Consider the following 57,671-nt stretch of genomic DNA (forward strand, 5'->3'; position numbering starts at 1 on the left):
CCAAGAATTCAGCTTGATCCACAATAAGTATTGAGAAATACTAAGCCCAACAACAGGAGCCCGGTTTCATCGAACCTTAGCCACGCTAATCTAATTTTTAATTCTATGTTGAAAACAAGGTCCGAACAATATCAGACCCCCAAAACCAAACAGAGACGCTTAAATAGAATTTATCGAAAGTTATTTTTCCAGAATATCTTCTAACGTTTTTAGAAGCTCCTCTTCCCTAAGGTTAGTAGCGATAGTCACACCCTCTGGGTTTAATAAAAAATTCTGGGGAATTCCTCTAACATGATACAATTCAGCGACCTTGCTTTGCCACCCTTCAAGATCGGGAACCTGTACCTAGATCCACTTAATCCCCCTAAACAATCACAAATTGGATATACCTTTTATCTGTAGCACATCAATCTCTATGATCAAACCATCCCTCAATTTATCTTTCTTTTGAAGAAATCTTGAATCAACAGAAATAACTTTCTCTTCAATCAATAATACCATCTGATTTGAAGAAAAACCGAATTCTCCCCTTATTATCCTTGAGATTTTTAGATTGAAATCAAATGGGTAATTGATTTTAAATATTAATTTGTCGTGCTGATTGCTAGTTAATGTTGCAAATGATTCCCCCTGATACACTATATCGTATTCAACACTTCCAAAATCAAATTCAAGCGAATTTATCTTTGCAATTTCCTTTGAAAAGGCGTATCGCCAAGCTGTATCAATATCGTTTTCTAAAAATTGATCAAATAGATCGTTCGTTATTAGCTCTGGTTTACTACGCGATATTATTGTCGCATTGTAGCTTTTATCACATTTATTACAGTTGTAGATCAGCCAAACATCAATACTCTTTTTCTGCGCATTTATACGAAACCGGTCACTACAATAAAAACTCGTATTATGGCATCGATTACATTGTTTCTTTAAATAGGGTGTGTTTTTGACTTTTACCTTCAGTAGATATTCTTGAATCATTACTCTTAAAATCGCTTAATACAATTTTGTGGACTGCAGATTATCCATGCGGTAGTATCTTCATCGTATGAATATCAGAATGCTGAGAATCATCGTAATGAAATTGATTACTCTTGCGAGTAATGCCAACGATGCATGAATAATAATTTAATAGGAAACCAATCGGGGTTGAGTAACCCCAAGAAAGAATCAGCAGCCTGTGGTTTATGAGGCTGTTATTAAGCTACTATAAATTTAAGAATCGATCCCAAAATATAAGTGATATATGTCCTAATACGGATATACTTATTGTTCGACAAAACGACAAACGCCGAAAAGTCCGGTAGTAATAAGAACTCAAGATATCATACAAGAGAAGAAGCTTTTTCGTATTTTTAAGTAAGCATTCCTAACGATGTTAGTATCCGATAAAGAGGCTATACAAACCTTTTGGATAAATAATTTTATTAAAAACAGGATTAGATGCAAAGCTATTCCCTATACGATATAATACCACATACTAAACAATCCGTTGGTTATTTCGTCGGCATATTTGAAAATACCCCCGACCCTAATATTGATTGGCCGCTTCGACACGATTTCTATTCATTGGTCTGGTTCACCAAGGGAGACGGAATAAATGTGATCGATTTTAACGAATATGAGATTTCTGCAAACAGAATTTTTACTATCAACCCTACACAAATCCATAACTGGAAATACTCCACTGATACTTGTGGATATTTTCTTCTTATTGATGCCCCAAACGCAAAGCAGTTAAACATTGACTTTACGAATCCTTTCATTGATCTGAAAGCCGAAGATATTCGTTTTATGGATGAATTTTTTAAACGCATGCTTTCCGGAAACAACCAATTATCTGCCATCGCATACTTGCTTTCGCTTCTCCAGACTTCCAAAAATGATGTTCGGAAATCCGATACAACTATTTCCGAATTAAAGAAACTCATATCGGAGAATATTGATAAAAACCTAAGCATTAATCAATATGCAGAAGAACTCAACAGCAGCGACCAGCTTTTGAATCAACTTTGTAAGCACGAAACGGGCATGTCGGCAAAACAACTACAACTGCAACTGAAAATCACCGAAGCAAAACGCTTGTTACTCTATTCTTTTTTCAATACAAGTGAAATCGCTTTTAGATTAGGATTTGAAGACAGCTCTTATTTTTCTAGAATTTTTAAAAAGAAAACTAATTTTACGCCCTCCCATTTCGGGAAAAGTACCTAAAAACTAAAGGTAAGTCCTAACCATCTTGATGCTATACAAACTAATTTTACTTAAAAAAATGAAATTAGTTGTAATAACCTTGCTTTTGGCATGGAGCATAGATGCCATCGGACAAACAAATTCGAATGAGATGCAATCACAAAGATTTATGTTGGGTTGGGAAAAACTCAAAGAAGTTGAAGGAGAGGCAGGAGAAAAAGTAATCAATAGTTTAAAGGATATTTCGCCGGATTTAGGGAAATTCATCATTGAGTATGCATTTGGCGATATTTATGCAAGAGAAACCTTGGACATGAAGTCAAAGGAAATCGCGGTAGGGGCAGCTTTGATCGCGATGGGCAATGCCGAACCTCAGTTAAATGTTCATATCAACGGAGCGTTGAATACCGGAAGCACAATCAACGAAATAAAAGAGGTAATCTTACAAATGTCTGTCTACTCTGGATTTCCGAACAGCATTAACGGAATAAATGCGCTTAAGGATGTACTCTCCGAAAGGCAAAAGAAGGGAATTTATGACGATGTCGGAAAATCGGAGACCCAGAACACCACTTCCGACCGACTACTGTTAGGCGAAAAGGAGCTATCTGCATTAGACAGCACGCAAGTTGAAAAGCTGAAGAATGCATATGATGATTTTTCACCCGAATTGGTTAGAGACACACCCTCCTTCCCAATGTTGTTGATATTTTTTCTCGAGACAATTTAAGTAAAAATCATCGTCAGATAGCCACTATTGCAGCTTTAACAGCATTGGGAACCGCTAAACAACAATTAAAGTTTCATTTAAATGCAGGATTAAATACTGGCTTAACAGAAGATGAAATAAAAGAAACGATGTTGCTGATGAGTATTTATGCTGGTTTTCCCTCAGCAATCAATGGCACTAATGCATTGAAAGAAGTACTATCAGAAAGAGAATAATAAGTGGCTAGAAAATCTTACTACCAACTTCGACCTGCACTTCTTCTTTACCCCATACAAACCCTAATCAAAACCCTTCCCGAAGGGTTTTGATTGGGGTTTGTATGGGGTATGTAATGGGTTTGAAAGGGGTTTAAGTAATCGAAGGCTCGCAGAAAAAAAGATGATTCTATAAACCCAAATCACCTAAAACAAGAGGAGCTGTCTAGTTACGACAGCTCCCTTAGATTCCCTTTTTAAGGACAGTATAATTTCTAGATAAGTCTTATTAATTCTTCCTGTCTTTCACCCTCAATTTTTAAAAACTTTATTTCGATTTTGTTCCTATTGCTTTGGCAAACGCAATAATTCGATCGTGCAGATAAGACGTCCTTGCACCATTAACCTTGCTGAAAATCTGAATATATTGACCAACGTCTATCGAGGAAACGCCATCGTTAGTTTCCAGTTTCAATTTTTTCTTTGGTGTCAGCCGGATAATATGGCCTTCTTCGTCTTCGTCTAACTGAATGTCTTCAATCCAAAAGTCGTTTTTCAAATTCAAGTACACGGTGTGTTCCTCATCGGTATCCTCGTCATAAACCGACAAAATAGCGTCGCCATTTGTATTTTTTATCTCGAATGACATACCACTAGTCAAGTAATATTTCGACAATGCATTGATCTGCTCCATCAGTTCCTGTTGGGCATTAGCTACTGAAGCCCATGAAGTAAAAATTAGGATAAGAAGCGGACTAAAAAGATAGTTAATATTTGTTTTTGCATTCATAGTTTTGAGTTCTAATTGTTCAGTACTACAAAATTACCATGAATGAAAGAGCTGAGAAATAGCTAGTTCTAGTTATTTTAGAAAGAAAAGCCCTGAAAATTGGAGGTATCAGAGCAATATTACAATGGAAATCAGCCTCAATAACTGTAAATTAGATTAACATGCAGAAAAGCAAATTCGATTAGCGCTTATTCAGTGTTTCTATCATCCTATATAATTCGATAACTCCTCTTTCCTCGCTATTTTCGATACGCGCAATTCGTCCTCGCATATCATAATCTATACGAGTATTGCCGATTTGGACAACCCTCCCCCTAAGATCATAATCGACACGCTGGTCACCAATACTTGCTACTCTTCCACGAAGGTCGTAATCGATACGCTGATCACCAATCCTTTCCACACGTCCGCGGAGATCATAATCAACATCTTGATTACCTATTCTATCTACGCGGCCACGAAGATCATAATCAATATCCTGATTACCTATTCTCTCCACACGTCCGCGAATGTCATAATCTATATTCTGATCTCCAAGCTTTACGATCCTATTTTTAAGGTCGTATTCGATTCTTTTATCGCCTAGTTGAGTAAGTCTTCCGTGAAGATCGTAGTCTAGCCTATAATTTCCAATCATGCTCACCCTATCGCTTAAATCGTACATGATCCTATGATCTCCAATCTGCGATAAGCGCCCGCGCAAATCGTAGTCTAAGTGGTTATTCCCAATTCGACTAATACGTCCAGATAGATCATATTCTACATGCCTATTCCCATCTTTGCTGGCTTCACCCCAATATGATGGAACTGTATTTTTTAGGTTTCCTCTCTCGTCTAGCAGAATTTTGACATTCCCTTGCTGAACAGCGATGACATTATTATTGATAACATCGATAAGTTCTAAGGAGATATTTTGCGCATGTAAGCAGCTCGATAAAATGAAGAGTAGGAATGTAAAAACGAGAGATTTCATATAACAACTTGAGGTTAACAACTATCAATTTGACAGTAGAAAATGCCCAACGTTTAATGCTGAATTTCGGATATTGGAATTTTATATGGACTGAATATTTAAACGATTTAAAGGTTATAAATGTTGAAGACATTCAAGAAACTATTCGAAAGGCGATTAACTTCGAAAATCGATCTTTTAATGAAAAACGTATCCTTGTAGATGCGTTGAAAAATACGAAAGTTATTGTTTAAGGCTAAAGGATTGTAAATACTGCAAACCATCCTAGACTTTCCAATACGCCAGGCAAGGCAGCCTTATCCTTCAATTCAATAATCCGGGAAGCAATTCGCTCTTGCTTGGCTAGAATAGAAGATACCATACCTACCTGTTCTGCCGATATCCAATATGGGCGATGCGCAGGCCGGTTTCTGCTATCCACCACGCCCAATACAAATGCAAAAACTCGCTTTTTATCTCCCGCCTCTAATCCCAATACTTCAGCCATCATAATCAATGAAGCATGCTGCATGGATACAATACTCGAACCAGCCACCGCATGCGTGCCGGAACCTCCCGATATGATCTGATAAGAACCCGTTCGTTCCAATCAAGGAATCAATGCTTTTGCTAAGGCAGCATGACCTGTAGCGAGACCAACAAATTGATCGTTCCAATCTTTTTCTGAAACCGTCCAAAGCGGGCCACCCGTCCACCAACCACCTATACAGGCTATTACGTGATCTATTGCCCCATACTGCTCAGTAATTTCCTTCGCAATAGTTTCCGCAGAATCAAAACTCGTATAATCACCAATAACAAAAGATAATCTATCGGTATCCCCTACTGCTCCTAAAATGGACAATAAGTTGTCGCGGCTTTTCTCCGAACGAGAAGGAATAATAATTTCACCATTTGTTTTCAGGTAAGAGCGGAGAATGCCTTCACCAACAGACCCTGTTCCGCCAAAAATCAGAACTTTCTGTCCACTTAAATCTTGGATTAGATCCAAGCCATCGCCAATAATTCCCATAGCTATTAAATAGTTAAAGTGAATTATTCATAAACGAATCTCGAAGAGTTATTCGTGAATCTAGTCTCAAACCAAGCGAAAAAAAGGCACTAAAGCAAACCATAAAATATACATCAAGGCAATAGCCATCATCCCATCGATACGATCAGGCTTGTTTCTCTTTCGAATAAAGTTAAGGAACATCAGTAGGAGGAATCCTCCATGAACAGCCGCTAGATAGATGAAATTACCATACGCGTCTTTAATGAGGTCGATTTGGTTCAACAGAGCGACTGAAATCAACGACATCAAAACAAATAGCCCTGCCAGATAAGTCCCTCCTGTTTTACCTAAGCGCACGACCAATGTGCCTTTGTTCGCTGCCTTATCAGCCTCGTAATCCGGAACTCCCGCCATAATTATCGCAGGGATAATGGAGAAAAATAAAGGAATCCCTAATAGCCATGGATAGGAATGATTGAAATCCCCACCCTGAAAGATAAAACCACAAAGAATGACAGCGAAGCTGTGGGTAAATCCCACGATTATTTCTCCTAATCCATGATAAGAAAACTTCAACGGTGGAGCGGTGTACGAAATGGCGATCCCAAACAATAAAACAATGCTTAACAGTATCGTTGGAAAGCTGCTAACGGAGATAAACCCTAAAAGTATAGTGGATAAACAGAGCGCAACAAAAAGTCCTTTCATCGCTCCGATCAATTCGTTATCCGATATCACGCCGTTGACCAAAACTCTAGAACCGCCCGAAAAAGGACCGAAAGATCGATTTAGTTTGTCGGTCTCCTTGTCGTAATAATCGTTACTAAAGACGGTGATCACTTCAATCAAAAACAAGACGAGATAGCCCAATAAAAAAACAGTCCAGTTGAAGGAATCATATAACTTTGCATAGGCAAACGCACCGATGCCGTAAGCAAAAAAGGTCATTGGATAAAATTGCAAACGGATGGCCTGTATCCATGGCATCAGCTTTTGTAGAAAGCGTTCTCTGGCAGTCAGTACGCCATTACGGAGCGCATAGCCTTGTTGATATACCTTTTCCAACCAAAGGTCCTTCTGTTGTTGAGTAGAGTGCTTTATGGGGCTCAGAAGCATCTTGCGAACAGGGCTAACGCCGCAGAACTTAAGCGTAGCATTTTCCATCGAACGGCGCGAGGGTGCTCCATTAATAATTCGATCAATTAGCACCGGCGTATCCATCGTAATGATCAATTGTGCCGTTCTGGGCTTTAACAGTTTCTCGAAAGCGTCCGGTTGGATTTCATAAAATGCGAAGCCTGGCACAAATACCCGATCAACAAAACCTTTCATCAGTGCAGGCATATTGCCCCACCAAGTCGGATAGACGAAAACAAGATGGTCGGCCCACTTGATCAATTCCTTCGCCTTCACTATATCAGGCTCCGTAAATTGATGTTGAGGCGATGGAACTAATACATTCAACTCAAAATCTAGATCTGATAATCTCAGAAACTGAACTTCGGCGCCTGCCGCCTGCGCCCCGCGAGTGTAAGCATCGGCCAAGGCCGAACAATAGCTGTCCGATCGTGGATGTCCCAAGATGACGAGTACCTTCATATAAAACTCTTTCTTATAAAACAGGCTGCTAGAGAAAGTGTTTAAAATCAATGAAAAACCTCGTCCAGTAGATTATCCCACTTGCTTATTCTGTAAGTAATGGAGAATGGCTTCTTGTGATGAAATGCCTGCGCCGGATTCGATTTTACCGTTCTGTCCATCACATAAAATCCAGGTCGCACTAAGATCATCATTGTTCTGAATTTCTAAATAGTGCAATATTTCCTCCTTATGATCCTTATTGGAGATAGGGAAACAAACTTCCACGCGATGAAAAATATTGCGATGCATCCAATCGGAAGACCCGAGATAAAGGAGATTGTCTCCTGAATGAAAGAAGTTGAAGATTCGAGAATGTTCTAGATAGCGTCCAACGATTCTCTTGACACGTATATTTTCGCTCAAACCTTCCTTTCCAGCTACTAATCGGCAGATTCCGAGAACGATCAACTCAACTTTCACTCCGCTTTGCGATGCCTCATAGAGCTTATTTATTAGGGATTCTTCTTCCAAATTATTGAGCTTGATTCGGATCAATGCCTTTCTGCCATGTTGGGCTTCGCTGATTTCGAAATCTATAAGCTTTATGAAATAGTCATATAAATTAAAATGAGCAACCAACAGTTGCTTAAAATCAATTTTGTCTTCCGCGTTTTTCCTTCTATTCAGAGATAGAAAAGAGAACAGACTATGTAGCTCCTGCAATATCTCTTGATCGACAGTTAGTAAGGAATGGTCAGTGTATTGTTTGGCGGTATTCTCGTTTAAATTACCTGTTGACAGTAATCCATAATACCGATTACTTCGAATAACCAACGCTATTTTAGCATGCACTTTAATCTTCGGAATGCCGTAGGAAATCTGCACGCCTTCTTTCGCCAAGCGCTTTGCCCATTGGATATTATTATCCTCGTCAAACCTTGCTTTCAACTCAACAAAAACAAATACCTTTTTCCCATTTCTCGCTGCGTTCAGCAAAGCGTGGCCAATTTTAGAATCCTTCGCCAAGCGATAAACTGTTGTATAGATATGTGTTACATCAGAATCTAAAGCAGCTTCATTAAAAAAGCGGACAACGGTGTCGTAGGAATGATAAGGTGTATGAAGCAGGATATCTTTCTTTTCCATTAGCTCACAAACACTAGCCTCATTTAAATCTTTTATGAGAATTTGAGCATGCGGAGAATATCTCAACTTCTCTTCAGTAATCGGAAAAGCAAAGAAATCCTTCAGATTATGATACTGCCCCCCCTGCCATTGCATTCGACTTCTTTAGTTGCAGAAAGTCCAATGCATTGTTTAATTCTTCCTTGGGTAGATCAGCGGTGTAGAGAAGCCTTGTTGCTAATCCGAAGTCACGCTTCTGCAATTCTTTCATTAGCTCCTCACTTAAATCGGTCCCCGCCTCCTCTTTAATATTAAGTTCCGCATTTCGCGTCACCTTAAAACTTGATATATACTTGATGGCATTGAAGTCACCAAGCCCACCGATAAAGTGCTTAATAATATCGTCGATAAAAAATACGTACCGCCGACCATCATGCGTTATCACCTTGAACCGAGAAATGTGATTGCTTGGAATATTGATGATAAAACGACGATCGTCGGAGGACAGGATAAAAAAGTAAATATGGTTGTTCTCCGGAAAGAATGAGATAGACCCCTTCAAATCCATAATATGCAGATAGGACGCAATCTCTACATAGAAATAGGTTCTAAGCTCTTGGATTGCAAAATCAGGAAGCTCTTTTCCGTAATTTAAGATGATGCCCTCCTCGCCTAGCGAAGGGATAATGTTCTGCACTAAAATACTTCCGAAGCGCTTTTGTTGCTTACGGATAATGCGTTTCACGCTCTTAAAATGATTGGAAGTATTAGGGTTATCGACTAGCTGCCTATTTTTTTTATCCAGCTTTCGCTGCCCAAGCAAAAGCGGCATCCGAACCCGATAAAACTCATCTAGATTAGAAGAATAGATTGCCAAGAACTTCAATCGCTCTAATAAAGGCGTGCTCTCCTTAGCTGCTTCTTCGAGTACACGCTCATTAAAGTATAACCAACTTATGTCTCGATCAATAAACAGAGATTGTTTTCCTTCCTGTGTTTCCATATCTAATAATTTGCCTTACAACAAAGCAGGAGCAAGTTAATCGATATTTTTAGGAAAAATGTATTGATTGCTATCTAAATGGGAAAATCTGCTATCTATCTTGGATTTGCTTTCCGCGCCATTTCAAATAGCTCAGGACCAATATGGCAATATCCGCCGGGGTTCTTATCCAAGTATTTCTGATGATATTTCTCGGCGGTATAGAAATTCTTTAAGGGTTCTGCCTCGACAACAACCGGTGCGTTAAATCCTTGGGCAAGCGTTTCTAGCTTCGAAAGGATTAGCTGCTTCTCGCTCTCATCAACAAAATATATCCCTGAACGATATTGCGTCCCAATATCATTCCCCTGTTTATTCAAAGTTGTAGGGTCAATTGTTTTTAAGAAAAGATCAATCAATAAATCTAGTTCAATAACTCTCGGATCATAAATAACTCTAACAGTCTCCGCAAAACCGGTCTTTCCAGTCGTTACTTGTTTATAAGAAGGTTTATCAATATTGCCGTTCGCATAGCCAACTTCCGTTTTAGTAACTCCGCGAACCTGCTGAAAGAAATGCTCGGTTCCCCAAAAACATCCACCCGCAAAGTAGATTTCTTTCAAATCTTTACTTATAGGTTCTAATTTATCTGTATTCTGCGCGTCCGCATATCCGGGTGTTTGCTTATTAGACATCAACAGAAATCCGCCCACGAATGACAACAGCAGTACAATAACAATAGTCGTTTTCATATTTCTTTGTTTAATTGAAGTTACTCTTTCATAGCAAAATCGCTAGAATCCAGAACTTTAGTTTCTATTCAAATTTAGGAAATTCCTATTAGTAAAAATTATTTTTTAAAGAATAGGTTGATATAGTTTCTCTGCTGCCACAGGGTTGTCAATAGCGGGCATAAATTTGCTTCCATCAAAAAAATTATCAGAATGAGTACAGAAACAATCGAACAATTCTATGTTATTGGTATCAGCACGAGAACTTGCAATAAAAACGGACAAGCAGCAGAAGATATCGAAGCACTATGGGTGAAGTTTTGGAATGAAAACATTCAGGAACGGATCCCTAACAAAAGCAGTGAAGACATCTATGTAGTCTACAACGATTATGAATCTGATTTCAACCATCCCTATACGACAATTATCGGCCGACCTGTAACCTCTTTAGAGCAAATCCCAGATGGTTTTGTAGGAGTTACCATCGAAGAGGCAAAATATGAAAAGTTTGTATCCAAAGGAAAAATGCCAGAGGCAGTCGGTAAAACATGGTTTGAAATATGGGCAAACACAGATTTAAACCGCGCATACAAGGCCGACTTCACTGTTCATGGAAAGAAATATTATGATGGCGACCAAGCGGAAGTGGAAACTTTTATTTCAGTAATGGATTGATAGCAGCTTAAGAATACCACTCCCTACCTTATGTGTTCAAGGTTAATCTTGATATCTTGAGGTAGGGCTTTATTTTATGCAACTTTCAAATGGACGACTATTACTAGTCTCTAAAAATCCTTAACTCACGAAAAGACCAATAATAACCTTTGAACTCATATAGGTTAATATCGCAATAATCAATACGCCGATAATAGTCAATACGGTTGGCTGTTTATAGTCACCAACGATATCCGGCCTGTAGGCAGCAATCAGCATAACCGCTAGAGATAATGGCAGGATAATTCCATTTACGGCGCCCGCGATAATTAAAAGATCAACAGGCTTCCCAACCAGCATAAATACCAAGGTCGAAAACAGAATGAAAGCAATGATTATCCAGTTTTCGTATTGTGCAATCTTTGTATGGAAAGACTTTAGGAAAGAGACTGAAGTATATGCTGAGCCAATTATGGAGGTGACTGCCGCAGCAAACATAACAAGTCCAAAAAGCTTATAACCGAAATTGCCAGCCGCCAGCTGAAATACCGAAGCCGTAGGATTGCTCTGGTCAATTACCAAACCCTGACTAATGACACCTAATGAGGCTAAAAACAGAAATATACGGATAAGGGAAGCTACAGAAATTCCCATCACCGCACTCCTATTCACACTGCGAAGGTTTTCTTTCCCCTTGATGCCGGCATCAATCAAACGATGCCCTCCAGCGAAGGTAATATATCCGCCAACCGTTCCGCCAACAAGGGTAATGATTGCCATGAAATCTATTGTCGTTGGAACCACAGTTCTTAGTGCTGCCTCTTTTACTGGAGGAGCGGATATAACAGCAATACCAATGATGACAATTATCATGATAAAGCCCATGATCTGCGCAAATAGATCCATCGCTTTGCCCGCCTGCCGGTTAGCAAAAACCCCGATTGCTAAAACTGCAGAAATAATAGCTCCGGTCGTAACATCCAGCCCTACTAAGGCCTCCAGTCCTAAACCTGCACCCGCAACATTGCCGATATTAAATGCAAGGCCTCCTAACACAATGAGCAGAGCCAGGAATGCCCCAAGCCCCGGAAGGAGTTTGTTGGCAATATCCTGTGCCCTCATCTCCGACATGCTGATAACCCGCCAAATATTCATTTGCACTCCGATGTCAATCAGGATAGAAATCAGAATGACAAAGCCAAAGCTTGCACCTAATGATTGTGTGAAGACGGTCGTTTGCGTCAGGAATCCTGGTCCAACGGCAGATGTAGCCATCAATAATGCTGCACCGGGTAAGGCTGATTTATTTATATTTTTCATCGAATGCTGATGTCAAAATCCGTTAATTGTTGATAAATTTGCTTTGCAAATTCAGCAGCACCTTCATGATCTCCGTGGATACAAATGCTGTCGGCCTCGATGGGAATAGCATCGCCACTGCGTGTTATTACTTCTCCCGTCTGCAAGATGCGAATTATCTGATCGACAACCTCTTCTGGGGTTTTTAAAATCGCGTTAGGTTCCGTACGTGGAGTTAAGCTAGCGTCAGCTTGGTAAGTTCGATCGGCGAAAACCTCATGGAATACCGATAAACCCTTTTCCTTTCCTGCCCGCGTCAATTCACTACCGGAGAGCCCGTATAAGATAAGGGAAGAGTCAAACGCATAAATAGCATCTGCTATGGCTTCTGCATATACCCTATCTTTAGCGGCGAGATTATAAAGCGCTCCATGCGGCTTTACATGGTGTAGTTCAGCACCTCTCGCCCGAGCTATTGCCGATAGCGCGCCGATCTGATACAAAACCGCAGCATAGACTTCTTTCGGACTCATAAATAGATGCCGACGTCCGAAACCCGCTAGATCTGGATATCCAGGATGTGCACCGATATTTACGCCATGCGGAATAGCTAAATCTATCGTGTTCATCATAATGATTGGATCTCCTGCATGAAATCCACAGGCAATATTCACAGAAGAAACATATGGCATAATTGCCGCGTCGTTTCCCATAGTCCAAGAGCCGAAGCTCTCGCCCATATCACAATTCAAGTCTATCAATTTCTTAGCTTTCATATTTTAGTTTTACGCCTTGTCTTAGTTTATTTATTTCCTGCTCTTGCTCCAACAAAAGGTGCTGAGCCTGTTGCATGCTAATTTCTTCAAATCGAATTTGCTCGCCCGGCTTCAGTTGAGCCAGCAAGGGTAAATCGACACTAGCGACGTGTCCAATGATCGGATATCCCCCTGTCGTCCCATGATCGGCCATTAAGATAATCGGCTGCCCGTCGGCAGGAAGTTGAATTGTTCCATAAGCAACTCCGGAAGACAAAAGCTCTTCCTTATCTCTTAAGGCTAGCGCTTTAGATTTTAATCGATAGCCCATTCTATCAGATGCGTTGCTTATCTCAAAGGTCTGACTAAACAGATCCGATAAACTCTCCCCTTCCAAACGATCTGTATGAGGACCTGCCATTATTCGGATCCTGCGGCTTGCGAGATTCGGATACAACGAACAATCCATCGACCAGTTGAAAACAGACTGACCCGATTGCAATGATTTCAAAAAGGAAATCTGATTTCCTTTGACGAGTGCCTGTCCATTTACCCCCCCCATCTTCCCATTCATGTAAGTCGCACGACTTCCTAAAACAAGCGGAACATCCAACCCGCCATAGAAACAAATATAAGCTCTACAACCATTGTCTTCCGCTTTGCCAAATGAAAGAACCCCATCTTTAGGAACATAAATCGGTTTCCACATAGCTATTTCCTCACCATTCAGCTTAGGAAAAAGATTAGTGCCTGTAATGGCGATGAGCTGTTCCCGATCAAATCGCAGGCTAGGCCCCGTCCAAGTGCATTCAATTGCCGCGTCCGCTTCATCATTCCCTAAAATTATATTTCCCAATCGCAATGCCAATCGATCCATCGCACCGCTCACCGGAACGCCATAGCGTTGGAAACCCCAACGACCCAAATCCTGAACCGTGCTCAATAAGCCAGGCTTTATGACGCTAATTCCCATCTTTTTCCATGTTATAATTCTCAAACTTCTCTTGCGTAATCGCATGAAACTTCACGCGATCGCCAGCACTCAAGAAGGATGGCTGCTCTCGTTCTATATCAAATAAAACGATTGGGGTTTGCCCGATAAGTTGCCAGCCTCCCGGTGTTTCCATCGGATAAACGCCCGTCTGCTCCCCAGCAATACCCACAGAACCTGCCGGAATTTTTATTCGTGGTGTCTCCCGACGCGGTGTAGATAATATCTTATCCATCCCTCCCAAGTAAGGAAAGCCTGGAGCGAAGCCAATCATATAAACCAAATATTCGACATCGGTATGACGCTCAATGATTTCTTCAATTCTAAGGCCCGTATGCTTGCTAACAACAGCTAGGTCAGGACCATTATACCAAACCGGAATAACCTTCGGCTCCAAGTATTCTATTTCTAAAGTAAAGTTTTCTTTTAAAATCTCATTTGTTAAGTCAACCAATCGATCATAAGAAATAGTAAGCGGATTATAATGCAATGTCAATGTTGTATACCCAGGCACCGCCTCTAACATGCCGGGGATCTTGCGCTCTGCCAGTCCTGCTGTCAGTTGTCTAATTCGCGAATTGATTTCCAGAGTAATGGTTCCCCCGAAATCAACGACCAGCGCGGTATCACCTAGGTGATAATAATTCATATTTTCTGCCATGCTATGACTATTACAAATGGATTAAAAATTAACGCCAAATATTGACGTGCTGCACGGTCGTATCCTCACTGAAATGATTTGCTAATGCAGCTACCTTAGACCGGATCAGCAGCTTTCTACCTTCCATATTCTTTGTGAAGATTAATTGACAGGAACCGACCTCTTCTCTCCAAAAGTTGGCAAAGTCATTGGCCAATGCTGCGCGCTTACCCAGCATTTCTGGAACGGCATGGTAGTCATATTGCCTCAGCACCTTGAGGGCAAGACTCTTCCGGACGATAATATAGCGTGGCGAATTAATAGGTTCAACGACCTCTTGAATCATCTGAACAAACAAGGACTTTTCGTAAGTCGTTCCTCCATCCAAATGACAGAAGACAGCACCTTGACGATCTGCATAAGTTAACACACGGAGATCCTTCAAACTCGTTGTGAAGATTCTGCTTTTGCATAAGGTTTTGATCAGTGCATTACCGATCTCGTAAATATCCTTGGTTACATCTCTGTATTTGGCATAGTATCGGAAAGTTTTAATAGCCCTCGCAGAAAAAAATACCGTTCCTACACCAAACATACCCAACATCAGCGTTCCTCCCGGTGCCCCTAGCCATTTCATCAGTTTCATCGAGATCTGCGTGCTCCATTCCAAATAGAACACGACGGCGGAGCCAAGTGAAGCAGTCATATTTCCGATCGTCCTTTTCATTTCTGCAGCCTTCATTCCTTGGTAAGCGTCAGGCTCAACAAACGGCAGTTTTATTTCCTCCAGCAACTGAGTTCCTTCGGCTATAGCGGCCTGCCATTTATTTGGAAGTCTGCTACGTTGCCCAGCTAATACAAAACTGCGCCCATTAAACTGCGTAATGTTCTCCTCGTTTACCTCGGTCGGAAAACTGATACGGGAAAGACCATTCTCGATGCCACCACGCTCATCTTCAACCAACCCGACGAAGTTGCGGAAGCGACGTCGCAATAAGGCAATCTCTTGCCCGCCATCAACAACAGTCGAATCGACACAGGCGATATGCCATATGTTACTCGTCTTATCCGGAACATTTAGGTTCGTGCGGATAGCCCTGCCGCGCATTTGATTGGATGAGACAAATGATCCCACAACAGAAGCCAAAATAAGGCTATTGATTGCTGGCGCATCCCATCCCTCCCCGAGCAATGCCTTCGTACCTATCAAAATCTCAATCTCACCAGCCTCAAAAAGACGCGTAACGATGGCGACCATCCAATCACGACTTTGATCGGTAACCTGTATAATGTAGTAAGATGTATCGAAGACTAGCGGCTTTATGTTTAACGCTTCGCTATGTCCAAACGGGCTGTATGCCTTCTCTAAGGAATCAACCGCTGTTTGCGGAACAATAACAATAGTTCCGGACAAGACGCCGATTTTCTTTTGGTTTCCATTATTCCTTCTTAATTGTTCAAAGATTGGCAGTACACCAATCTTACGCAATGGAATCGTATTTTCAGGCGTATTGGCTAAATATTCCTTTCGCACGAAATCTGTGAGGATGACCTGTCGCAGGCTTCCTCCCATAATTCCGAATTCGAAATTACTAATCTGTTCAATCGCTGTTAATTTACTGACACTCGCATGTAGATGCTGGAGTATCTTAGCGCCTTGTTCAAACTTAATACTTCGCCGCTCAACTATCCCTAAGCGTCTCAAGCGATTCAACATTAACGTTCGTTCTTCTTCAAACTCGTCTTTAAAATGACCTTTATCCTCGAAAAGATAGTTGCGAAGCAATTCCTCCATCCAGGAAAAGTCCAAATCAGGAAGTTGTAGGCTGTCATCGCGATGAGGGATCCCTAATAATTCAAAATGCAATGGGCTGATTTCAATCGATCTTGATCTCAGAAAAATTAAACAGGCCGAGTAAAATGCTAAGTTCTCATGTATTTTAAACTCATTTCCTAGCGGATCGACGATAGATGGATGCGTAGAAATTGCTCGGATAAGACTTTCATCATTCTTAATTTCCTCAAAAATCTCAACAGCTTTAGTTCTGTAGCTGCGAATAAGCTGAAGTTCCTCGGCCGACGGTTGGCAACAATACACGTAATCTTGGTGCGGACATAAGTCCCCCTGTTGAATAAGTTCAGGTACAGTAATCTCGGCGTCTATAGGACCGTTTAGATCCAAATATCTGCTCCACTCCGTACCGGATACATCATATGGTGGGGTTGCAGTTAATCCTACCATTTTAGGATTTATAGCTTTCTTTAACCGATCTAGCGTTTGCCACCATTCATTTTTTAGATGGTGGGCTTCATCCAGAATAAAGGTCTGTACACCCTGCCCTTGTAGACCTGATATAATCTTGGGTAGGTTCAGAAAGTTAGAGCGTGTCTTTTCAACTATATCCGTTTCATCGACATAATCCAATGTGAAGTTTCCTTCTTTGCGATCGTTGCAGGCAGCATGCAGGCCCTGATAGGTCACGACAGTAATACGTTTCGGATGGCGGATATCTTTAGATATGTAGTCAGGCAGCTCTTGCTGTTGCACGAATAATTCCGTAAAGCGCTGTATCCATTGGTTTCGGATGGCGAGCGTGGGTGCTAATATTAACGTTGGTTGGCCTAATCGAAGAATTACCTCCAACCCAAGAACGGTCTTGCCGGAACCTGGAGGAGCGATTACGTGCAAATGGGAATCGTCCATATGAGATGACAACTCATCGAGCACGCGTTGTTGATAGCTACGCCATGGATATCTGAATTTTATATTGGCGGAAAACACGCTCATTAATAATAATTTTTCTAGGGTTTAAGATACAGAAACGACAGACTTGAAACAAACGAATAGGTTGTACAAATATTAAATCAATAACTCATTAAGGGCAACGACGCCTTCACATTCTATATTTCTTTTAAATTTTAAAATTATTATTCTGTATATTTATGTTTGTCGCGCATCAGGCGCTACAAAAACGATATAACCGAAATCTAAACTTAAATGACAGTCTCAGATCGAGATTTATTCCATTTAATACAGACTGATAATCAACGAGCACTAAAGGAGCTCATGGATCGGTATTGGCGTCCTATGTTCTTAATGGCAGAATCTGTACTGAACGATAGTGCTACTTCCGAGGAGATTGTGCAGGAAGTGTTTATCAATATTTGGAATAAACGAACATCGATACATATTACCCATTCCATTAAAGTTTATCTTTTCGCCTGCACACGCTACCAGATCTATAGGCAAATCCAACAAAAAAGAGCACCTCATGTGGATATCGATCAATTTAGTCAACTCGTTCCAGACCCCTACGACCCTCAACAAGCGCTGGAATATCGAGATTTACTAGATCGGCTAGAAACACTGATTAACGAACTGCCTCCCCGCTGTAGAGAAGTTTATAAGCTAAAGCGCGAAGACAACCTTTCCCAAAAAGAGATCGCCGAAGCGCTTCAGATTTCTAGAAAGTCGGTAGAAAACCAATTGACTATCGCCCTGAAGAAATTGCGAGCCGGATTGAGTAGGTATATATGGTTATCAACCTTTTTATTGTCAACTGTTGGGGGATTGATCTAAAAAAGCGCTCTATATATGTAAACCTAATATTATGGAGCATTCAATTTTAAAATCCATTATTAATATTCTTTCACGAAAAGCCAAAAAAGAGGATTTATCAGATATTGATAGCGAACTCCTCGAGACTTTTCAGAAAGATGAATGGCAATTAAAATACGGTGCTCAAGAGGATGTCAAAAACAGAATTCAGCAAGCCGTCCATGCCAAAACAATAGAAAAGATCAGCCGTCCGAGTCTTAAAACTACCCTATTGAAGATTGCAGCGGTCATAATCGCAACCTTTTTTGTCGGCTACCTCTTAATGAAACAGGATAATGAAAAAGCGTTCATCTTAAGCGAAAACCACCCTTCCACAGTTGAAACTCCCGGTTTAACAACTTCTGATGGCACATACAAAGATCTCCAGACGATGAAGATTGGAGAGTCTTTCTCCAACAATAAATTTACCCTCGTAAAATCTAAAGCTGGCGTGCTCCGCATAGAATCTAACGACAACTCGAATGAAATCATTCAGATTAACATTAAAACAGCGGCGAACGAAAATTACATTATCGAACTAGACGATAAAAGCAGAGTAATACTTGATGTAAATAGTGAACTATCCTTTCCGAGCCGATTCATAGAAAACAGTCGAATTGTTGCGGCAGAAGGACGAGCATACTTTGAAGTTCAGACAAATCCGTCAAAACCTTTCATTGTAAAATCGAGCAAAATAGAAGCCATTGTAACAGGCACTTCGTTCGTTTTCTGCAACAAAAGGGATGAAAAGACAGCGTCTATATCTCTTGTGGAAGGGAGCTTAGAAATCAAAGGCAATAACAACTCCAAGAAGCTTAAACCAGGACAAAAGGGACATTTCAGCCAAGATGGAATCCAAATATTATCGTTTGATGAATACGAAACATTGGCCTTCACACGAAACGAATTTATCTTTAATGATCAACCCATCAACGAGATCATGAGCGTTCTTTCTGATTGGTACAACATGGAATATAGCTTAAAGAACATCAATCCAGAGGCCTTTCACTTCACACTCAAGATCGACCGAAACAAAAGTATTAAAGAAGTATTAGAGATAATCGAGATGACGGGCGATCTGCAGGCCTCGATTATAGGGAACAAAATAATAATCGGTTCCAAGAAATAATATCCTATTGTGTAAATCATAAACCTAACATAAAAAACATGACAAACTCCATCCTTATCAGTAGCAGCATCTTCGCATTGCTCTTCGTAGGACTACAAAAGCCTCCTCAGATTGAACAAGCATCCCCAACCACCGAACATTACCGATCGGAGAAAAAAGGGCCTTGGATTGATCTTTTGGCTAATAACTCGCTAGACGCCTGGCACCAATACAACGGATCAACCATCAAAGGTTGGAAAGTGGAGAGCGGCATGCTTTCTACAACCGGAAAAAACGGCGATATCGTAACAAACCAAGAATTTGAAAACTTCGAATTAGAAATGGAGTGGAAAATTGAAAAATCTGGCAATAGCGGCATATTCATCTATGTGGTTGAGCACCCGGATAATAAATATATGTACCAGACCGGTCCCGAGTTTCAAATCATCGATAACGAAAACTATCCGCAAAAACTGACCGAGCAACAGAAGACAGGTTCGATGTCGGATGTCATCGCCCCGAATCTTTCGCCTTTAAAACCCGCAGGACAGTGGAACAAAACACGTATCGTATCGAAAAACGGAAATGTTCAGCATTGGCTAAATAAGAAACTGATCCTTACCTACCAGATTGGATCTCCAGCGCTGAAAGAACAGATTGCCAAGAGCAAGTTCGCCGCACTGCCTTATGCCAAGGTAGCAAAAGGTAAGATAGGGATTCAAGATCACGGCGATCCTGTATATTTTAAGAACATCAAAATACGCGAAATAAACTAAACCTAGAATAACATGGAAAACAACTCAAGAAGAGACTTTATCAAGAATGCCAGTCTGTTAACTGGATTTACTATTGTTTCAAATACGGTCCTCGGCAAGAAATTTGGACATATTGCGCCCAGCGATAAACTGAATATTGCAGGGATTGGCGTCGGCGGTATCGGGAGAAGAAACCTCAACAATATGAAAACAGAAAACATCGTTGCACTATGTGACGTAGATTGGAAATATGCATCAAAAACCTTCAACGACTATCCTAAAGCGCAGCGTTTTAAAGATTGGCGCAAGATGTTTGATGAAATCGGAAACAGCATTGATGCGGTATGCGTAGCGACGCCGGATCATACGCACGCCGGTGTAACGGCCCATGCGATTACCCTCGGTAAGCATACTTATACACAAAAACCATTAACTCATAATGTGTATGAATCCAGATTGTTGACCAAATTGGCAAAACAATACGGCGTAGCCACACAGATGGGAAATCAAGGTAACTCGTTCGATTGGTGCCGTGAAATTGCAGAATGGATACAATCGGATGCTATTGGCGAGGTATATGAAGTGCACTGTTGGACCAACCGTCCGATATGGCCTCAAGGGTTGATGAAACCAAAAGAGGGCATGCCGATTCCTAAAGATTTAGATTGGAATCTATTCTTAGGTCCTGCCGAGCATAGGGAATATAATTCGGTGTACACACCTTGGAACTGGAGAGGTTGGTACGACTTCGGAACAGGTGCTCTTGGGGATATGGCCTGCCACATCATGGACCCAATTTACTGGGCATTGAACTTGAAGTACCCTACCAAGGTAAACGGAAGCTCTACCCTAAGTAATCTTTATTCTCCGCCTCATGCAGAGATCGTGAAATATACATTCCCGGCACGTCCAAAAGCAGGCAAAGTGAAAATGCCGGAAGTCGACGTCTATTGGTATGATGGTGGATTGCTGCCAGACAGACCAAAAGAGCTTGCGCCAGGTATGATGATGGGCGATCCTGATGGCGGTATCATCTTCGTTGGTAAAAAAGGAAAAATCATGACTGGTTGTTACGGAATGAATGCTACGCTCCTTCCTGTGGAAAACATGAAGGATTTTAAAAAACCGACGCCATGGATTCCTCGCGTGAAAGGCGGAAATGGAGATATCTGGAAAACGGATGCACATGAGCAAGACTGGATCAGAGCTGCAAAAGAATCAAAAGAAAACCGCACGGAAACCAGTTCCAATTTCCAATTCTCTGGTCCGTTCAATGAAATGGTGGTAATGGGCGTGCTAGCAGTACGACTACAAGCGCTCCACAGGGAGTTGCTTTGGGATGGTGAAAACATGAGGTTTACCAATATAAACCCTAATGATGAAATTAAAGTAGTTTCGGTTGATGAGTTCAACGTGATTGATGGCCACCCAAGATTTAACCGTCAATCTATAACGCTTAATGCCGCACAAGCTGCTCAGGAATGGATCAATAAGCCTTACAAAAACGGATTCTCCCTACCACCGATGCCAAAATAGGGCTCAACGTTTTTAGTAACAACAAATAGATTTATCAATAAGAGAAGGCTGCCCATTCGGACAGCCTTCTCTATTTTGTTTGCGTTTCAGGAAATACGTTAACAGCCTGTTTCTTGCCAAGCGTATCTGTATTCAATTACCCTCAGGAATGAAAGGTATTCGAAACTGCTTTGACACAGAACCCTTTCAAAGCCCTTTCAAACCCAATATAAACTTAATTCAGAACCCTTTCGAAAGGGGAATGATAGGGGTTTAAAATGGGTTATATAGGGCTGATATTGCTTCTAGGTCTGACTAGCTTTATTTACTCCGCTCTTTAAAACCTTTTCCCTCAAATATTCGAGATGGGTTTCCGCGATCGACTTGTATCTGTTGTTCCCAATTCGATCGCTTGGCACTTGCCTGAGCCGATGATTTTAGCGCATCTACTTTTTCTTGTATTCTTTTTACCGCTAATTGCTTATTCTGCAGTTGTGAACGCGTATCCATGACCTGTACAGAAATTCCTGTTGGCTTATGCATTGCCCGCACAGCAGAGCTCACTTTATTGACGTGCTGCCCTCCTGCTCCGCTGCTCCGCATCGTCTGAAAGACGATATCGCTTTCCGAAATTCCATCCAAACGCTCCAAATCATCAACTTGCTGTACTGCAATAAACCAATTTTTACGTGGATGCTTCGGACGAAAGGGACTTTCACATTTCCACTGTATCGTACCAATCCATTGCGATGCAAAACGAACGCATTGCTTCCCCTTCACTTCCAGTAAAATAGAGGAAGCTAAACCTTCCGAACGTTCTTCTTGTAGGACTTTGAGTTCTATTTCTAAGGCATTTGCTTCAAGCAGCATCAGTGCAAAAACATTCGCTACTGCCATGCAGCATTCTTTAGGGCCTCGCCCCGAGCTTATCTGTAATTGTATCTTCATCCTTCCTCCCTACTTAGCCATTCGTACAATCTTGGGAGTAAAACTCCCCAAAACCGACACCAACTCCTCCTGAAGACGCATCACTTTCTGAATGTCCTTATAAGCCATAGGAGCTTCATCAACCGACCCTCCTAATAACTCCACACCCTTATTCTCCAAATCTGCAAACATCTCACTGCGGCTGATCGTATCCTTGCATTCGCCACGCGATTTGACACGTCCGGCCCCGTGGGAGGCAGAATTTAAGCTCAACGGATTTCCCTTCCCTTCTACAATATAACCCTGAGCCGTCATCGACCCTGGGATAATTCCTAGAACACCTTCGGACGCCGGCGTTGCACCCTTGCGATGCACGATACATTCCTTTCCATCCACAAACTCCTTCCAAGCAAAATTGTGATGATTTTCGATTGTCAGCACCGCTCGTTTTCCCAATACCTTTGCCAATCTACGATGAATATCATCATGACAGGCCTTAGCGTAGTCGCCCGCTAGGTTCATTGCAGTCCAATACTCTTGTCCGTCGTGGGTATCCAGATCTAACCAGGCTAAGTGTTGTACTTGCTTAGGAAGTGGACACTGCTTTTGCGCCAGATAGGTATAATGCTTCGCAATGTTAGCGCCCAAGCCACGAGAACCTGAATGCGAAAGAACCGCCAAATATGATCCTTTGCTGAGCTTCCAATCTGATCGATCTTCATACAAATCGACTATTCCGAATTCCACAAAATGGTTTCCTCCGCCAGAAGATCCCAGCTGTTTATAAGCTTTGTCCTTTAGAGATTTCAACAGTGGTATTTCCTGAAATGCTGCATGCGAAAAGATCTCGTGATCTGCTCGCGACTTATGCGTTTCATAGAGTCCAAAAGCTGTATTCTCTTTCAGGATATTACGCAATTGGAATCCCCTGCCTTTCAAATAAGTGGCGGGAAAATCGAAGATGGATAGACTCATTCTGCAGCCAATATCAACGCCTACCCCATAAGGTATAACCGCGTTATCCGTCGCTAAGACTCCGCCGATCGGCAGACCATAACCTGCATGCGCATCCGGCATCAGCGCCCCCTGCACCGCGATAGGAAGTTTTAAAGAGTCATAGAGTTGACGCTTTGCCAATTCGTCAATCTCATTCTCTCCGAAAATCTCAAAGGGAACACGATGTGTTCGCAATTGATGCATTCTGACTTCTACCGGTTTGATCAAGCCTTCAGCAACCTTTCCCCAAGTTCCATGTCCCATGTATTTTTCAGGAAACAACAATACTTGTTTGGCTTCCTGTAATATTGTTTCTTTTTTATCGCGCTTGCGATATCGCGATATCTGCCCTAGCGCAATATTTATCGCGTTATTCTGCGGAAAACCCAATTTAATTAGGTCTTTCCCAGAAAGTTTATTTCCCATTGTAATAAAAATTGAATTGAATATTCCGGTTGATCCTGTAGATTGAAAGATCAAACAAAGACCATCCGATTTAAAATGACGGGCTTTTTAAATAAAACTTTCTTAGTTCCGTTACGTCGCTCAATACCTAATTAAATCTCAACTTTCATTAAGGAACAACCAAGTGCTAGGCAGAATAAGATTAATAAGATCTTTTTAAGAAAAAAGCACGAAGCAAGCCACAGCAAATCCATTTGCTGCAAACGCTCGAGAAGTTGGGGTACTTACAAACATATCTTCGTCTTTTTTAAAGGGTTAAAAATATTTATCGGGGCCAAAAGTAAAATATCCTTTTAGTTTATGCAAATTATTTTTTCGTCTTGTAGCTAGTCATAGAAAAACTGATCGACAAAATACCATAGTATTTCCTTCTCTGAACCTAAGCGATTTAGGATGCGATCCCAGGTTCTAGAAGAAAACTCGACACGATTACCAAAGCTGTCGGAATAAGACCATTTGTCGAAAATATCCTTCCTCAAAGTGGCTTGATTGCCGTCTTCTGTGTATTCTAAATCACCGTGTATATTTCGTTTGATGCTGGATGTACTGCCCTTGCTTTTGTCCCTCACAAATTCATGTCCGAAGATATCAGTTCCGCTCTCCCGCTCATTACCACGGTTATCTTTCGTGATGATCGTTCCGAAAATATCGATGGAATAGAAAGACTCATATCCTTCTATTCCTATTCTGCCAGATCAACTCTTGAAAAAACTTTTGCTGCGCATCTTTACTATTCAGAATACCAGGCATAAATCTACCGAGATATTTGTTCTCAAATTTCTCATGATTTTTTCTAGAATCGGAAAAAACTAAATCGCCAAATACGTTTTTCTCCAGGCTTGCGCTGTAGGAATCTTTGTTGGATTTAAAAAGTAGAGTCCCAAAAATATCGGTTTCATAACGCCCATGTTGAGCAAAGGATAAACTTACGGCAAAGACAAAAGTTAGGATAAGGAGTAGCTTTTTCATAACGAACAATTTAACAGTTTGAATTGGTAATAAGAAAAAAGTTTAAAGCTTAACGAAAATTTAATGTTGATGTTTTTTAGGTGGATTAGTGTGGGAATGGGGTGATGATTGATGGTTTGGATTGGAAATGAAAAAAGGCAAGAGAAGACTTGCCTTTTTTTAACTATTCTTTAATACTTTCAAACTATTCGGAATCACTAATGATTACGAATAGCACTGATTAACTCAGACTTAGACATTTTGGACCTTCCAGTTATCCCAATTTCTTTTGCCTGGCTCATAAGTTCTGTTTTCGAACGATCTTCCAATTTCTCAGATTTATGATCTAGCGTTCCTGCCTTTTGCGCATTAGCAATCCTTGCTGCTTTCTCTGTACTCATTCCCTCTTTTTTCAAAGCTTTATAAGTATCTTCTTTCTTAATACGCGGATTTTTCTTGTCTGGCATAGCAATTAAAGTGTTGATTCTGTATGTAGAACACTCAACGAGCAGAATCGTTGAAATAAACCAACACCCTACTGCTTAATCAAATAAGCCATATTCTTCACAATATTACGATGTTTTGCAACAAATGGATTCTCCTTATTCCAAACATAGCCAGCCAACACCGCACATATCTTTTGCTTTACATCTGGATTTTCCGGACGATGGTAAAACAGCTCTTGCAGGTTTCCGGTATACCATTCCTTCACATAGGTCGTAAACACATCGATACCGAATTTCATATATGCAGAATATTCCTGATCCCAATCAATAACCTCACCTTCCAATTGGCGCTTCGCCAATTTTGCAGCCAAAATTCCCGACTCCGTCGCGAAGCAGACACCCGAAGAGAATACAGGGTCTAAAAACTCCGTGCTGTTGCCTGTCAATGCATAACCAGCACCATGGAATTGCGATACTGCCACAGAATAATTCGTTAGGCGAATCGGGTCAAATTCATAGGGTAAGCCGCTGAAGCGAGCCACATAGTAATCCGATAACTTAATTGCTTCCTGTATTGCCTCATGGTTATCCATGCTGGCAGAGAGCTTATTGATATACTCTGTTGGCCCCACAATGCCTACGCTTGTTTTACCATTAGAGAAAGGGATCACCCACAGCCACACTTCAGTTTCTATAATATCGAAGGAAATCTGTGTCCCTTCTACGCCATCTGGACGACGAACATCATCGATATGCGTAAAGATAGCAGAGTGATAATCTAATTTCGATGGCATTTCGAGCTTCAGTAGACGTGGCAACACTCGTCCGTATCCACTACAGTCGATCACGAATTTTGCAGAGATAGTTGATAGTTTACCGGCCTTATCGCGAACGGTCGTTAACGAATCAGTGCCATCGAATGATACATCCAAAACCTCCGTTTCAAAGGCAATGTCCACCCCCTTTCGTTGTAATTCATCCGTCATTGCCTTATCAAAATCCGCTCTAGGAATTTGCCAGGTCCAGTCCCAACCTTCACCAAACTTATCACTAAAGTCAAATACGCAGTGTTCTTCCCCGCGAATAAAGCGAGCACCTGGCTTCTTCTCGAATCCATAGGAATTCAATGCTTCTAGAAGTCCCGCCTCTTCAAAATGATCCATAACTCTGGGAATCAAGCTTTCGCCTACGACAACGCGCGGAAACTTTTGCTTTTCAACAACTTTGATGTTCACGCCGTGTTGCTGCAAATACCCTGCGGCTACTGCACCACTAGGTCCCGCACCAATGATCAGGACGTCAACAATTTCGTTTTCCATAGCTGTAAATAATATTTAAATTCTATTTTTGCGGTACAAAAATTTGTTCCAAAATTACATACATTTAGAACAATTAAAAGAGAAGAAACTAATTATTTTAAATGAAAACCATAAACGATTATCTAACGATTAAAGAGTTTAACGAAGTTCTATTTGAAAACAAAAAAATAGAGATAAGCAAAGAGCTAATCGACAGAGTAAACAATTGTTATGATTTTTTACAAAGCTTCTCGAAAAACAAAGTCATTTATGGTGTCAATACCGGCTTCGGCCCGATGGCACAATATCGAATCCAAGAACAAGATCAATTACAGCTTCAATATAACCTGATTCGAAGCCACTCCTCCGGAACCGGGCAACCGCTTTCGGCAGAACATGTAAAAGCCAGCATTTTAGCGCGCTTGAACAGCCTTTCGTTAGGAAAATCAGGAATTCACATCTCCGTTATCGAACTGATGCGCGAGCTGATCAACCGAGATATTACTCCATTGATCTTTGCACATGGAGGTGTTGGCGCAAGTGGTGATTTAGTGCAATTAGCGCATTTGGCCTTAGTGCTGATTGGAGAAGGTGAAGTGTTTTATAGAGGCGAGCGCCGAGAAACTAAAGCTGTCTTCCAAGAACTGGGCTTAACCCCTATTGAGATTAAATTGCGCGAAGGCCTTGCTTTGATCAACGGCACTTCGGTAATGACGGGAATAGGCATTGTAAATACGTACAAAGCACAGAAATTGATCGACTGGTCGATCAAGGCTTCCTGCTTTATCAATGAGTTGGTTCAGGCATATGACGACCACTTCTCGGTAGAATTAAATCAAGCCAAACTCCACGAAGGGCAACGGGATGTGGCTCAAGCGATGAGAAATCATTTGGCAGATAGCCAACTGATCAGACGCAGGCATGAGCACCTTTACAACGGAAATAATAGCGAAGATATTTTCAAAGAAAAGGTACAGGAATACTATTCTCTACGATGCGTTCCTCAAATTCTAGGACCAATATTCGATACTGTCCGCAGTGTGGAAGCAATCTTAGAAAAGGAGATCAATTCGGCGAATGATAATCCTATTGTCGATGTCGCAACACAGCATGTTTACCATGGTGGAAATTTCCACGGCGATTATATTTCCCTAGAAATGGACCGCTTAAAGCTTGTCGTGACTAAGCTATCCATGCTAGCGGAACGACAACTTAACTATTTGTTAAACTCGAAGATCAACGAGTTGCTGCCTCCTTTCGTAAATTTGGGGAAACTTGGATTTAATTTCGGTATGCAGGGCGTCCAGTTTACCGCAACATCAACAACTGCGGAAAACCAAGCTTTGTCGACTTCCATGTACGTACATAGCATCCCGAACAATAATGACAACCAAGATATCGTCAGCATGGGAACAAATGCCGCAGTTATCTGCAGTAAGGTAATCGAAAATTCTTTTGAGGTACTTGCAATTGAATGGATTACGATTGCACAGGCGGTAGAAGCTCTTGACATTGAGGATCGATTAAGCTCAGCATCGAGGTCCGTCTATCGCGAATTGAGAGAGCTAGTGCCGGTCTTCAAGGAGGATATCGTGATGTACCCTATTGTTAATAATGTAAAAGAATATCTAATTAAATAATTATGAATCTAAAACACGTACTTGCTATTGCTGCACTATTCGCCTCCCAATTCGGGTTTGCTCAAGAGCTCGCTCAAGTTACTTCCAATAAAAAAGCTGGTTTTATCAACAAATCCGGAGATGAAGTTATTGCTTTGCAATTTGAAAAGGTTGGTGATTTTAATGATGCTGTAGCGCCGGTTTTACAGAACAAAAAATGGGGATTCATCGATGAGCAAGGCAACTGGGTCATTGAACCTACATTCGATCGCGTAAAAGCATTTGACCATGGAGTTGCTGTAGTTGCGCAAGGGAGCACTTGGTTCTATATCAACAAAAAAGGTGAACGATTAAACCTGGTATCAACCGATAAAATCTATGATTTTGAAGATGGCCTTGCTTTCTTTAAACAGAATAACAAGATAGGCATCATTTCTCCTGATGGCAAGGAAGTTTTAGCCCCAAAATACGACTTGATTCGCAAATTTGACGGCGATTATGCCCGCGTAAAGAATTTTGAGCGCTGGGGTATTATCGATAAATCGGGAAAAGAGGTTATACCAGCCGACTATAATGAAATTGGAAATTACATGAATGGATCGGCTTATGCTAAAAAAGGAACACAGTTTGGCGTAGTCGTTCAAGGCGAGTTTAAAGGCTTGGAAGCTGTAGACAAAATCTGGGATTTTTCAACAGATGGTCTAGCCTACGCACGCAAGAACAAGAAAATAGGTTTTATTGATACAAAAGGTAATTGGGTCGTAGAACCTCAATACGATAAGGCTCGTTCTTTTGTAAACGGCCTAGCACCGGTTTACAACGGCTCTAAATGGGGATATATCGACACGAAGGGCAATCTAGTTGTTGAATATCAGTTTGAAGATGCTGAGGTATTCAGCAACGACGGACTAGCTCCGGTAAAAGTTGGAAAAAACTGGGGATTTATCGATAAATCCGGTAAATTAGTTATACCCGCGCAATATAGTATCACCGCATTCGGTTTGGATATGTTTGATGCGGACAGCAAAGGCTTCATCAATGGTGTGGCTCGAGTTAAGTTCAACAAAACTTGGGGCTTTATCGATACAGAGGGTAATGTAGTTGGAAAGTGGTATGATAATGCCGAACTATTTAGCAAATAATGGCAGAAACAAAAAAGTATGCAATAGTGACTGGTGGGTCTCGTGGAATCGGGCGAGCAATTTGTAAAAAAATTGCCGAGGATACAGACTACCATATCTTAATAAATTATCATTCAAACGAGTCTGCAGCATTGGAAACCCTAGCAGAGGTTAGAGCCGCTGGTTCGGATGGTGAAATCATTAAATTCGATGTCGGCAATGCGGAAGAAGTGAAGTCGGCATTGGCGGCATGGGAAGAAAAGAACCCGGACGCTTTGGTTGAAGTAATCGTTAATAATGCCGGACTTACTAGAGATGGCCTTTTTATGTGGATGCCCCTACAAGATTGGAACGATGTGATCCAGACTAGTTTAGGCGGGTTTTATAACGTAACGAACTTCTTTATCCAGAAATTACTGCATAATCGCTATGGCCGGATTATCAATATGGTTTCAGTTTCTGGAGTCAAAGGAACTCCCGGTCAGACAAATTATTCAGCAGCGAAAGCCGCAGTTATCGGGGCCACCAAAGCCCTAGCTCAGGAAATTGGAAAGCGCAACATTACCGTAAATGCTGTTGCACCGGGCTTTATCAATACCGATATGACTGCAGAAATGGACCAGAAAGAACTGAAGAAGATGATTCCGGTTAACCGTTTCGGGGAAGCTGAGGAAGTTGCGGATTTAGTGTCATTTTTAGCATCAAAAAAATCAAGCTATATTACAGGAGAAGTTATCAATATCAATGGAGGGATTTATTCATAAAGGATGAATAACAGAGTGGTGATTACAGGGATGGGAATCTATAGCTGCATCGGAACTAGTCTCGATGAAGTTAAGACATCGCTATACGAAGGCAAATCGGGGATTATCTTCGATCAGGAACGTAAGGAATATGGATTTCGCTCGGCTTTAACGGGCAGCGTCCCTAGCCCGGAGCTTAAAGCGCTTCTACATAGACGGCAGCGCGTCACGATGGGCGAAGAAACCGAATATGCCTACCTCGCTACTTTGGAGGCATTGCGCGAAGCGGACATTCCTATTGAGGCTTTCAACGAGCGTGAAATTGGCTTGATCTATGGAAACGATAGTGTTTCTAAAGCTATCATTGATGCGACCGACATTGTGAGGGAGAAAAAAGATACCGCCTTAATTGGTTCCGGTGCTATCTTCAAATCCATGAACTCCACGGTGACCATGAACCTTTCCACAATCTTTAATATCCGCGGAGTCAATATGACGATTTCTGCGGCCTGTGCCTCTGGCTCTCATGCTATAGGCTTGGGGCATATGATGATCAAAAATGGACTGCAAGATTTGGTAATCTGTGGAGGAGCACAAGAAATCAATAAATATGCAATGGCAAGCTTTGACGGCTTAGGTGTCTTTTCTGCAAAAGACGAAGACCCAACGAAAGCCTGCCGCCCATTTGATGCTAACCGCGACGGACTGGTTCCAAGTGGTGGCGCAGCAACGGTTATTCTCGAAAGTTTGGAAAGCGCATTAAAACGCGGCGCTCCTATTTTTGCAGAAGTTGTGGGCTATGGCTTCTCTTCCAATGGAGGTCATATCTCAACTCCAAACGTTGAAGGTCCGGCATCAGCCATGCGAAAAGCTTTGGAACAGGCCAATATGGATGCTTCGGAGGTTGAATATATCAATGCCCATGCAACGTCGACGCCTGTAGGCGATGCCAACGAAGCGCAGGCCATTGATGAAGTCTTTGGTGCCACTCGCCCATTTGTCAGTTCAACAAAATCGATGACAGGACATGAATGTTGGATGGCTGGCGCCAGCGAAATTATCTACTCTACTTTGATGATGAATCACGGTTTTATAGCGCCGAACATCAATTTCGATACACCGGACGAGTATTCCTCAAAATTGAATATCGTGACTGAAACGAAAAATCAAGATTTTGGTGTATATTTGTCCAATTCTTTTGGATTTGGCGGAACCAATTCTGCTATGATCGTGAAGAAGTTCAAATTATAGTGGAAATGAATATTGAAATTGAAGACATCGTCAACAAAATAAACGAAATCTTAGTGGAAGAGTTCGAGGTTGATGGAGATGTAATTGCTGCCGACAAAAATTTAAAAGAAACGCTAGACTTAGATAGTTTGGACTATGTGGATTTGGTAGTGATTATTGAATCTAATTTCGGCGTTAAATTGGTTGAGTCTGATTTTGCAGATGTCGTTTCCTTTCAAGATTTTTACAACCTAATTGAAAAGAAAATCTTGGCTAAACAAGATTAAAGATGAGCCAATGGGACGGTAAATCCAAGGGTACCTTATTGGGTTACCAAATTTTCGTCAACATTATTAAGAAACTTGGTGTCAGAGCTGCATATGGATTGTTGATTCCGGTAGCACTGTATTATGTTTTAGCCTATCCCATGACTGCCAAGGCTATGTTTTACTACTATAGAAAACGTCAAGGCTTTCCATTTATTAAATCAATACTCGCACTCTACAAGGGATATTTCGTATTCGGTCAGGTTTTGATCGATAAATTCGCACTATTTGCCGGACTCCGTAATCGATTTACCTTTGATTTCGATGGTATAGATATACTAAAACAACTCCTCGACGAGAAAAAAGGCGGAATTTTAATTAGCGGTCATATCGGGAATTTCGAGATTGCAGAGAAGTTCTTCGCAGATATAGATCTCAACCAGCAAATTCACATTGTTGCAGCCGATCAAGAACGGACAGTGATTAAAGACTACTTATCCAGTATTTCTAAAGAAAATTCGCAAATCAACTTCATACATATCAAAGAAGATATGTCGCATATATTCGAAATTTCAGCAGCATTGGCGAATAATGATCTCATTTGTTTAACGGGAGATCGCTATTTTGATAACTCTAAAACAATGTCTTCGGAACTATTGGGGGAAGATACACATTTCCCTGCAGGCACTTTCATGATTGCCTCGCGCCTGAATGCGCCGATTGCTTTTGTGTATGTAATGAAAGAACCCAATCTACATTACCATTTATATACGCGTAGGGCCCCTGCTGTAAAACACCGGGACGCGCAAGCGGTTTTAAATGCTTACACGCAAAGTATGGAGCAAATGCTCAAGAAATATCCGTATCAGTGGTTTAATTTTTTCGATTTTTGGAAAGCAGAAAACAAGGAATAATCCCAGCTTTATTTCCTTAATATTCAAACCTTTTTACTCGAACAGGGTCAAAGTAAGTAGAACCAGATTTTTCGCATGCGATGTCCGCAACACTGACAAAACTGCTCGATTAACTTAGATTTTACTATTTTAGCGGGCCAATCAAACGTAGAATAATGGATCAGCAGCTCGAATTTCCCATTAATGACCAGCGTATCATTTACCAATGTATACCGCAGCGTCCTCCGATGGTAATGGTCGATGGCTTGTTAGAATACCATGTTGAGGGCATCGTAGCAACTTTCACGGTGAACCCTGATAACATTTTTCTGAAAAACGAATACCTTCAAGAAACCGGAATTATAGAGCATATGGCCCAGTCTGTTGCCTTGCATACTGGATTTGGCTATTACCTTCGTCGCGAACAGGCGCCGATCGGCTATATTGGGAGCATCAGTAACTTAGAGATTTATCAATGTCCGAAAGTACATCAGCAAATCAAATCAGAAGTAACCATATTGCAAGAATTTTCCGGTGTCACCCTGGTAGAGATAACAAGCAAAGTAGAGCAGACAATTATTGCTACAGGACAAATGAAGACGGTAGTAGCAAAATAATTTTCTTCACAGAAAAAGCTAATTGGATTGCCTACTTTTGTAAGCATACTGGCGAAAGCCAATATCAAGCTATGAATAGACGAAAAGAACGATTTAAAACCGATAAGATTTTACAGCATACGGAACACTTTAAAGTTAAGTTTAACGAAACTGATGCTTTGGGTATTGTATGGCATGGCAATTATATCGGCTACTTCGAAGACGGTAGAGAGGCCTTCGGCCGGCATTACGGAATATCTTATAAGGATATTCAACAAAACGGATATGCCACACCTATTGTTAAAGTTCTTAGCGAACATAAAAAGCCCCTTAGATATGCAGACGATGCCTATATCGTGACGACCTATGTCGATTGTGCTGCGGCAAAGATGATCTTCAACTTTGAAATCTATAACAGCCAAGATGAATTGGTATGTACGGGAGAGACTGTTCAGGTTTTTACAGACTTTGATAACAACCTCATTTTGTCGATCCCTCCTTTTTTAAAGGAATGGAAAAAGAAAGTGGGGATGTTATGAAACAAGCCTACATTCACGAGTCCAATATAATCAGTCCGCTGGGCTTTACTACGGACGAAAACTTCGAAGCTGTACGCGCCGGAAAGACCGGTATTCAAAAGCTTAAGCTGAACGGCATCCTCGATGAAGTTTTTATTTCATCGATAAATGAGGATCAAGTGGAGGCTTTATTTGCTCGTCTCAGCCTAACAAGCGCGTCGTCGAGAATAGAGAAATTGGCTATTGCTGCTCTCTTTCCTTTGATTCAAGACAGAAAATCTTTAGAAAATAGTTTACTAATCGTTTCGACTACGAAGGGAAATGTCAAAGCCCTCGCGGAAAATGATACTGAGGCCAGCGACATCCCAACTTTAGCAAAAAATATCGCAACCTATTTTGGTTTCCAAAAAGAGCCTTTAATTGTCAGCAATGCCTGTGTTTCGGGCCTAATGGCTCTTTCCATAGCGAAACGCTATTTACAATTGGGATTATTTGAAGATGCCTATATCGTTGCTTTTGATGAGGTTTCAACATTTGTACAATCAGGGTTTAATTCTTTTCAGGCGGTTAGTTCAGAGGCCTGTCGCCCCTATGATCAGGATAGATCCGGTGTTAGCTTAGGCGAAGCTGCTGTTGCCTGTCACGTCTCAACGGAGAGGCAATCGGATAGCGTAAGAGTTGCAGGAGATGCGAATATAAACGATGCCAACCATATTTCTGGGCCTTCCAGAACAGGCGAAGGTTTGTTTCTAAGCATCCAAAAAGCATTAGATGAAGCTCAGTTACGCGCTGAAAACATTGATTATATTGTTGGACATGGAACCGCTACAATCTATAACGATGAAATGGAAGCAATAGCTTTCAATCGTGCGGATCTGTCGACAGTACCACTTGCCAGCTATAAAGGGAACTACGGACATACATTGGGCGCTTCAGGTCTTTTGGAGTGTGTACTTTTAGTAGAATGCATGCGAAGAAACCTGTTGTTACCCAGCAAAGGATTCCAAGTGCTAGGAACCTCACAGCCAATTGAGGTTTTGACAGCGGAACGGAAGTGCGATATTCGAGTGGCCTTAAAAACAGCGTCAGGATTCGGTGGAACAAATACCGCAATAATACTCTCAAAGGATTAGGGATGCAGAAGATCAGCCAATATATAGCTATCCGTGATAATAGGGTTCTTTGGAATGACAACGTAGTTTTCGAAGGACAGAGTTCAGATTTTAAGGACTTCGCTAAAGAACTATATCAGCATCTAGAGATTAATTATCCGAAGTTTTACAAGATGGATAATTTATGTAAATTAGCCTTTTTAGCGTCAGAAATAGCATTAACAAACAATGAGGAAGAGGATATTGCACTGGTATTCTGCAATAAGGAAGGTAGCTTGGACTCCGATCTACAGCATCAGAAGCTCATAAGCAATTTAGACAACTTCTACCCTAGCCCAGCGGTGTTCGTTTACACACTTCCCAATATCAGTATCGGCGAAGTGAGTATTCGACATCAATTGAAATCGGAAAGCATGTTTTTACTCGCCGACAGATACCAATCGGAATACATCGCTCCATACTGCGAGCTTCTGATAAATAGCAGCAAGGCCAGTAAAGTACTCTGCGGATGGCTAAAAATGATAAACGGAGACTATCAGGCCAACTTTTACTTGGTTGAACCTGAGGGAATCTTAGAACATAACATAGAAAACATAGATCAGATTATAAATAAATAATAAGGATGGCGGAATTAAAGAATCTGTTAAAACAACAGATAATTGAGGTGTTAAATCTGGAAGATATTAGTGTGGCAGATATTCAAGACGATGACGCCTTATTCGGGGATGGACTTGGATTAGACTCCATAGATGCACTAGAACTAATTGTACTGTTAGATAAGCAATATGGTATCAAACTTGCCGACCCTAAGCAAGGCAAGGAGATCTTTGCCTCGATTAATACGCTAGCGGCTTTCGTCGAACAAAACCGTACGAAGTAAAAAAATGCCGATCGGAGTCGCTATAACCGGAATGGGTATTGTTTCGTCGATAGGTCTTTCTGTCGATGAGAACTTCCAATCTTTAGTAAACAGACGAACCGGCATCTCCTATCTAGAGAACTTCCAATCTAAACATGCAGGTCACATTAAGGTTGGCGAAATAAAAGTGAGTAATGAGGAATTTCAAGATCGCTTAAACCTTCCGTTAGGTCATAGCTTTACCAGGACGAGCCTTTTAGGCGCCTATGCCGCAAAACAAGCGATTGTAGATGCAGGAATCTCTGACATTAATTCGGTTAGAACAGTATTAATATCTGCAACTAGCGTAGGCGGCATGGATACGACCGAAAAACACTTCAAAGACTTTCAGGATCAAGCTGCATTGCAGAAATTCATCAATAGCCATAATGTTGGTGATAGTAATAATAAAATTGCGGATTACTTGGGAATCCGGGGAATGGTAACAGGTATATCTACTGCTTGTTCATCCGCGGCTAATGCCATCATTTTGGGATCTGCACTCATTGAAACCGGTCGTTTAGACCGAGTTATCGTCGGCGGAACGGATGCACTAAGTAAGTTTACTATCAACGGTTTTAATAGCTTAATGATCCTCTCTGACACGGATAACACACCCTTCGACCAAGACCGCAAAGGTTTGAATCTCGGAGAGGCAGCGGCATATTTGGTAATCGAATCTGAAGAACAAGTACAAAAAGAAAATAAGCAGGTATTAGCCTACCTCAGCGGTTATGGCAATGCAAATGATGCTTACCATCAAACAGCTTCCTCCGAAACCGGCGAAGGTGCTTACTTAGCTATGGAGAAAGCGCTGAAAAAAGCAAACTTATTAGCAAAGGATATTGATTATATCAATGTACATGGCACAGCTACCGCTAATAATGACCTCTCAGAAGGAAGAGCATTGCTTAGAATATTCGATAAAGTTCCGGAATTTAGCTCTACCAAGTCTTTTACTGGCCATACTTTAGCGGCTGCAGCAGCAATTGAAGCAGTATACAGCATCTTAGCTTTACGAGCAGGAATGGTATTCCCTACGCTGAACTTTAAAACCAAGATGGAAGAATTTGAGCTTGTGCCAACTACGGAACTCCGCGAAAAGAACATCAACCATGTACTTTCTAACTCATTCGGCTTTGGGGGCAATTGTTCATCTCTCATTTTTTCAAAAGGTTAAGGATGAAATGTTATATTAACGGTTTAGGATCAATAGGAATCCAATCATTAGGTTTTAATGTGTGGAGTGATGAGCCCTGCATGATTAATATCAGTAACAAAGTGGCGCATCCCTCCTATAAAGAACTTATTCCTGCGGGAGCATTAAGGCGAATGTCGGCATCTGTAAAGATGGGAATTTATGCTGCGCACCAAGCAATGCAAGAGGCGCATGTGAACTATCCGGATGCCATTATCACCGGGACTGGTCTAGGTTGTCTTCAAGACTCTGAGAAATTCTTAGACGCCATGATTGAGAATGATGAAGAATACCTCACGCCAACTTCCTTTATTCAATCGACACATAATACCGTCGCAGCACAGATTGCTCTGCAATTATGCTGCAAAGCCTATAACTTCACCTATGTAAATGGAGCAAACTCCTTCGAAGCGGCCTTATTTGATGCAATGCTACAAATAGCTAGTTTCGGAGCCAATTCAGTACTCGTAGGTGGCATTGATGAGACTTCAACTCAATTTGATCGCTTATTTCAGCTTTCTGGGCTTTATAAAACAGAAGGGGCATCGATAGATTTCAAAAAACCAAGCAGTTCGGGCGCCTGTTTAGCAGAAGGTGCTAACTTTTTCGTTCTTTCGAATGAAAGACAACAGGAGTCATACGCTCAATTGGTTGATGTGCATTATTTCAATCGACCTCAGGAAACGGTTCTTTCTGAAGTTGAAGGCTTTCTAGGAAAGAATAGCCTTCAAATTGAGGATATTGATCTTGTTTTCTTAGGCTATAATGCAGACAGTCAAGATCAAGGGTTCTTTGAAACATATGCATCGCTATTTCCTGCAAGCTCGCATGCCTACTATCAGCATTTATCTGGTTCTTTCTTTACGGCATCGGCTTTTGGCTTAAAACTAGCTGCTGAAGTCCTGAAAATTCAACAGCTACCATCAAACATCATCTACAACGATATTAAACCTAAGCAGCTTAAAACTATCTTATTAATAAATCAATCGCGAGGAGTTGACAATAGCTTAGTGCTTATTCAATCATGTTAAAACACCAGTACATTCGAATAGTCATTGTAATTGCTTGCGTTGTTGCAGCAATTGGCTACTTGTATGATTATTGGAGTATATTCTTCTTCGTCATTGTCGCATTCATTGGGTTAGGCTTAACCGTGTGGGGAGTCTTTGATATCCGTTTAGGCTATTTTGGCAAAATTCACTTCAAAGCTAGCGAACAGAGGACAAACTTGGTTTCACTGACCTTCGACGATGGCCCCTGCCCCTACACCGAACAAGTGCTCAATTTACTGGATCGATACGAAATGAAAGCAACTTTTTTTTGTATCGGTCAGCAAGTGTTGAAATATCCTGAGATTGCGAAGAGAATAATAGATAGCGGACATAGCATAGGTAATCATAGCTTCACACATCGAAAAGATATTGCTTTTTCTAATGCCGCTGAGATGGCGACGGAGATAAAGCTTGCCGATGATGCTATTACGAAGATTACGAAATCTGTTACGCCCATGTATCGCCCTCCTTTTGGAGTGACTAATCCGAATGTGATTAAAGCATGCAAGGCCACCAATAAGGAAATCATAGGCTGGAGTATTCGCTCGCTAGACACGGTGATTAAAGATGAGAAAAGGATATTGAACCGCATCGTACCGAGAATAAAGCCCGGTGATATTGTATTACTCCATGATACCTCGGAGCGCACTATCAATGTGCTGGAACAGTTGTTGATTAAAATGAAGGATATGAATCTACAATCTATACCAGTGGATAGATTACTAAAAATAGAAAGAAATGGGTAAGTTGAAAGGACTATTTATAATATCATTCTTGTTGATTACAGTTACGAGCTTTGCTCAAACAAAGATGAGCACGGCAGAGGCTGCAACCTTTAAGAGCAATGTAGAGAAGCAAGCGCAAAAGATTAGCAGTATCACAGCTAATTTCGAAGCAAGTAAATATGTATCCGTGCTTAAAAAGCCTGTAAACTCTACAGGAATTTTCAGACTGAAGGGTAAAAAGCTACTTTGGCGTTATGATGCCCCACAGCAGAATGCGATGCTTTTTGATCAGGACAAGCTCTACATGAAAGACGAGAAGGGCAAGAAATCAACCATAGACTTAAATAAGAATCGTAGATTTCGTCAGTTGCAAAGCTTAATGACGGAGACCAATACGGGCAATGTCTTCGATGAAACGAACTTCAACATCAGCTTTTTGAAGAATGGATCAGATAAACTAGCGATCTTAACCCCAAAGAATAAAGACATAGCAAGATTTATTAAGCAGGTGGAACTGACCTTTAGCAATAATGAACATACTGTATCTGAAATCAAGATTGTGGAGAAATCGAATGATTATACGCTATTCAAGTTGAAAAACAAGAAATTTAACAGCAGTATTAGCGATAGCGAGTTTAAATTGTAATTTTGTTTACCGACTAGAAACGTTTGACCTCTATGCTGATCCCTGATTTTTATACCGTACTGCAAAGTAATCTTAGCGAGACGCAAGTCGATGCTCACATAAAACTAAATGCAGAGCACCCTATATTTCAGGGGCACTTTCCTAATAACCCGGTTACACCAGGGGTCTGCATGCTACAAATATGCAAGGAGCTGACTGAATCAGCTACTAATAAAGCGCTAAAGATGAGCTCTTGCAAGAATATAAAGTTCACAGCATTAATCAATCCTTTTACGGATCCTGAGCTGCAGATTAATTTAGCTATTAAATCTGACTCGACCTCTTATAAGATCAGCGGCACAGCCTATTACGGCGATACTCTAGCGATCAAAATATCAGCTCAATTAACCGCTTAATGATGTTGGAAAGCTTGGGAGTTAATCATCGTGTTTGTGTCATTATTCCGACCTACAACAACGCTAAAACGTTGAAAAGAGTCGTTGATGGTGTATTGCAGCATATAGACCATGTATATGTTGTTAATGACGGCAGTACAGATGCTACGTCGAGTATCCTTACTCAATATAATGATATTGTAATCATCAATCAGCCGAAGAATCAAGGCAAGGGCAAAGCCCTGCAAGCAGGCTTTAGGCAAGCCCTTGAAGATGGATTTGATTACGCAATAACTATAGATTCTGATGGACAGCATTATCCGGATGATATCCCTGTTTTTCTTGAAGAGCTCTCCAAACACAGCGAACCGGTCTTATTGATCGGAAACCGCGACATGGAACAGGCCGGTATCCCCGGAAAAAGCAGTTTCGGCAATAGATTCTCGAACTTCTGGTTTTGGTTTGAAACAGGAATTCGATTGGAAGATACCCAATCCGGATATCGCATGTATCCACTCAAGCATCTCCCGAAAAAACTTTACACCAATAAATTCGAGTTCGAGATAGAAATCATTGTTCGAACAGCATGGAACGACGTATTGGTAAAAAATATTCCGGTAAAAGTACTTTACGACCCAGCGGAGCGCGTATCGCACTTTAGGCCATTTAAGGACTTCACGAGGATATCCATCCTCAATACGGTACTCGTATTGATTACCCTACTTTACATCAAACCACGTAATTTCTTTCGAAAGCTAAAAAAAAAAGCTTTAGCAAATTCCTAAAAGAGGATATCCTACAAACTCAGGATACCGATGAAGTCAAAGCGATGTCGCTCGCTATGGGGGTGTTTATTGGAATAATCCCAGCCTGGGGTTTTCAAACATTCCTATGTATCAGTATCGCCGTAGCATTACGCTGGAATAAAGCATTAGCATTTCTGGGATCAAACATTAGTATTCCGCCATTTATCCCCATTATCGTATTTCTAGCCCTGCACATTGGCAGTTTCATCATTCCAGCAGACCAACCTATCCATCTTGATTTCGACCATCTCAATATGGAGGCTATCAAAATTCATCTGTTGCAATATGTGCTCGGGAGTTTTCTTTTAGCTATTTTTGCTTCCATCAGCATAGGTTTGATATTTTACTTGATCCTTAAATCTGCTAGCCGAAAAGCAAAGAAACATGTCGAATAGTTTTTATTCCATTTATAAACTCATCCAAAAGCACCCAAAGATCGCATTGCTTAGCGCAATGCTTTTCCTGATTGCTTCCGTAATGGTCATTAAAAACATCCGATTCAATGAGGATATCAATAAAGTAATTCCTATCGATGATTCAGCGGCGACCGCCACCAACATCATACAGCAGATGTCTTTCACGGATAAGATCTCCGTAATCTTCAGTAAAAATGAAGAAGCCACCGATGATGACCTAAAGGATGCAGCACAAGCCTTTCTAGATACGGTAGCCCAATACGAGCATTTTTACCACAACATTCAAGGCACCTTAGATGAGGATTTATTCAATCGCTCCTTCGAATTGGTTTACACGCATTTACCCGTGTATCTTGACGATAAAGACTATGCTACTATTGCGCAAAAACTACATAAAGACAGTATCAGAAAACAAGTCGATCAAAACTATGCTACCCTAATGGGCAGTGGGGCATCTTTTATGAAAGAAATCATCGTTAAAGACCCGCTACAGATATCTTTTCTCGCCTTAAAAAAACTACAGCAATTTCAGGGAGGAACAGATTATGTTTTTGAAGACGGCTTCCTGTTCTCCAAAGACAGGTCCAAACTCTTTCTGTTCATCAACCCGAAATTTGGAGGTGCTGAAACAAAGAATAATGAAGTGTTTGTAGACAGTCTTAGAGGAATTCAAAAGGCCTTAAATCAAGAATTTAAAAATGTAGAGACCTCTTATTTCGGCTCAGCTTTTATCGCGGTTGCCAATGCGAAGCAGATAAAACACGATATCCTAACGACTGTAGCTATCTCGGTCAGCCTGCTCATGCTGATGCTGATCTTCTACTATAGAAACTGGTTAGTCCCTTTGATTGTAATGATTCCCTCCGTGTTTGGTGGCTTATTAGGCATTATCTGCCTCTACTTTATACGATCGGAAATCTCTGCGATATCACTGTCCATCTCAGCCATTCTTATCGGTATTACGATCGATTATGCCTTACATTTCCTTACGCATTCCAAAAGCAGCGCTAATAAGAAAGAGCTATTCCGAGACGTCTCTCGCCCTTTATTGATGAGCAGCTCAACAACCGCTATAGCCTTCCTGTGTCTGCTATTTGTTCGATCGGAAGCATTAATGGACTTAGGAATATTTGCCAGTATCGCTGTTGTAGCCACTGCAGTATTTACGCTCATTATCCTACCTCATGTCTATCAGGGAAAGGAAATAAAACATGCCCACATCATTGACCGGGTCGCGCAATATCCATTTGAAAAGAATAAGCTACTGATTGGTTTTTCGCTTTTGCTCATCATCATAAGCATTTTCACTTATCACAAAGTGAGTTTTGACGGCGACCTCTCTAAGATAAACTATATCCCGAAAGATCAACAAGAAGCCGAAAAAGCGCTTAATCAAGGGCAGGAAATCTTGAAAAACCTGTTTATTGTCAGTTATGGAGATCAAGAAGCTGATGTATTAGCCAATAGTCAAGCGCAGTTAAGCCAACTACAGGACAACAGGAGCATCAGCAGCATCCAATCTATCAACAGCCTCGTGCCCAGCATAGACGCCCAGCAGGAAGCCATAGCGCGGTGGAATGCGTTTTGGACAAGCAGCAGAAAACAAACTACGATTAGTGAAATTGAACAAACAAGCATTGCTAAAGGCTTCGTAGACCAAACGCACCAACCTTTTTATGAAGCATTAGATCGCGAGTACACAACGATCAGCCTACAGGATATCGAAGATTTTGATCCTCAGTTCTACCGCGAATTCGTTCATGGCGATAATAGTCAGTACATTATTTCTACACTGATTTCCCTAGCGCCGGAAGATCGAGATCAATTTGTTAAATCCTTTGAAGAAAGCAATAAAGGAAAAAACAATATAATAATCGATAGACAAGCTTTAAATGAGCAATATTTGGGCTACCTTATCAACGATTTCAATAGCTTGGTGAGCTATTCCTTCCTCGCGGTAATCTTCATTCTATTCTTTTTTTATAAGCGAATTGAGCTAGTTATCGTTGCATCCATTCCAATTGCATTGACGGGCTTTATTACAGCGGGTATCATGGGACTTCTGAACGTCCCATTTAACATCTTCAGCACGATCGTATGCACGCTTGTATTTGGACATGGTATCGACTTCACGATATTTATGACCAGTGCGCTGCAGAAACAATACACGAACGGTAAAGATGAAATGCCTATCTATAGAACCTCCATTATTCTTGCCGTGTTGACGACTATATTGGCCATTGGAGCACTCATCTTTGCTAAGCACCCAGCGTTGAAATCCATTTCATCCATTGCGCTTATTGGGGTCAGCGTTGCTGTATTAGTTACATTTGTCCTTTACCCTTTATTATTTAAATTCCTGTTTTTTAATCGGATCAAGAAAGGTCTATCTCCTATTAACTTGGGGCTGCTGTTACAGAGCATCTTCCTTTTCTCCTACTTTGCTATTGCAAGTGTATTCGTTTCTGTCCTCATCCGATCTTTGTTCTGGATACTACCGATGTCCAAGTTGAAAAAGCAAGTTCTATTCTCAAAATGGATGTCCCTATACATGTCCTCAGTACTTCACTTAAAACATCAAGTGAAGAAAAGAATGTACCATATCGACCGTATTGAGAACAGACGCCCAAGCATATTGATCGCAAACCATAGTTCATTCTTAGATAGCCTGAGTATGGGTATGCTGCATTCCAATATAGTTTATCTAGTCAACGACTGGGTTTACAACTCTCCCGTATTTGGCCGCGCTGTACGCTTTTTAGGTTTTCTACCTACCTCAGCAGGCATCGAAGGACAAACGGACATGCTAAAAGAACGCATAGGAAGTACGTTCTCTGTTGTCGTATTTCCGGAAGGCACACGATCCAATACCTCGGAGGTCCATCGATTCCATAAAGGCGCATTCTTTCTATCCGAAGAATTACAGATGCCAATTACCCCAGTTTTCCTTCATGGTAATGCTGAAGCGCTACCCAAAGGCGATTTCATCATATACGACGGCCTAGGCGATATACACGTAGGCGAGCCAATCGACCCAGATAATCCTCAATTCGGTGTCGGCTATGCCCAACGCGCCAAGAACATTGCTCGTTATTTCAAAGAAACTTATAAACAGATCAGGCTCCGCCAGGAAGATGAAAACTATTTCAAAGCTAAACTACACTTAAATTACCTGTACAAAGAAGGAGATATACTAAGTCACGTAAAACTTGATTTCAAAAAACATAAGAAGCTATACCATAAATTGTTTTTAGAAATAGAGGAGAAGGCAAGGATAGCACATATCACAAGCGACTACGGTCAAGTAGACTTCCTGCTTGTGCATCAGTTTGCCGCACGAAAGCTTATCACCTTTAACAGCAACCCGGAGCATCGCGATATTGCGAAGGCAGGTTTTATCGTCAATAAATTCCACATCCAATATGTAGATCAGCTGGAAGCACTATGGAACAATCAGGAGGTGCTTTTGCTCTCTGCTATTTCCCAATTTGATATAGAAATCCCTACACATATACAGAAGATCATTGTTCTTTGCGCTGATATTAGCGAAGATTTTGTAAATTTCTCGCTGCGTCATCAAGAAGCAAATTACCGCGTATATCTTAGAAATGAAGGAAACTAGACGTTTTGATGTTGTTGTTATGGGAAGTGGACTTGGCGGTCTAGTGACAGGACTGTTGCTTGCGAAAGCAGGAAAGAAGGTCTGCATCCTCGAAAAAAACAACCAATACGGCGGCAATCTGCAAACCTTTGTTCGCGACCGAGAAATCTTCGACTCCGGTGTCCACTACATTGGATCGCTCGCTGAAGATGAGAATCTAGGCCAGTATTGGAAATACCTAGGTGTTTTAGATCAGATTCAATTTGAACGAATGGATCTCAATCAGTTTGATGTAATCCGTTTCAAAGACGATCCCACAGCATATCCACAGGCACAAGGCTACGAAAATTTCATCCTACAACTTAGCAATCACTTCCCTGAGGAAGAAAAAGCTATTCGGAATTATATAGAAACGGTCAAGCGCTACTGCGCGCAATTTCCCTTATACGAGCTTAAAGAAGGCTTTGGTTATGATGAGGATGTTATGCGAGACAGCTGTCTCGATATCATTTCATCGCTGACCCAGAACGAGAAACTGCAAGCCGTCCTCTTGGGAAACGGCTTCCTTTATGGTCTGCACGCCGATTCGCCGTTTTACATGCATGCATTAATCGTAAAATCCTACATTCAGAGCGCATGGCGATGCATACGTGGCGGGAGCCAGATCAGTAAAGCATTCACGAAGCAATTGCGCTTGCATGGTGCAAAACTTTATACCTATCAGGAGGTCGAGGCTTTGAACTTTGACGGGGATAAGATCAAAAGCTGTGAGACCAAGGACTTCATTTATGAAGCGGAAACCTTTGTCTCGAATTTAAGCGTTTTAAAGCTCTTTAAGCTATTTGATGACTACAATTACCAGAAGCCTTATATTAAGCGCCTAGAAAGCTTAAAAGAAGGCCCATCTGCATTTTCAACCCATATAGTACTTAAAGAAAATACGGTTCCGTATTTTAATCATAATATTTATCATTTCGATGAGCCAGCCGACGCCTTGAGTTATGAAGACAATTGGAATGGCGACAGGCCCAAATCCGTCATGATATCCTGTACCCCGCAACATGCGAATCCAAAATACGCCAGCAGTATTTCCGTGTTGACCTATATGGATTTCAAACAGGTGGAGCAGTGGGAAGATACGCGCAACACGGTCGCGGAGCCCTTACATCGTGGTAACAGCTACGACGAATTCAAGAATAGAATTTCTAAAGAAATGATCGACATATTGTCGTTATACTTCTTTGAAATTCAGAAAAATATTAAATCCATATATACTTCTACTCCACTCACCTACCGCGACTATATCGGCACACGACGGGGTGCAATGTATGGAATAGAGAAGCATGCATCGAACCCTTTGGCGAGCATGATATCTCCAAAAACCAAGGTGAAAAACCTATATCTAACCGGACAGGATGTTCGTTTGCATGGTATCCTCGGAGTAACAATCAGCGGCTTTATGGCTGCAGGTGAAATACTTGGAAGAGAAGAGTTCTTCGATCGTTTTCTAAAATCTGTACGAAATGTGTAGAGCCTTCTGTCTTTTCCTAATCTTATTTCTCCTCTCTTCTTGCGGGTCGATCAAGAATCTTAAAAAAGAAAGCGCAAGATTTCAGCAAGAATTTGACAGTATTAATGTTAGGCTAGAAAGCGAAGACCAATTAAGTCAATCTCCTTATGGAAACCTACAATTGCGCCTAAAAGGGAATGATTTTGAACTAGGCTACAAAAAAGGCTTGATTACCAAACCTTTCTTACAGCATCAGGAGGATGTTTTTTTTCAGAAAGTTGCAGAATTTGTGCCGAAGCCAAGACGACAGCGCTTGTTGATGAAGTTTTTAAAATGGTATCACCGTGATATCCTGCAGGATATACCCCTCAACTATCGAAAAGAGATATATGGACTATCCAGACACGCTGGAAATAAATACGATTATGTAGGCAGCAAATACGAAAGAAGCCTACTCCTACACGGTGCACACGATATCGGTCATGCCATGCAGGACCTCATGCTCGTTGGTTGTTCCAGCGTGGCGCTATGGGGTAGCAAAACCGAAGACGGCAAACTACTGATCGGTAGAAATTTCGACTTCTATGTCAACGACGCATTCGCTGAAAACAAAATTATTGAGTTTATTGCCCCCGACGAGGGTTACAAATATGCAGCTGTCTCATGGCCAGGAATGATAGGTGTCGTATCGGGAATGAATGAAAAGGGACTGACTATCACGCTTAATGCCGGCAAATCGAGTATTCCGCTTCGCGGAAAAACGCCGATCTCAATCGTTGCACGCGATATTTTGCAGCATGCACAGAACATCGACGAAGCCATACAAATCGCAAAAGGCTTTGAAGTTTTTATATCTGAATCTTTATTGATTGGTTCTGCGGAAGATAACCGAGCGGTCAACATTGAAATAAGTCCCAAGCAATTCGATGTATTCGAAGTAAACAATGATATTCTTTTCTGTACCAATCATTTTCAATCGCCCAGCTACACAAAAGATAAAAGAAACAAAGCACATATATCCAGTTCCCACAGCCAATATCGCCTCGATAAACTGGAGCAATCTTTCCCCAAGAAAGGAACCTATCAGCCTGGAGATATTGCCAAGGTATTGCGCGATGCAACAGGCTTGAATAATGAAGATATAGGTTATGGAAATGAGAAAGCACTGAACCAACTTCTAGCCCACCATGCGGTAATTTTCAAACCTGACGAGCTGTTAATGTGGGTCTCGAATAACCCTTATCAACTTGGAACATTTGAAGCCTATGATCTTCGCAAAGTATTCCAAAATGAAAAGCCAATTGAGGCGATCAAAGAACTAGAGATAACGGCAGATCCGTTTCTAAAAACGAAAGCCTTTGTTGATTTTCAGCAATTCAAAGGCTTACTCCCTATAATCGAACGGGCTACGAAAGCAAAACAGGAAATCTCAGATAGCGATCTACTGCTATTAGAAAAATCTAATCCCAACCTTTGGTTCACACATCAAGTTTTGGGAGACTACTATTTTAAACATCAAAACTGGGAAAAGGCCAGCCATTATTACGAAATTGCACTTAGCAAAGAAGTGAGTTCTGAAAAAGCGAAAGAGTACCTGCAGAAACAACTTCTAAAAGCAAGAAAGAAACTATGATTCCAAAAATAGAGACCCAAGAAAAGTCAGAAATAATAGCTTTCCAAAACGAACTGTTAAGAAAACAAATCGCTTATTTGATGGCGAACTCCCCTTTCTATCAGCGAAAATTTAAAGCGGAAAACATACAACTTGACACCATTCAGTCTATCGAAGACCTGTCTAAAGTTTCCGTAACGACGAAAACCGACTTACAATTATTCAATGATGACTTGCTCTGTGTCCCTAAGAAGGCGCTCAGAGACTATTCGACCACTTCCGGTACGCTGGGTGACCCCGTAACTTTTGGACTAACTGACCAGGATCTGGATCGCCTTGCCTACAATGAGATGCTTTCTTTCGAATGTGCTGGCGTAAAAGAAGGGGATCTGGTACAACTAATGACGACTATAGACCGCCGTTTTATGGCCGGCATGGCTTATTTCCTTGGTCTGCGAAAACTCGGAGCAGGTATCATCCGAGTTGGGGCAGGCGTGCCTCCACTGCAATGGGACTCTATCCTGCGCTACGAACCAAAATATCTTATCGCTGTACCTTCTTTCATCCTCAAGATGATAGAATATGCGGAAGAGAATGATATTGATTATAGAGCATCTTCCGTCAAAGGTGTAATCTGTATTGGCGAGTCGCTACGCACTGCCGACCTACAACCTACGCTTTTGGCGAGTAAAATACAGGAAAAATGGCCTATCGAGCTCTATTCGACCTATGCTTCTACAGAAATGAGTGCCGCATTTACGGAATGTGATGCCTTTCAAGGAGGGCATCAGCACCCGGAGCTTATCATTACCGAAATACTGGACGAAGACGATTTGCCTGTACAAGAGGGCGAATTAGGCGAGCTTGTTGTGACTACGCTGGGCATCGAAGCTATGCCTTTGTTGCGCTTTAAAACTGGCGACCTTGTAAGAAAATATAGCGCTCCCTGTTCCTGCGGGCGAACAACGGATAGATTAGGCCCCGTAGAAGGCAGAAAACAACAAATGATAAAATATAAGGGAACTACCCTCTATCCGCCTGCTATGCATGATGCTGTAGCACATTTCAGCGAAGTGAAATTGCACCTGATCGAAATATCATCGAATGAAATCGGAACAGATGAAATCCTGATTCGCATATTCGCAACGGATAGCTCCGAAGAATTTGCTAGCAAATTGAAGGACTATTTTAGAGCCAGACTACGTGTCACTCCTCACATCAGTTTTGAAGATGAAGCGACATTACAGAAGATAATTTACAATCCACTTAGCCGAAAACCTATCGCCTTTATTGATAATCGATAGATTATCGTTAAAAATTGTTAATAAAGGATGTTCATGAAACGAAAGGCACTTGAATTGCGTTATGTATATAAAGCAAAAGTAATAAGAGTAAAAATTTCATAATTTAGGTTAATAATTGGTTTGGTAAAAATCCTGAAGCTCCCCGCTTCAGGATTTTTTATTTTGAAAGTGTCTATTTTCAAAGGCCATCAAGAACTTTCACTTCAAATATTGTTTCAAATGAATCCTAAAAAGCTTTCACCCTCATTCGCCCCCCTCCTTTCCAACTCCCTATCCACTCCCAATTCTCATCCCTTTCCAAGCGGTTCTGATTGGGTTATACATTGGGTTTGAAAGGGCTTTGAAAGGGAACTAGCCCATCCAAGGCTTATACCATTCCCTAACCAAACATCACTAAAACAATATGCTAATCAATTAATCCCTTTTCCAATAGATCTTGGAAAATCAATACGTCTACGGGGCTAGACTTTACATGGTCTGCATATTCGAAATATGCAATCTTTTCAATCTCGCTAGACGCCACGGGGGTCCCGCGGAATTCAGCCGTATAACAAGACATCTTCACCTCCACTCCTTGCGGAAACTTAAAAGGGTCGGCTTGTGCTCGAAAGGTTCCGAAGTATGCAATGCTATCAGGAATAATATCCACATCCAATTCCTCCTTCACCTCTCGGATCAGCGTTTCCTGATCCGTTTCGTTACCATCGCGCTTACCACCCGGCAAATACCATAGCTCTCGATTCTTATTGATCGAACTCAATACCTTGCGGTCTTTAATATAAATAAGGGCAACTTTATCGATCTCCATGGCAGTTAAAAATAAGTGGAACCCTATTAAAACGTTAAAAGCAGCAAAAAAGTTTTATTGCAGATCATGAATATTCGAAACCAAAGGCAGATCGTAAAATAGAGAGGCAGACTCCGCATATGGAGCCTGCCACCTCTGACACCTATGAATGAAACATAATTACAAGGTCTTTTTGTATCTTTTAGCTTCCGCCGCGAACGCGGCTCTGCTCTTCGTTCTTCTTATTTAGCCGATCGAAAGCTTTCCCATTCGTTCCGATTTTATAGGATAGGGAGAGCAGGAAAGTCCGGCTATCTAGATTGATATATTGGTTCATACGGACATTGCCTGAGAAAGATTCCGTTTGATATCGACGTGTTTTGAAAATATCATTGGCAGCAAACTTCAGGTTCAACTTATTATCAAAAAATCGCTTCATGACACCGGCAGAAACATGTCCGGTGGATTTCTGTTTGAAAACACCATCCGATTGTGGCGACTGATAAGCGGCAATCAATTCAAACGACCACTGCTTAGGCAGGTTCAAGGTATTTGTAGTTAAAAAGTCTACCGACCATTGCCTATTATCAATCTTTTCCTCGCGGAATGATCCGAAGAAGTAATTCTCATGTGCCGTAATATTGTTAATGCTGCTGAATGATTTAACAGGCGAGAATGCGTAGTTCACATTGATGCCCTTATTGCGATATCCCTCGATATTTTGCAAACTTCGAATGGTTACCTGCTGCTCAGGCAACTGCGTGAGGACGCTAGTCATCACATCTTTAACGTCAGTATAGAACAGCGAAAGATGAAGATCTTTCATCAACGAATAGTTCAGTTCGAAGCTATGGGCTAATTCGGGTTGCAATAGCGGGTTTCCTTCCCAGAAGATGGAAGCATCCACAAAATAACGAAAAGGGTTCAAGTCCTCGTACTCCGGTCTATTGATCCGACGACTATAGGAAAATTGCAACTGGTGGTTATCGTTCAATCTGTATCCTAAAGAGCCACTAGGAAATAGATTTGTATATTTTCGTTTATTGATGCTGTTCGTTGTTAATTGATTGCCAACGGCGTTAGTATGCTCAGCACGTAAGCCCGCCATCAAGGTCCAAGGACCCGACTCCAGATGATAATTCATATATCCCGCATGGATCTGCTCGTCAAAAAGAAAATGGTTGCTTGTACCTAAGTCACGAACCCAGTCAGCTACACTTAAAGTATCGTTGATTGCATTATTGTCCGAATTCATCCAACTGCTCTTCCATCCGATTTCGAAACGTTGCTTATTTGATAAATGATGCAGGTAGTCGACCTTTCCAACCCTAAGTTTACTCACCGAAGGTGTTTCGTTTTTACGCATAGAAACAAAAGCTTGCTCATAATCCGTTTCCTGATAATAGGTATTCAATGCTTGATCGGCATCGTAATCAGCATACATATAGTCAAAATCTGCAGACAAAGTATGATCCTTGGCTCCTATTTTTTGCTGGAAACTTAAGTTGATATTATTCGTATTCCACCGACTCACATTATCGTTATAGGTCAGGGCTTTGGAAATAGGAGACGCAGAAGTGTTGAAGACGTTTTTATAGCCTGCGTTCCTATTTTTGTATGTTCCAAAGTTCCCTGACCATAACAGGCCTAACTGTGTGTTTATAAAAGGATGGTAATCAAACCCAACCTTAGCATTATTCGTATTTAGTGGTTCATTTGTCTTCGAGTATTGTTTGGAAACCGCCGATCCACCGGCTATTCCCAAATCGGCATAGTAGCGATCAAAGTTTCTATATTCTTCTTCGCCCCGGTAAGTGTAGTCATAGCTTCCATATATATTAAATGCCTTTTCTTGCTTATTGAAATTTAGGCCTGCTCCATAACGCTCTTTCCTGCCGCCCCCGCCAAAGCCGTTTACTGCAAGATTGAATCCAGGCTTTCTGCCATCTTTCAATACGATGTTGATCATTCCTCCCATGCCTGCGGCGTCATACTTCGCCGAGGGATTGCTGATCAGTTCAACGGATTTTAAGGAAGAAGAAGAGGTTCCTTGCAGCAAAGTGGCCAGTTCCTTTTGAGAGAGGTAAGACAATTTGCCATTGATCATGACGCCTACATCTGCTTTTCCACGCATACTGATATTACCATCATCATCTACTTTCACGCCTGGAGCCCTTTGCAAGATTTCTAGCGCGGTTAAGCCATCGGAAAGCAGACTATTCTCTACGTTGATGATCATGCGGTCTGACTTCTGTTCAATCAGACGCTTCCTTCCAGTTATGGCTACCGCATCAATCGTGTTGGACTGTGCCTTCAAGATAATTTCGCCTAGGTCTATTATCCGGTCTGTAACGAGGATATTATCGTTCGTTGCCTCGGCATGGCCTAGATAGGAAAACTTTATCTGGTATCTACCTGCTGGCAATTTCTGAAAAAACTGACCCTTGGCATCACTCGATAAAGAAAATGTATTTGAATCGGCGTGCTCAATACGAATACTGACTTGATCCAGCGCTTCATGAAACTCATTTAGCACAATCCCCTTGATACCTGAAAGAGATTGCCCTAAACAGAGAGTCGATATAAAAAATAGTACGGCTAATAATGTGAAATGAAACTGCATATCTATCGTGTGTCGTTACGGAAATTTAAATAGTTCTAGGCTAGGATACGGCTGATTCAACTTGCTTTCTGCTCCGATCGCTTTTTTGGAAACGAGCAGCTGTTGATTTTTTCTTTTTCTTTCTCCTGCCCCACCAGATCAAGAATCCTGTAATAGGTAAGGAAGTCGCAATAATTCCGGCTAAGAAGGTCGATAATTTACCAAATTGTCCCCACCATTGTCCCATGTGCAATTGCCATATGGTATTTTCCACTTTCTCATGAATAATGTATGGCCTATCAATAAAAATCTCTTCACCGCTATACCGATTGTAAATCGCTAGGTCTAAATTTTCGGTGCTCTTTAGGCCAGCCACTCCCAGATTGATCACATAGGCGCCTACCTTATCTAAGTTATAGACCCAAATACCTGCGTTTTTCTTCTCGGGGTGAGCCTTTAGCGCCCGATAAGCAAATTCGGCGAGGTCCCGTGATTTTCTTTCTCCATCCGCCTCCGGCAAAATCGCTTCCACATGCTCGGAAGAACCGCCGAATGCTTTGCTCAGCACCTCACCAAGCGAATGAAAAAAGATAAAAATACCAGTCACGCTCAGAATAAAGCACAATAAGAGAGAATAGAAACCGTAGACATTATGCAAGTCATAATTCAAGCGTTTGAACTTCGCTTTCCATTTGATGGTGAAGGAGTCATTGACTGTTTTTTTAGTCCATCGCTTCGGCCACCATAATATCAGGCCGGTAATGCATCCCAGCGCGAAAATGATGGTAGAAATCGTAACGATCCAATGCCCAACCTCTCCTGCAAGTAAAGCGGAATGCAAATGTGCAGTTACATAGAAGAAGTGAGCATTCGGATCGGCTTTCAACACCTCAGCGGTGTAGGGGTTAACATATAAAAAAGTAAGTTTCTTCGTGTCTTTATGGAATGCGCGGATGCGCATGCTCCGGGCTGCTTCTTGAAAGAAGACCATTTGCGACAACTGATAATTGGGATCGAATTGTGTCACCGCTGCGATTATTTCATCGGCGCTCGCCTTTTCCTTGCCTATCGAAACGTAGCGTGCATCACCGGCACTGTATTCTAAGATTTCGTCGCAATAGACAATGAGCGTACCTGTTAAACAAACAAATACCAGTATGACGCCCGAAATAAGACTGGGCCATAAATGAAGCCAGGCATTCAAACGGGAGAACCAGGTCTTCCCTTTTTTCTTTGCCGGAGCATCCGCTGACGCTGCCTTTCCTGTTGATCTTAATTTGAAGTTAGTCATTTCCTTAGGAGTTTAGGGATGCCGGATGCTTTGCAGCATCCGGCAAATTGATGGATATATGTACTTAGAACTTAAATGACAGGTTTGCTAATATTTCGAAAGGCTTCTGTGGTTTTCCGTAGAAATCCCAGTATTGAATATCGCCTAGATTGTTCAATTTCACACCAATTCTATACTTTGGTTTATCATAAAATGCAGTGGCATTTACAGTTGTATAAGCGGGAACTGCGAATACTTCTTGTACGTCTAAATAAACCTTATCGACATAGTTGATACCAGCACCGAGACCAAAGCCAGTCAGACTCCCTTGTAAAAACTTATAGGAAGTCCATACATTCGCAACGTGTTTCGGTGCCCAGTTTTTTCTTTTGTTCATATTGGCTTCAATACTTTTCACATATTTAATGTCATTGTATCCATAGCCTGCAATAATATTCCATCCGCTGATTGGGTTTGCGATGAAATCGAACTCAATACCGCGACTTCTCAACTTCCCATCCTGCACATAAACGTCTTGGGAAACTTCGCGTAAGCTGTTGGTCACATCGATATTATAATAACTTAAGGTAGTATTGATACGACCATCTAAGAGTTCTCCCTTCGCGCCAAACTCATATTGATTAGCTTGCTCTGGTTTCCAGTTCATCATAACAGCCTCCAAGTTGAGGTCTTTGTCACTAGGTAAACCTTGTGATGCTGCCATGTTCCGGAAACTATTCATATAGTTGGCAAACAGGGATAACTGTCCTTTAATCGGCTGATAAACTAATCCAAATTTTGGAGAAAGCGAGGTCTGTTCATAGCCCTCCAACGTTCGCACTGTATTATTCTTAGGATCTTTATTTGGTGTAAAGCTATAGGAGTCATCCGCCATATAATGATTCACACTTAAACTAAGCATGACAAACAAGCGATCAGCAACATTCGTCACATTGGATAAATAACCGCTTAGTATTTTATTGCCGGAACGATTATAAGAATCTCCCGGGCTTTTAGCATCTCTAGACTTCAAGATATCGGCTCTAGTAATCGGCTTCCATGCCTGATCGGTAATACCGACAGTATCGAAGGTGAGAAATGCCGGTGACATCGATAGATCGGTGTTCTTGTGGAACGAATAGTCTACACCCGCTACCAACGTATTCTTTACATTGGATATGAAGAAATCGCCAACAAAATTCTGCTGAAGTGAATTGTAAGTTAGATTATAACGGTCGAATATACGATAGCGACGTTCGATTTGGTTATCATTTAGATAAGTTGGGACAAAGAAAATAGACTCCTTATCACCACTTTGGTTAAATTGATAGGATGTTCTCGATGTCCAGTGATCCGATATTTTATACGCTAATTCGGTACTCACGTTCATATTCGCCCGAGATGTCATGATATCATCGCTTAATAGCGCTCTATCATAGGGTAATGGCACTTTATCCATCGTTCCGTAGGTCAGTTTCTGCGTGTTGCGCATATAAGCTAACAATGTTTTCTCCGGAACATAGATATCAGCATCAAAGCTGACGGTCGTTCTGTCGTTTGGCTTGAAGAGCAAGCTTGTTGCAAAGGCGAATGCCTGTTGCTTTCCAGCATCTTGGAAACCATTCTGCGTCATGCCCATAACATTAAAGCGCGCTAAAGCGGTTCGGTCGCTATTCAACGGCGTATTGACATCCGCTGTAATTCGATTCATCCCCCAGCTTCCGGTGGTATAAGCTACCTCACCACGAAAAGATTCGAATGGCTTCTTCGTTACTGAATTAACCACCCCTCCATAGGAAGTAACCTGCGCACCAAATAAGGTCGCAGAGGGACCTTTCAATACTTCAATGCGTTCAAGATTGTAGATTTCATTGGCAGTTCTTGGGCTACTTGGAAGACCATTGCGCATGGTAACTCCCGCATTAAATCCGCGTAAGAATACCTCATTACCACTATCATTAACACCGTTGCTCGCTACTGCGCCGGCCACTTGAGACATGGCTGAATTAAAATCTGTAGCGCCCATTTCCTGCACTAATTCTTTGGTCACAACTGAATAGACCTGTGCATTCTGCAAGTTTGCCAATGGCATTCTCGCAATATCAGAGGTCTCTTTCCTCGAAAACTTATTACGCTGTATATCGGAAACTATAACCTCCCTTAATTGGTTTGCTTGCGATTGTACGGTTATCTTATCTACCTGTGTCGTCTCGTTAGCAATGACTCGTACCGGAATCTCTCGAACGGAATAGTTCGCATAGCTTATCACGAGCGTGTAATTGCCGGCTGGGGCCGATAATGTGTAGCTACCGCTCGTTGTTACAGAAGTGCCGTAGCTGGTATTCTTAAGTTTAACAGATGCATAAGCAAGTGGCTTCCCGTCCATCGTAAAGACCTCCCCTGCTAGTTGCCCTCTCTGCTGCGACATCCCAAAAAACGGAACCAAGAGCAGGAAGAAAAGCATCGTAATTGTGCTTGAATGTTTTAAAGTAGAATTGTATTGCATACACTATTTTTATTTAGAATAATTATAAATAATGCTGCAAATGTATTAGTTTTGACCGCTATGGAATATCAAATAGAGGATTAATAATATCAAAAAAAGGATATTTTGAAAACAATCTCCATTGAGGAATTTTACGGAAAAGACTTATTATCAAAGATTTTTGAACCCAATCCAGCGGAATGTTGTAAAGACGGCTTTCAGCATCGTGTATTAATTAATGAATTTGTAAGAGGAAACTTTCAATGCCTTTGTGTAGAGGATGTCGTCATCTCTTATCAGGAATGGCAGCTCATTCAACCCTTCCAACTAAGTATTGCCCATCGCGAACAGCTTATTAAATTGCAGTTCGAAATAGAGGGTGATTCAAAGTTTAGAAGTGATGACTTGAAGAAAATCGATATACCTGAAGGGCACTATCAATTCATCTATATTCCCAATGCGAAAGGAAAGCTCGAATATTCAAAATCTAGAAAGGTATTGGATTTACATATCTCGCTTGAACATTTATTGCAGTTCCTGACCTCGCAGGGATTAAGCGATAAAGAAATTCGCGAGCATCTCTTAATCAAACATTATAGTTTCTTCCGCTCGGCTATGAAAATTACGCCGCAACAGCATGCGCTGATCCGAGAACTGTTAAATCATCAATATCAGGAAGGCTTTGCGAAAGAGTTCATCCGTATAAAAGCATTGGAGCTCATCTATTCGGCATTTAAGGATAATGCTAATACAGCCTCTGAGACGAAATGGCGAGCGGAAGATCGAACGATATTGCTAGAAATAAAAAATTATTTAGACTGCCATTTCCAACAAGAACTACACCTGAAAACTATCGCGCGGCAATTTGGTATCAATGAATTCAAATTGAAGAATGCTTTCAAGGATCTTTTTCAAGATACGGTCATCAATTATGTAAGAAAACAACGTGTAAAGCATGCACACCACCTACTGATGCATAGCAATATGGAGATTAAGGAGATTGCCTTTATCAGTGGGTTCAAATATGCGCATCATTTCTCGCAGGTATATCTGCAACATTATGAGCGGCTGCCAAGCGAAACAAGGCAAGCCATCAACAGGTAATTAGTTAGCTAATTTCAGCTCATTGCCAATTTTATTTGCCACGCTCTTGATTACCGGTGGGATTCCAAAGCGGTCTAAATCCTTCCAGAATTCTTCCGTATACTTACTTTTTTCCTCCAAAAATTGCCAGCGTTTATCATTTGGCTTTAAGGCTTTGTATTCCGCCTTTGTCAAAAAACTGCGCTCCATAACATAAAACTCAGTCGAGTAATCTCGTGGCATGTAGCCATGCTCCTTCTGCCGTTTGATAGAAGCAGAAACCGTCGACACTCGACTAATTAAATCCATAATGGAAGGATTCGTATAGTTATTCCCCTGATAGGACTCTGAACGGGTACTTTTGTACACTTCGAATTTAATCCTGAAAAAACTGACATGCACCTTCTTTCCTGGCGGGAAAACGTTGTAAAAGACCTGGGTGTTACCATCAGCTCCGACTTGCGAATAACCCATCGCCAAACCCTCATTTTCGATAACCGTACGATTTCCGCTATT

The 57,671-nt window shown here is 41.3% G+C and carries 56 protein-coding genes (1 of these 56 running past the window's edge); 31 read left to right on the forward strand and 25 right to left on the reverse strand.

The genetic code is table 11. From position 1 onward, the window contains the following. Positions 1-372 precede the first annotated feature (372 nt). Positions 373-981 carry a DUF1062 domain-containing protein gene (locus tag B2400_RS05505; RefSeq protein ID WP_286650693.1) on the reverse strand — a complete coding sequence of 203 codons (609 nt, stop codon included), beginning with the start codon at positions 979-981 and terminating at the stop codon, positions 373-375. Between the two features lie 462 nt (positions 982-1,443). Between B2400_RS05505 and B2400_RS05510 the strand changes: the two genes are divergently transcribed. From B2400_RS05510 to B2400_RS05520, 3 genes are read left to right on the forward strand one after another with little or no spacing between them, the layout of a single operon-like run. Continuing rightward, complete coding sequence (locus tag B2400_RS05510) at positions 1,444-2,214, forward strand: AraC family transcriptional regulator (protein WP_293931670.1); 771 nt, start codon at positions 1,444-1,446, stop codon at positions 2,212-2,214. A gap of 58 nt (positions 2,215-2,272) precedes the next feature. Continuing rightward, entirely contained in the window at positions 2,273-2,923 is a 651-nt protein-coding gene (locus B2400_RS05515) for a carboxymuconolactone decarboxylase family protein (RefSeq protein WP_293931672.1), read from the forward strand. A 26-nt stretch (positions 2,924-2,949) separates the two neighbouring features. Beyond that, positions 2,950-3,138 (forward strand): carboxymuconolactone decarboxylase family protein, encoded by a 189-nt coding sequence (locus B2400_RS05520; RefSeq protein ID WP_286650695.1) that lies wholly within the window; start codon positions 2,950-2,952, stop codon positions 3,136-3,138. A 307-nt stretch (positions 3,139-3,445) separates the two neighbouring features. Here B2400_RS05520 and B2400_RS05525 read toward each other — a convergent pair whose 3' ends face one another. From B2400_RS05525 to msrA, 8 genes are all read right to left on the reverse strand, one after another. Next, positions 3,446-3,907 carry a hypothetical protein gene (locus B2400_RS05525; RefSeq protein ID WP_286650690.1) on the reverse strand — a complete coding sequence of 154 codons (462 nt, stop codon included), beginning with the start codon at positions 3,905-3,907 and terminating at the stop codon, positions 3,446-3,448. 181 nt (positions 3,908-4,088) lie between these two features. Continuing rightward, a complete protein-coding gene (locus B2400_RS05530; protein WP_286650689.1) occupies positions 4,089-4,880 on the reverse strand; it encodes a hypothetical protein in 792 nt (263 codons plus the stop codon). 235 nt (positions 4,881-5,115) lie between these two features. Beyond that, the gene (locus B2400_RS05535) at positions 5,116-5,469 is read right to left on the reverse strand and encodes a hypothetical protein (RefSeq protein WP_293931675.1); all 354 of its coding nucleotides are present in this window, start codon (positions 5,467-5,469) and stop codon (positions 5,116-5,118) included. Continuing rightward, complete coding sequence (locus B2400_RS05540; protein ID WP_293931677.1) at positions 5,470-5,892, reverse strand: SDR family NAD(P)-dependent oxidoreductase; 423 nt, start codon at positions 5,890-5,892, stop codon at positions 5,470-5,472. 66 nt (positions 5,893-5,958) lie between these two features. Next, positions 5,959-7,473 carry an NAD(P)H-dependent oxidoreductase gene (locus B2400_RS05545; protein WP_293931679.1) on the reverse strand — a complete coding sequence of 505 codons (1,515 nt, stop codon included), beginning with the start codon at positions 7,471-7,473 and terminating at the stop codon, positions 5,959-5,961. Positions 7,474-7,545: 72 nt separating this feature from the next. Next, the gene (locus tag B2400_RS05550; protein WP_293931681.1) at positions 7,546-8,736 is read right to left on the reverse strand and encodes a phospholipase D-like domain-containing protein; all 1,191 of its coding nucleotides are present in this window, start codon (positions 8,734-8,736) and stop codon (positions 7,546-7,548) included. Then, the gene (locus B2400_RS05555) at positions 8,708-9,583 is read right to left on the reverse strand and encodes a hypothetical protein (protein ID WP_293931683.1); all 876 of its coding nucleotides are present in this window, start codon (positions 9,581-9,583) and stop codon (positions 8,708-8,710) included. Before B2400_RS05555 ends, B2400_RS05550 begins: the two co-directional genes overlap by 29 nt. 95 nt (positions 9,584-9,678) lie before the next feature. Further along, a complete protein-coding gene (gene msrA, locus B2400_RS05560) occupies positions 9,679-10,314 on the reverse strand; it encodes a peptide-methionine (S)-S-oxide reductase MsrA (protein ID WP_149526508.1) in 636 nt (211 codons plus the stop codon). Between the two features lie 192 nt (positions 10,315-10,506). Between msrA and B2400_RS05565 the strand changes: the two genes are divergently transcribed. Further along, positions 10,507-10,968 carry a GyrI-like domain-containing protein gene (locus B2400_RS05565; RefSeq protein WP_293931686.1) on the forward strand — a complete coding sequence of 154 codons (462 nt, stop codon included), beginning with the start codon at positions 10,507-10,509 and terminating at the stop codon, positions 10,966-10,968. Between the two features lie 120 nt (positions 10,969-11,088). Here the strand turns inward: B2400_RS05565 and B2400_RS05570 are convergent, their stop codons facing one another. The 5 genes from B2400_RS05570 to B2400_RS05590 are packed head-to-tail and all read right to left on the reverse strand — an operon-like array spanning position 11,089 to position 17,420. Further along, positions 11,089-12,267 carry an NRAMP family divalent metal transporter gene (locus B2400_RS05570; protein WP_293931688.1) on the reverse strand — a complete coding sequence of 393 codons (1,179 nt, stop codon included), beginning with the start codon at positions 12,265-12,267 and terminating at the stop codon, positions 11,089-11,091. Beyond that, entirely contained in the window at positions 12,264-13,022 is a 759-nt protein-coding gene (locus tag B2400_RS05575) for a LamB/YcsF family protein (RefSeq protein WP_293931690.1), read from the reverse strand. The genes B2400_RS05570 and B2400_RS05575 overlap by 4 nt, the downstream gene beginning before the upstream one ends. Then, positions 13,012-13,974 (reverse strand): biotin-dependent carboxyltransferase family protein, encoded by a 963-nt coding sequence (locus tag B2400_RS05580; RefSeq protein ID WP_187773859.1) that lies wholly within the window; start codon positions 13,972-13,974, stop codon positions 13,012-13,014. Before B2400_RS05580 ends, B2400_RS05575 begins: the two co-directional genes overlap by 11 nt. Further along, positions 13,964-14,641 (reverse strand): 5-oxoprolinase subunit PxpB, encoded by a 678-nt coding sequence (pxpB, locus tag B2400_RS05585; RefSeq protein WP_149527720.1) that lies wholly within the window; start codon positions 14,639-14,641, stop codon positions 13,964-13,966. The genes B2400_RS05580 and pxpB overlap by 11 nt, the downstream gene beginning before the upstream one ends. A 40-nt stretch (positions 14,642-14,681) precedes the next feature. Then, a complete protein-coding gene (locus B2400_RS05590) occupies positions 14,682-17,420 on the reverse strand; it encodes a DEAD/DEAH box helicase family protein (protein WP_293931693.1) in 2,739 nt (912 codons plus the stop codon). A gap of 210 nt (positions 17,421-17,630) precedes the next feature. On the opposite strand from B2400_RS05590, the gene B2400_RS05595 reads away from it, so the two are divergent. From B2400_RS05595 to B2400_RS05610, 4 genes are read left to right on the forward strand one after another with little or no spacing between them, the layout of a single operon-like run. Further along, the gene (locus B2400_RS05595; RefSeq protein ID WP_149526514.1) at positions 17,631-18,212 is read left to right on the forward strand and encodes an RNA polymerase sigma factor; all 582 of its coding nucleotides are present in this window, start codon (positions 17,631-17,633) and stop codon (positions 18,210-18,212) included. A 31-nt stretch (positions 18,213-18,243) separates the two neighbouring features. Beyond that, the gene (locus B2400_RS05600; protein ID WP_293931695.1) at positions 18,244-19,359 is read left to right on the forward strand and encodes a FecR family protein; all 1,116 of its coding nucleotides are present in this window, start codon (positions 18,244-18,246) and stop codon (positions 19,357-19,359) included. 38 nt (positions 19,360-19,397) lie between these two features. Next, on the forward strand, positions 19,398-20,114 hold the full coding sequence (locus B2400_RS05605; protein WP_149526516.1) for a 3-keto-disaccharide hydrolase: 717 nt from the start codon (positions 19,398-19,400) through the stop codon (positions 20,112-20,114). A 12-nt stretch (positions 20,115-20,126) separates the two neighbouring features. Next, positions 20,127-21,629, forward strand: a complete 1,503-nt coding sequence (locus tag B2400_RS05610) for a Gfo/Idh/MocA family protein (protein WP_149526517.1) — start codon at positions 20,127-20,129, stop codon at positions 21,627-21,629. Between the two features lie 300 nt (positions 21,630-21,929). On the opposite strand, the gene prfH is transcribed toward B2400_RS05610, so the two are convergent. The 6 genes from prfH to B2400_RS05640 form a co-directional block, all read right to left on the reverse strand. After that, positions 21,930-22,556 carry a peptide chain release factor H gene (prfH, locus tag B2400_RS05615; RefSeq protein ID WP_293931698.1) on the reverse strand — a complete coding sequence of 209 codons (627 nt, stop codon included), beginning with the start codon at positions 22,554-22,556 and terminating at the stop codon, positions 21,930-21,932. Between the two features lie 9 nt (positions 22,557-22,565). Next, entirely contained in the window at positions 22,566-23,957 is a 1,392-nt protein-coding gene (locus B2400_RS05620; protein WP_293931700.1) for an RtcB family protein, read from the reverse strand. 365 nt (positions 23,958-24,322) lie between these two features. Next, positions 24,323-24,565: a hypothetical protein gene (locus B2400_RS05625; protein WP_293931702.1), complete on the reverse strand. Its 243-nt coding sequence runs from the start codon at positions 24,563-24,565 to the stop codon at positions 24,323-24,325. A 97-nt stretch (positions 24,566-24,662) separates the two neighbouring features. Beyond that, entirely contained in the window at positions 24,663-24,965 is a 303-nt protein-coding gene (locus tag B2400_RS05630) for a hypothetical protein (protein WP_293931704.1), read from the reverse strand. A 197-nt stretch (positions 24,966-25,162) separates the two neighbouring features. After that, on the reverse strand, positions 25,163-25,411 hold the full coding sequence (locus tag B2400_RS05635) for a DUF7218 family protein (protein ID WP_149526521.1): 249 nt from the start codon (positions 25,409-25,411) through the stop codon (positions 25,163-25,165). Between the two features lie 68 nt (positions 25,412-25,479). Then, the gene (locus B2400_RS05640) at positions 25,480-26,709 is read right to left on the reverse strand and encodes an NAD(P)/FAD-dependent oxidoreductase (RefSeq protein ID WP_149526522.1); all 1,230 of its coding nucleotides are present in this window, start codon (positions 26,707-26,709) and stop codon (positions 25,480-25,482) included. 101 nt (positions 26,710-26,810) lie between these two features. On the opposite strand from B2400_RS05640, the gene B2400_RS05645 reads away from it, so the two are divergent. The 22 genes from B2400_RS05645 to B2400_RS05750 all read left to right on the forward strand — a co-directional run bounded on the left by B2400_RS05645 (position 26,811) and on the right by B2400_RS05750 (position 48,928). Further along, positions 26,811-28,328 carry an HAL/PAL/TAL family ammonia-lyase gene (locus B2400_RS05645; protein WP_293931708.1) on the forward strand — a complete coding sequence of 506 codons (1,518 nt, stop codon included), beginning with the start codon at positions 26,811-26,813 and terminating at the stop codon, positions 28,326-28,328. A 2-nt stretch (positions 28,329-28,330) separates the two neighbouring features. Continuing rightward, positions 28,331-29,449, forward strand: a complete 1,119-nt coding sequence (locus B2400_RS05650) for a WG repeat-containing protein (RefSeq protein ID WP_149526524.1) — start codon at positions 28,331-28,333, stop codon at positions 29,447-29,449. Continuing rightward, entirely contained in the window at positions 29,449-30,192 is a 744-nt protein-coding gene (fabG, locus tag B2400_RS05655; RefSeq protein ID WP_149526525.1) for a 3-oxoacyl-ACP reductase FabG, read from the forward strand. Before B2400_RS05650 ends, fabG begins: the two co-directional genes overlap by 1 nt. 3 nt (positions 30,193-30,195) lie before the next feature. After that, positions 30,196-31,422, forward strand: coding sequence for a beta-ketoacyl-[acyl-carrier-protein] synthase family protein (locus B2400_RS05660; RefSeq protein ID WP_149526526.1), 1,227 nt, complete (start codon positions 30,196-30,198; stop codon positions 31,420-31,422). Between the two features lie 5 nt (positions 31,423-31,427). Further along, on the forward strand, positions 31,428-31,688 hold the full coding sequence (locus B2400_RS05665) for an acyl carrier protein (protein ID WP_223110810.1): 261 nt from the start codon (positions 31,428-31,430) through the stop codon (positions 31,686-31,688). 2 nt (positions 31,689-31,690) lie between these two features. Continuing rightward, a complete protein-coding gene (locus B2400_RS05670) occupies positions 31,691-32,581 on the forward strand; it encodes a lysophospholipid acyltransferase family protein (protein WP_149526527.1) in 891 nt (296 codons plus the stop codon). A 155-nt stretch (positions 32,582-32,736) separates the two neighbouring features. After that, complete coding sequence (locus B2400_RS05675; RefSeq protein ID WP_260042320.1) at positions 32,737-33,177, forward strand: hypothetical protein; 441 nt, start codon at positions 32,737-32,739, stop codon at positions 33,175-33,177. 71 nt (positions 33,178-33,248) lie between these two features. Continuing rightward, positions 33,249-33,695, forward strand: coding sequence for an acyl-CoA thioesterase (locus B2400_RS05680; RefSeq protein ID WP_293931715.1), 447 nt, complete (start codon positions 33,249-33,251; stop codon positions 33,693-33,695). Next, a complete protein-coding gene (locus tag B2400_RS05685) occupies positions 33,692-34,807 on the forward strand; it encodes a beta-ketoacyl synthase N-terminal-like domain-containing protein (RefSeq protein WP_293931717.1) in 1,116 nt (371 codons plus the stop codon). The genes B2400_RS05680 and B2400_RS05685 overlap by 4 nt, the downstream gene beginning before the upstream one ends. A gap of 2 nt (positions 34,808-34,809) precedes the next feature. Continuing rightward, positions 34,810-35,403 (forward strand): hypothetical protein, encoded by a 594-nt coding sequence (locus tag B2400_RS05690; protein ID WP_293931719.1) that lies wholly within the window; start codon positions 34,810-34,812, stop codon positions 35,401-35,403. 5 nt (positions 35,404-35,408) lie between these two features. Then, positions 35,409-35,666: a phosphopantetheine-binding protein gene (locus B2400_RS05695; RefSeq protein ID WP_260042315.1), complete on the forward strand. Its 258-nt coding sequence runs from the start codon at positions 35,409-35,411 to the stop codon at positions 35,664-35,666. 4 nt (positions 35,667-35,670) lie between these two features. Further along, the gene (locus tag B2400_RS05700; protein ID WP_293931721.1) at positions 35,671-36,864 is read left to right on the forward strand and encodes a beta-ketoacyl-[acyl-carrier-protein] synthase family protein; all 1,194 of its coding nucleotides are present in this window, start codon (positions 35,671-35,673) and stop codon (positions 36,862-36,864) included. Positions 36,865-36,866: 2 nt separating this feature from the next. Continuing rightward, complete coding sequence (locus tag B2400_RS05705) at positions 36,867-37,913, forward strand: beta-ketoacyl synthase chain length factor (protein ID WP_286650668.1); 1,047 nt, start codon at positions 36,867-36,869, stop codon at positions 37,911-37,913. Beyond that, positions 37,907-38,680, forward strand: coding sequence for a polysaccharide deacetylase family protein (locus B2400_RS05710; protein WP_293931724.1), 774 nt, complete (start codon positions 37,907-37,909; stop codon positions 38,678-38,680). Before B2400_RS05705 ends, B2400_RS05710 begins: the two co-directional genes overlap by 7 nt. After that, positions 38,673-39,305, forward strand: a complete 633-nt coding sequence (locus B2400_RS05715; RefSeq protein WP_293931726.1) for a LolA family protein — start codon at positions 38,673-38,675, stop codon at positions 39,303-39,305. The genes B2400_RS05710 and B2400_RS05715 overlap by 8 nt, the downstream gene beginning before the upstream one ends. Before the next feature lie 32 nt (positions 39,306-39,337). Then, positions 39,338-39,700: a 3-hydroxyacyl-ACP dehydratase gene (locus B2400_RS05720; RefSeq protein ID WP_149526537.1), complete on the forward strand. Its 363-nt coding sequence runs from the start codon at positions 39,338-39,340 to the stop codon at positions 39,698-39,700. After that, positions 39,700-40,464 (forward strand): glycosyltransferase family 2 protein, encoded by a 765-nt coding sequence (locus tag B2400_RS05725; RefSeq protein ID WP_293931729.1) that lies wholly within the window; start codon positions 39,700-39,702, stop codon positions 40,462-40,464. The genes B2400_RS05720 and B2400_RS05725 overlap by 1 nt, the downstream gene beginning before the upstream one ends. 44 nt (positions 40,465-40,508) lie before the next feature. Next, entirely contained in the window at positions 40,509-40,880 is a 372-nt protein-coding gene (locus tag B2400_RS05730; RefSeq protein WP_246172245.1) for a DUF2062 domain-containing protein, read from the forward strand. Further along, positions 40,870-44,523, forward strand: a complete 3,654-nt coding sequence (locus B2400_RS05735; protein ID WP_293931732.1) for a 1-acyl-sn-glycerol-3-phosphate acyltransferase — start codon at positions 40,870-40,872, stop codon at positions 44,521-44,523. Before B2400_RS05730 ends, B2400_RS05735 begins: the two co-directional genes overlap by 11 nt. After that, complete coding sequence (locus tag B2400_RS05740; RefSeq protein WP_149526539.1) at positions 44,510-46,033, forward strand: phytoene desaturase family protein; 1,524 nt, start codon at positions 44,510-44,512, stop codon at positions 46,031-46,033. Before B2400_RS05735 ends, B2400_RS05740 begins: the two co-directional genes overlap by 14 nt. Continuing rightward, positions 46,026-47,645 (forward strand): C45 family autoproteolytic acyltransferase/hydolase, encoded by a 1,620-nt coding sequence (locus tag B2400_RS05745; RefSeq protein ID WP_293931735.1) that lies wholly within the window; start codon positions 46,026-46,028, stop codon positions 47,643-47,645. The genes B2400_RS05740 and B2400_RS05745 overlap by 8 nt, the downstream gene beginning before the upstream one ends. After that, the gene (locus B2400_RS05750) at positions 47,642-48,928 is read left to right on the forward strand and encodes a phenylacetate--CoA ligase family protein (protein WP_293931737.1); all 1,287 of its coding nucleotides are present in this window, start codon (positions 47,642-47,644) and stop codon (positions 48,926-48,928) included. The genes B2400_RS05745 and B2400_RS05750 overlap by 4 nt, the downstream gene beginning before the upstream one ends. A 406-nt stretch (positions 48,929-49,334) precedes the next feature. Here the strand turns inward: B2400_RS05750 and B2400_RS05755 are convergent, their stop codons facing one another. The 4 genes from B2400_RS05755 to B2400_RS05770 form a co-directional block, all read right to left on the reverse strand. Continuing rightward, complete coding sequence (locus tag B2400_RS05755) at positions 49,335-49,736, reverse strand: NUDIX hydrolase (RefSeq protein ID WP_293931739.1); 402 nt, start codon at positions 49,734-49,736, stop codon at positions 49,335-49,337. A gap of 181 nt (positions 49,737-49,917) precedes the next feature. Beyond that, the gene (locus B2400_RS05760) at positions 49,918-52,338 is read right to left on the reverse strand and encodes a TonB-dependent receptor domain-containing protein (RefSeq protein ID WP_149526543.1); all 2,421 of its coding nucleotides are present in this window, start codon (positions 52,336-52,338) and stop codon (positions 49,918-49,920) included. A gap of 40 nt (positions 52,339-52,378) precedes the next feature. Continuing rightward, positions 52,379-53,608, reverse strand: coding sequence for a PepSY-associated TM helix domain-containing protein (locus B2400_RS05765; protein WP_149526544.1), 1,230 nt, complete (start codon positions 53,606-53,608; stop codon positions 52,379-52,381). A 64-nt stretch (positions 53,609-53,672) separates the two neighbouring features. Then, positions 53,673-56,093 (reverse strand): TonB-dependent siderophore receptor, encoded by a 2,421-nt coding sequence (locus tag B2400_RS05770; protein ID WP_293931742.1) that lies wholly within the window; start codon positions 56,091-56,093, stop codon positions 53,673-53,675. Positions 56,094-56,198: 105 nt separating this feature from the next. On the opposite strand from B2400_RS05770, the gene B2400_RS05775 reads away from it, so the two are divergent. Continuing rightward, positions 56,199-57,176 (forward strand): AraC family transcriptional regulator, encoded by a 978-nt coding sequence (locus B2400_RS05775; protein WP_149526546.1) that lies wholly within the window; start codon positions 56,199-56,201, stop codon positions 57,174-57,176. Here the strand turns inward: B2400_RS05775 and B2400_RS05780 are convergent, their stop codons facing one another. Next, positions 57,177-57,671 carry the end of a carboxypeptidase-like regulatory domain-containing protein gene (locus tag B2400_RS05780; protein ID WP_149526547.1) on the reverse strand. 612 nt of this gene lie beyond the right edge of the window, so 495 of the gene's 1,107 nt are visible here — the last part of the coding sequence; the start codon falls outside the window, past its right edge; its stop codon occupies positions 57,177-57,179.

Origin of the sequence: Sphingobacterium sp. UBA6645, from assembly GCF_002455685.1 — a bacterium.
Taxonomy (GTDB): domain Bacteria; phylum Bacteroidota; class Bacteroidia; order Sphingobacteriales; family Sphingobacteriaceae; genus Sphingobacterium; species Sphingobacterium hotanense.

Coding starts and splice junctions, on each gene's coding strand:
- B2400_RS05645 (WP_293931708.1), top strand. CDS start 26,811: ATGAAAACCATAAACGATTATCTAACGATTAAAGAGTTTAACGAAGTT.
- B2400_RS05600 (WP_293931695.1), top strand. CDS start 18,244: ATGGAGCATTCAATTTTAAAATCCATTATTAATATTCTTTCACGAAAA.
- B2400_RS05565 (WP_293931686.1), top strand. CDS start 10,507: ATGAGTACAGAAACAATCGAACAATTCTATGTTATTGGTATCAGCACG.
- B2400_RS05575 (WP_293931690.1), bottom strand. CDS start 13,022: ATGAAAGCTAAGAAATTGATAGACTTGAATTGTGATATGGGCGAGAGC.
- msrA (WP_149526508.1), bottom strand. CDS start 10,314: ATGAAAACGACTATTGTTATTGTACTGCTGTTGTCATTCGTGGGCGGA.
- B2400_RS05590 (WP_293931693.1), bottom strand. CDS start 17,420: ATGAGCGTGTTTTCCGCCAATATAAAATTCAGATATCCATGGCGTAGC.
- B2400_RS05740 (WP_149526539.1), top strand. CDS start 44,510: ATGAAGGAAACTAGACGTTTTGATGTTGTTGTTATGGGAAGTGGACTT.
- B2400_RS05665 (WP_223110810.1), top strand. CDS start 31,428: ATGAATATTGAAATTGAAGACATCGTCAACAAAATAAACGAAATCTTA.
- B2400_RS05715 (WP_293931726.1), top strand. CDS start 38,673: ATGGGTAAGTTGAAAGGACTATTTATAATATCATTCTTGTTGATTACA.
- B2400_RS05610 (WP_149526517.1), top strand. CDS start 20,127: ATGGAAAACAACTCAAGAAGAGACTTTATCAAGAATGCCAGTCTGTTA.
- B2400_RS05725 (WP_293931729.1), top strand. CDS start 39,700: ATGATGTTGGAAAGCTTGGGAGTTAATCATCGTGTTTGTGTCATTATT.
- B2400_RS05635 (WP_149526521.1), bottom strand. CDS start 25,411: ATGCCAGACAAGAAAAATCCGCGTATTAAGAAAGAAGATACTTATAAA.
- B2400_RS05545 (WP_293931679.1), bottom strand. CDS start 7,473: ATGAAGGTACTCGTCATCTTGGGACATCCACGATCGGACAGCTATTGT.
- B2400_RS05525 (WP_286650690.1), bottom strand. CDS start 3,907: ATGAATGCAAAAACAAATATTAACTATCTTTTTAGTCCGCTTCTTATC.
- B2400_RS05605 (WP_149526516.1), top strand. CDS start 19,398: ATGACAAACTCCATCCTTATCAGTAGCAGCATCTTCGCATTGCTCTTC.
- B2400_RS05690 (WP_293931719.1), top strand. CDS start 34,810: ATGCAGAAGATCAGCCAATATATAGCTATCCGTGATAATAGGGTTCTT.
- B2400_RS05705 (WP_286650668.1), top strand. CDS start 36,867: ATGAAATGTTATATTAACGGTTTAGGATCAATAGGAATCCAATCATTA.
- B2400_RS05770 (WP_293931742.1), bottom strand. CDS start 56,093: ATGCAATACAATTCTACTTTAAAACATTCAAGCACAATTACGATGCTT.
- B2400_RS05630 (WP_293931704.1), bottom strand. CDS start 24,965: ATGAAAAAGCTACTCCTTATCCTAACTTTTGTCTTTGCCGTAAGTTTA.
- B2400_RS05750 (WP_293931737.1), top strand. CDS start 47,642: ATGATTCCAAAAATAGAGACCCAAGAAAAGTCAGAAATAATAGCTTTC.
- B2400_RS05530 (WP_286650689.1), bottom strand. CDS start 4,880: ATGAAATCTCTCGTTTTTACATTCCTACTCTTCATTTTATCGAGCTGC.
- B2400_RS05695 (WP_260042315.1), top strand. CDS start 35,409: ATGGCGGAATTAAAGAATCTGTTAAAACAACAGATAATTGAGGTGTTA.
- B2400_RS05765 (WP_149526544.1), bottom strand. CDS start 53,608: ATGACTAACTTCAAATTAAGATCAACAGGAAAGGCAGCGTCAGCGGAT.
- B2400_RS05730 (WP_246172245.1), top strand. CDS start 40,509: ATGTCGCTCGCTATGGGGGTGTTTATTGGAATAATCCCAGCCTGGGGT.
- B2400_RS05700 (WP_293931721.1), top strand. CDS start 35,671: ATGCCGATCGGAGTCGCTATAACCGGAATGGGTATTGTTTCGTCGATA.
- B2400_RS05650 (WP_149526524.1), top strand. CDS start 28,331: ATGAATCTAAAACACGTACTTGCTATTGCTGCACTATTCGCCTCCCAA.
- B2400_RS05680 (WP_293931715.1), top strand. CDS start 33,249: ATGAATAGACGAAAAGAACGATTTAAAACCGATAAGATTTTACAGCAT.
- B2400_RS05640 (WP_149526522.1), bottom strand. CDS start 26,709: ATGGAAAACGAAATTGTTGACGTCCTGATCATTGGTGCGGGACCTAGT.
- B2400_RS05760 (WP_149526543.1), bottom strand. CDS start 52,338: ATGCAGTTTCATTTCACATTATTAGCCGTACTATTTTTTATATCGACT.
- B2400_RS05570 (WP_293931688.1), bottom strand. CDS start 12,267: ATGAAAAATATAAATAAATCAGCCTTACCCGGTGCAGCATTATTGATG.
- B2400_RS05755 (WP_293931739.1), bottom strand. CDS start 49,736: ATGGAGATCGATAAAGTTGCCCTTATTTATATTAAAGACCGCAAGGTA.
- B2400_RS05685 (WP_293931717.1), top strand. CDS start 33,692: ATGAAACAAGCCTACATTCACGAGTCCAATATAATCAGTCCGCTGGGC.
- B2400_RS05580 (WP_187773859.1), bottom strand. CDS start 13,974: ATGGGAATTAGCGTCATAAAGCCTGGCTTATTGAGCACGGTTCAGGAT.
- B2400_RS05540 (WP_293931677.1), bottom strand. CDS start 5,892: ATGGGAATTATTGGCGATGGCTTGGATCTAATCCAAGATTTAAGTGGA.
- B2400_RS05735 (WP_293931732.1), top strand. CDS start 40,870: ATGTCGAATAGTTTTTATTCCATTTATAAACTCATCCAAAAGCACCCA.
- prfH (WP_293931698.1), bottom strand. CDS start 22,556: ATGAAGATACAATTACAGATAAGCTCGGGGCGAGGCCCTAAAGAATGC.
- B2400_RS05745 (WP_293931735.1), top strand. CDS start 46,026: ATGTGTAGAGCCTTCTGTCTTTTCCTAATCTTATTTCTCCTCTCTTCT.
- B2400_RS05555 (WP_293931683.1), bottom strand. CDS start 9,583: ATGGAAACACAGGAAGGAAAACAATCTCTGTTTATTGATCGAGACATA.
- B2400_RS05595 (WP_149526514.1), top strand. CDS start 17,631: ATGACAGTCTCAGATCGAGATTTATTCCATTTAATACAGACTGATAAT.
- B2400_RS05550 (WP_293931681.1), bottom strand. CDS start 8,736: ATGCAATGGCAGGGGGGGCAGTATCATAATCTGAAGGATTTCTTTGCT.
- B2400_RS05510 (WP_293931670.1), top strand. CDS start 1,444: ATGCAAAGCTATTCCCTATACGATATAATACCACATACTAAACAATCC.
- B2400_RS05660 (WP_149526526.1), top strand. CDS start 30,196: ATGAATAACAGAGTGGTGATTACAGGGATGGGAATCTATAGCTGCATC.
- B2400_RS05670 (WP_149526527.1), top strand. CDS start 31,691: ATGAGCCAATGGGACGGTAAATCCAAGGGTACCTTATTGGGTTACCAA.
- B2400_RS05710 (WP_293931724.1), top strand. CDS start 37,907: ATGTTAAAACACCAGTACATTCGAATAGTCATTGTAATTGCTTGCGTT.
- B2400_RS05505 (WP_286650693.1), bottom strand. CDS start 981: ATGATTCAAGAATATCTACTGAAGGTAAAAGTCAAAAACACACCCTAT.
- B2400_RS05620 (WP_293931700.1), bottom strand. CDS start 23,957: ATGGGAAATAAACTTTCTGGGAAAGACCTAATTAAATTGGGTTTTCCG.
- B2400_RS05515 (WP_293931672.1), top strand. CDS start 2,273: ATGAAATTAGTTGTAATAACCTTGCTTTTGGCATGGAGCATAGATGCC.
- pxpB (WP_149527720.1), bottom strand. CDS start 14,641: ATGAATTATTATCACCTAGGTGATACCGCGCTGGTCGTTGATTTCGGG.
- B2400_RS05720 (WP_149526537.1), top strand. CDS start 39,338: ATGCTGATCCCTGATTTTTATACCGTACTGCAAAGTAATCTTAGCGAG.
- fabG (WP_149526525.1), top strand. CDS start 29,449: ATGGCAGAAACAAAAAAGTATGCAATAGTGACTGGTGGGTCTCGTGGA.
- B2400_RS05675 (WP_260042320.1), top strand. CDS start 32,737: ATGGATCAGCAGCTCGAATTTCCCATTAATGACCAGCGTATCATTTAC.